General features: G+C 43.4%; 42 protein-coding genes. 27 read left to right on the top strand and 15 right to left on the bottom strand.

Translation table 11 applies throughout. The features are described 5' to 3' along the window. Positions 1 to 195: 195 nt before the first annotated feature. Positions 196 to 1,293: an alanine dehydrogenase gene (ald, locus tag RIB93_RS30720; RefSeq protein ID WP_446378805.1), complete on the bottom strand. Its 1,098-nt coding sequence runs from the start codon at positions 1,291 to 1,293 to the stop codon at positions 196 to 198. 188 nt (positions 1,294 to 1,481) lie between these two features. Between ald and RIB93_RS30715 the strand changes: the two genes are divergently transcribed. The 6 genes from RIB93_RS30715 (at position 1,482) to RIB93_RS30690 (ending at position 9,212) form a co-directional block, all read left to right on the top strand. Beyond that, positions 1,482 to 1,652 (top strand): hypothetical protein, encoded by a 171-nt coding sequence (locus RIB93_RS30715; protein WP_446378803.1) that lies wholly within the window; start codon positions 1,482 to 1,484, stop codon positions 1,650 to 1,652. A 329-nt stretch (positions 1,653 to 1,981) separates the two neighbouring features. Beyond that, entirely contained in the window at positions 1,982 to 2,278 is a 297-nt protein-coding gene (locus tag RIB93_RS30710) for a hypothetical protein (RefSeq protein ID WP_446378801.1), read from the top strand. Positions 2,279 to 2,349: 71 nt separating this feature from the next. Then, positions 2,350 to 2,775 (top strand): heavy metal-responsive transcriptional regulator, encoded by a 426-nt coding sequence (locus RIB93_RS30705; RefSeq protein WP_446378799.1) that lies wholly within the window; start codon positions 2,350 to 2,352, stop codon positions 2,773 to 2,775. Between the two features lie 182 nt (positions 2,776 to 2,957). Further along, entirely contained in the window at positions 2,958 to 4,088 is a 1,131-nt protein-coding gene (locus tag RIB93_RS30700) for a WD40 repeat domain-containing protein (RefSeq protein ID WP_446378796.1), read from the top strand. A 509-nt stretch (positions 4,089 to 4,597) separates the two neighbouring features. Beyond that, positions 4,598 to 7,750 (top strand): PAS domain S-box protein, encoded by a 3,153-nt coding sequence (locus tag RIB93_RS30695; protein ID WP_446378794.1) that lies wholly within the window; start codon positions 4,598 to 4,600, stop codon positions 7,748 to 7,750. Between the two features lie 154 nt (positions 7,751 to 7,904). Further along, a complete protein-coding gene (locus RIB93_RS30690) occupies positions 7,905 to 9,212 on the top strand; it encodes a sensor histidine kinase (protein ID WP_446378792.1) in 1,308 nt (435 codons plus the stop codon). Between the two features lie 128 nt (positions 9,213 to 9,340). On the opposite strand, the gene RIB93_RS30685 is transcribed toward RIB93_RS30690, so the two are convergent. Then, positions 9,341 to 10,387, bottom strand: a complete 1,047-nt coding sequence (locus RIB93_RS30685) for an alpha/beta fold hydrolase (RefSeq protein ID WP_446378790.1) — start codon at positions 10,385 to 10,387, stop codon at positions 9,341 to 9,343. 247 nt (positions 10,388 to 10,634) lie between these two features. On the opposite strand from RIB93_RS30685, the gene RIB93_RS30680 reads away from it, so the two are divergent. Then, positions 10,635 to 11,324 (top strand): hypothetical protein, encoded by a 690-nt coding sequence (locus RIB93_RS30680; RefSeq protein ID WP_446378788.1) that lies wholly within the window; start codon positions 10,635 to 10,637, stop codon positions 11,322 to 11,324. 94 nt (positions 11,325 to 11,418) lie between these two features. Here RIB93_RS30680 and RIB93_RS30675 read toward each other — a convergent pair whose 3' ends face one another. The 3 genes from RIB93_RS30675 to RIB93_RS30665 all read right to left on the bottom strand — a co-directional run bounded on the left by RIB93_RS30675 (position 11,419) and on the right by RIB93_RS30665 (position 13,271). Beyond that, positions 11,419 to 12,753, bottom strand: a complete 1,335-nt coding sequence (locus RIB93_RS30675; RefSeq protein ID WP_446378786.1) for a nucleoside recognition domain-containing protein — start codon at positions 12,751 to 12,753, stop codon at positions 11,419 to 11,421. Positions 12,754 to 12,919: 166 nt separating this feature from the next. Beyond that, positions 12,920 to 13,063: a chlorophyll a/b-binding protein gene (locus RIB93_RS30670; RefSeq protein ID WP_446353875.1), complete on the bottom strand. Its 144-nt coding sequence runs from the start codon at positions 13,061 to 13,063 to the stop codon at positions 12,920 to 12,922. A gap of 64 nt (positions 13,064 to 13,127) precedes the next feature. Continuing rightward, complete coding sequence (locus RIB93_RS30665; RefSeq protein WP_006101425.1) at positions 13,128 to 13,271, bottom strand: chlorophyll a/b-binding protein; 144 nt, start codon at positions 13,269 to 13,271, stop codon at positions 13,128 to 13,130. A gap of 714 nt (positions 13,272 to 13,985) precedes the next feature. Between RIB93_RS30665 and RIB93_RS30660 the strand changes: the two genes are divergently transcribed. The 4 genes from RIB93_RS30660 (at position 13,986) to RIB93_RS30645 (ending at position 19,684) form a co-directional block, all read left to right on the top strand. Beyond that, positions 13,986 to 15,539, top strand: a complete 1,554-nt coding sequence (locus RIB93_RS30660; RefSeq protein WP_446378784.1) for a pentapeptide repeat-containing protein — start codon at positions 13,986 to 13,988, stop codon at positions 15,537 to 15,539. 745 nt (positions 15,540 to 16,284) lie between these two features. Then, on the top strand, positions 16,285 to 17,631 hold the full coding sequence (locus tag RIB93_RS30655; protein ID WP_446378782.1) for an MBOAT family O-acyltransferase: 1,347 nt from the start codon (positions 16,285 to 16,287) through the stop codon (positions 17,629 to 17,631). Next, the gene (locus tag RIB93_RS30650; RefSeq protein ID WP_446378780.1) at positions 17,606 to 18,496 is read left to right on the top strand and encodes a hypothetical protein; all 891 of its coding nucleotides are present in this window, start codon (positions 17,606 to 17,608) and stop codon (positions 18,494 to 18,496) included. Before RIB93_RS30655 ends, RIB93_RS30650 begins: the two co-directional genes overlap by 26 nt. Beyond that, positions 18,497 to 19,684 carry a glycosyltransferase family 87 protein gene (locus tag RIB93_RS30645; RefSeq protein WP_446378778.1) on the top strand — a complete coding sequence of 396 codons (1,188 nt, stop codon included), beginning with the start codon at positions 18,497 to 18,499 and terminating at the stop codon, positions 19,682 to 19,684. It abuts the gene before it with no gap. Positions 19,685 to 19,686: 2 nt separating this feature from the next. Here RIB93_RS30645 and RIB93_RS30640 read toward each other — a convergent pair whose 3' ends face one another. The 4 genes from RIB93_RS30640 to RIB93_RS30625 all read right to left on the bottom strand — a co-directional run bounded on the left by RIB93_RS30640 (position 19,687) and on the right by RIB93_RS30625 (position 24,595). Further along, a complete protein-coding gene (locus tag RIB93_RS30640; protein WP_446378776.1) occupies positions 19,687 to 21,984 on the bottom strand; it encodes a GumC family protein in 2,298 nt (765 codons plus the stop codon). A 138-nt stretch (positions 21,985 to 22,122) separates the two neighbouring features. Beyond that, positions 22,123 to 23,043 carry a glycosyltransferase gene (locus tag RIB93_RS30635; RefSeq protein ID WP_446378774.1) on the bottom strand — a complete coding sequence of 307 codons (921 nt, stop codon included), beginning with the start codon at positions 23,041 to 23,043 and terminating at the stop codon, positions 22,123 to 22,125. Between the two features lie 31 nt (positions 23,044 to 23,074). Further along, positions 23,075 to 23,233: a hypothetical protein gene (locus tag RIB93_RS30630; RefSeq protein ID WP_446378772.1), complete on the bottom strand. Its 159-nt coding sequence runs from the start codon at positions 23,231 to 23,233 to the stop codon at positions 23,075 to 23,077. A gap of 45 nt (positions 23,234 to 23,278) precedes the next feature. Then, positions 23,279 to 24,595 carry an SLBB domain-containing protein gene (locus RIB93_RS30625; protein WP_446378770.1) on the bottom strand — a complete coding sequence of 439 codons (1,317 nt, stop codon included), beginning with the start codon at positions 24,593 to 24,595 and terminating at the stop codon, positions 23,279 to 23,281. A 161-nt stretch (positions 24,596 to 24,756) separates the two neighbouring features. Here RIB93_RS30625 and RIB93_RS30620 point away from each other — a divergent pair, with 161 nt between their 5' ends. The 4 genes from RIB93_RS30620 (at position 24,757) to RIB93_RS30605 (ending at position 30,046) form a co-directional block, all read left to right on the top strand. Continuing rightward, positions 24,757 to 26,148 carry an O-antigen ligase family protein gene (locus RIB93_RS30620; RefSeq protein ID WP_446378768.1) on the top strand — a complete coding sequence of 464 codons (1,392 nt, stop codon included), beginning with the start codon at positions 24,757 to 24,759 and terminating at the stop codon, positions 26,146 to 26,148. 79 nt (positions 26,149 to 26,227) lie between these two features. Further along, a complete protein-coding gene (locus RIB93_RS30615) occupies positions 26,228 to 27,574 on the top strand; it encodes a flippase (RefSeq protein ID WP_446378766.1) in 1,347 nt (448 codons plus the stop codon). Continuing rightward, the gene (locus RIB93_RS30610; protein ID WP_446378764.1) at positions 27,571 to 28,794 is read left to right on the top strand and encodes a hypothetical protein; all 1,224 of its coding nucleotides are present in this window, start codon (positions 27,571 to 27,573) and stop codon (positions 28,792 to 28,794) included. Before RIB93_RS30615 ends, RIB93_RS30610 begins: the two co-directional genes overlap by 4 nt. A 28-nt stretch (positions 28,795 to 28,822) precedes the next feature. Beyond that, positions 28,823 to 30,046 carry a glycosyltransferase family 61 protein gene (locus RIB93_RS30605; protein ID WP_446378762.1) on the top strand — a complete coding sequence of 408 codons (1,224 nt, stop codon included), beginning with the start codon at positions 28,823 to 28,825 and terminating at the stop codon, positions 30,044 to 30,046. A 29-nt stretch (positions 30,047 to 30,075) separates the two neighbouring features. Here RIB93_RS30605 and RIB93_RS30600 read toward each other — a convergent pair whose 3' ends face one another. Both RIB93_RS30600 and RIB93_RS30595 read right to left on the bottom strand, forming a co-directional pair. Then, positions 30,076 to 30,918 carry a glycosyltransferase family 2 protein gene (locus RIB93_RS30600; RefSeq protein WP_446378760.1) on the bottom strand — a complete coding sequence of 281 codons (843 nt, stop codon included), beginning with the start codon at positions 30,916 to 30,918 and terminating at the stop codon, positions 30,076 to 30,078. A gap of 117 nt (positions 30,919 to 31,035) precedes the next feature. Continuing rightward, positions 31,036 to 32,214 carry a glycosyltransferase family 4 protein gene (locus tag RIB93_RS30595; RefSeq protein WP_446378758.1) on the bottom strand — a complete coding sequence of 393 codons (1,179 nt, stop codon included), beginning with the start codon at positions 32,212 to 32,214 and terminating at the stop codon, positions 31,036 to 31,038. Between the two features lie 121 nt (positions 32,215 to 32,335). Here RIB93_RS30595 and RIB93_RS30590 point away from each other — a divergent pair, with 121 nt between their 5' ends. From RIB93_RS30590 to RIB93_RS30570, 5 genes are all read left to right on the top strand, one after another. Further along, the gene (locus RIB93_RS30590; protein WP_446378756.1) at positions 32,336 to 33,373 is read left to right on the top strand and encodes a hypothetical protein; all 1,038 of its coding nucleotides are present in this window, start codon (positions 32,336 to 32,338) and stop codon (positions 33,371 to 33,373) included. 136 nt (positions 33,374 to 33,509) lie between these two features. After that, positions 33,510 to 34,136, top strand: coding sequence for a class I SAM-dependent methyltransferase (locus tag RIB93_RS30585; RefSeq protein WP_446378754.1), 627 nt, complete (start codon positions 33,510 to 33,512; stop codon positions 34,134 to 34,136). A gap of 104 nt (positions 34,137 to 34,240) precedes the next feature. Next, positions 34,241 to 35,119, top strand: a complete 879-nt coding sequence (locus RIB93_RS30580) for a glycosyltransferase family 2 protein (protein WP_446378752.1) — start codon at positions 34,241 to 34,243, stop codon at positions 35,117 to 35,119. A gap of 81 nt (positions 35,120 to 35,200) precedes the next feature. Further along, positions 35,201 to 36,184, top strand: coding sequence for a sulfotransferase family protein (locus RIB93_RS30575; RefSeq protein ID WP_446378750.1), 984 nt, complete (start codon positions 35,201 to 35,203; stop codon positions 36,182 to 36,184). A gap of 42 nt (positions 36,185 to 36,226) precedes the next feature. Then, positions 36,227 to 37,372, top strand: a complete 1,146-nt coding sequence (locus RIB93_RS30570) for a glycosyltransferase family 4 protein (RefSeq protein ID WP_446378748.1) — start codon at positions 36,227 to 36,229, stop codon at positions 37,370 to 37,372. Positions 37,373 to 37,581: 209 nt separating this feature from the next. Here RIB93_RS30570 and RIB93_RS30565 read toward each other — a convergent pair whose 3' ends face one another. From RIB93_RS30565 to RIB93_RS30555, 3 genes are all read right to left on the bottom strand, one after another. Further along, complete coding sequence (locus tag RIB93_RS30565; protein ID WP_446378746.1) at positions 37,582 to 38,646, bottom strand: exostosin domain-containing protein; 1,065 nt, start codon at positions 38,644 to 38,646, stop codon at positions 37,582 to 37,584. Positions 38,647 to 38,675: 29 nt separating this feature from the next. Continuing rightward, entirely contained in the window at positions 38,676 to 39,896 is a 1,221-nt protein-coding gene (locus tag RIB93_RS30560) for a glycosyltransferase family 4 protein (RefSeq protein WP_446378744.1), read from the bottom strand. Between the two features lie 99 nt (positions 39,897 to 39,995). Further along, positions 39,996 to 42,779: a DUF4114 domain-containing protein gene (locus RIB93_RS30555; protein WP_446378742.1), complete on the bottom strand. Its 2,784-nt coding sequence runs from the start codon at positions 42,777 to 42,779 to the stop codon at positions 39,996 to 39,998. A gap of 847 nt (positions 42,780 to 43,626) precedes the next feature. On the opposite strand from RIB93_RS30555, the gene RIB93_RS30550 reads away from it, so the two are divergent. Continuing rightward, the gene (locus RIB93_RS30550; protein WP_446378740.1) at positions 43,627 to 44,463 is read left to right on the top strand and encodes a WecB/TagA/CpsF family glycosyltransferase; all 837 of its coding nucleotides are present in this window, start codon (positions 43,627 to 43,629) and stop codon (positions 44,461 to 44,463) included. Positions 44,464 to 45,267: 804 nt separating this feature from the next. After that, complete coding sequence (locus tag RIB93_RS30545; protein ID WP_446378738.1) at positions 45,268 to 46,053, top strand: DUF3153 domain-containing protein; 786 nt, start codon at positions 45,268 to 45,270, stop codon at positions 46,051 to 46,053. A gap of 166 nt (positions 46,054 to 46,219) precedes the next feature. Here RIB93_RS30545 and cobS read toward each other — a convergent pair whose 3' ends face one another. Continuing rightward, on the bottom strand, positions 46,220 to 47,011 hold the full coding sequence (gene cobS, locus RIB93_RS30540) for an adenosylcobinamide-GDP ribazoletransferase (RefSeq protein ID WP_446378736.1): 792 nt from the start codon (positions 47,009 to 47,011) through the stop codon (positions 46,220 to 46,222). 394 nt (positions 47,012 to 47,405) lie between these two features. Here cobS and RIB93_RS30535 point away from each other — a divergent pair, with 394 nt between their 5' ends. The 5 genes from RIB93_RS30535 (at position 47,406) to RIB93_RS30515 (ending at position 49,748) form a co-directional block, all read left to right on the top strand. Next, positions 47,406 to 47,858 carry a hypothetical protein gene (locus tag RIB93_RS30535; RefSeq protein ID WP_446378734.1) on the top strand — a complete coding sequence of 151 codons (453 nt, stop codon included), beginning with the start codon at positions 47,406 to 47,408 and terminating at the stop codon, positions 47,856 to 47,858. A 63-nt stretch (positions 47,859 to 47,921) separates the two neighbouring features. Then, positions 47,922 to 49,046, top strand: coding sequence for a tRNA guanosine(34) transglycosylase Tgt (gene tgt, locus RIB93_RS30530; protein ID WP_446378732.1), 1,125 nt, complete (start codon positions 47,922 to 47,924; stop codon positions 49,044 to 49,046). Further along, a complete protein-coding gene (locus RIB93_RS30525) occupies positions 49,025 to 49,198 on the top strand; it encodes a hypothetical protein (RefSeq protein ID WP_446378730.1) in 174 nt (57 codons plus the stop codon). Before tgt ends, RIB93_RS30525 begins: the two co-directional genes overlap by 22 nt. Before the next feature lie 32 nt (positions 49,199 to 49,230). After that, the gene (locus RIB93_RS30520) at positions 49,231 to 49,500 is read left to right on the top strand and encodes a type II toxin-antitoxin system ParD family antitoxin (protein WP_006101934.1); all 270 of its coding nucleotides are present in this window, start codon (positions 49,231 to 49,233) and stop codon (positions 49,498 to 49,500) included. Further along, a complete protein-coding gene (locus tag RIB93_RS30515) occupies positions 49,497 to 49,748 on the top strand; it encodes a type II toxin-antitoxin system RelE/ParE family toxin (protein ID WP_446378728.1) in 252 nt (83 codons plus the stop codon). The genes RIB93_RS30520 and RIB93_RS30515 overlap by 4 nt, the downstream gene beginning before the upstream one ends. The last annotated feature ends 335 nt before the right edge of the window (positions 49,749 to 50,083 follow it).

The raw sequence follows: 50,083 nt of genomic DNA, 5'->3' as shown, positions 1-50,083 counted from the left end.
AGTAGCGAGCAAGATGTATTAGTAGCGAGCAAGATGTATTAGTAGCGAGCAAGATGTATTAGTAGCGAGCAAGATGTATTAGTAGCGAGCAAGATGTATTAGTAGCGAGCAAGATGTATTAGTAGCGAGCAAGATGCTCGCACTACATACAAGGATTGCGCCATTATTGACATTAAGGTTTATATGCCGAACAGCTTACATCTTCGTGTTACTTAAATCGGGAAAAACCTCCCGCACCGCCGGATGAACCAACTGATGATTCTGGACATTCACTCCCTTTGCCAACGCCACATCTGATGCGACAGCCTTGATTCCTTCATTGGCTAACTTGAGGACATAGGGTAACGTACTGTTATTCAGGGCTTGAGTCGAACTCCAAGGTACAGCACCGGGCATATTGGGGACACCATAATGGACAACCCCTTCATCTATATAGGTAGGATTCGTGTGTGAGGTAGATTTCAAGGTTTCAATACATCCTCCCTGATCCACCGCCACATCAACAATTACAGCACCCGGATGCATTTGTTGTACCAAGCCACGAGGAACCAGAATTGGCGCTCGACGCCCCGGAACTAATACCGCCCCAATCAGTAAATCGGCTTGGGGAACGACGGCTTCAATTTGGGCTGAATTACTGTAAAGGAGTTCAACTCTGGAACCAAACAGGGTTTCTAAGTAGGCTAGACGTTCAACATTAATATCCAAAATCTGAACTTGAGCGCCCATTCCTACCGCCATTTTCGCCGCTTCTGTGCCGACAACGCCACCCCCAAGAATCACTACCTTACCGCGTCTCACTCCAGGAACCCCCCCTAAAAGCACCCCGCGCCCACCTTGCTGGCGTTCTAGAAATCGAGCGCCAAATTGGACAGAAAGACGACCCGCAATGATGCTCATTGGCGTCAGCAAGGGGAGGCGGCGATCTGGAAGTTCCACCGTCTCATACGCGATCGCACAAACACCACTATCGATTAAACACTCGGTCAACCGGCGATCCGCCGCCAAATGCAGGTAGGTAAACAGTAATTGTTCTTTCTGTAAATATGAATACTCCGACGTTAGCGGTTCTTTTACCTTAACCACCAGTTCCTGATTCCACGCCTCGGCTGCTGTGGCGACAATCTTAGCGCCACTATGCTGATAGTCTTCGTCAGTAAAGCCAGCACCCGCTCCCGCCTGGGTTTCAATCCAAACCTGATGTCCTGCTTCCTGTAAGACGCGAACACTACTAGGACTCAAGCCGACTCGAAATTCTTGGTCTTTTGTCTCTTTGGGTACACCGATTTCCATCGTTTTCCTTTATGTAATGCAGTTTTCAGATGTTGTGCCATAAGGACTAAGCTTATACTCCTGGCGCGATCGCACAACACTGTTGTTGAATTTGGTATCACTTAACTGTATAAATTCTGCCCTTGCTTGTTTAAATGTTAAACTTAGTAAAGAAATATAACTAAATCATTACACCATCCTTGGCAACCATGACACAACCCCAACCCACAACCACTCCCCAACTCGCCGAACCCAAGTTCGGTTTCAATGAATATGCTGAACGTTTGAATGGTCGAGCCGCGATGATTGGTTTTGTCTTGACCTTGGTGATTGAATATGCAACAGGTCAGGGACTGCTAACGTGGCTAGGTTTGCAATAATACTCTGACATTCATATTTGGCAGTGAGAGCCTCTTCCAAAAGGGTTGCTTGGCATAACCCTAGTTAGCGGCTCTGAACAAGTCAAACGTCTCACGTCAATTGTAGGGGCGGGTTTAGCCACTGAAGCTAGCTTACCTGCCAATAACGGACAAACAAAACCCGCCCTCCTCCGCCCCTAGCAAATGGATTAAGTCAGTCGCTATACTGATTGCGACTATAGAGTATTAGTGTTAAAGAATAATGGGTTGTCAGTTAATCTGTCGATTAATCGGATAACCTAGAAGTAGATTAAGCACTTACGTGGAATAGAGATAAATAGCAAACCGTGATGAATGCCTTAGGACCTCGATTCTGGAAGTTAGCCTACCGCAAAGAACCAATTTCTAGCTTTATTGTCACTGTCGGCGCTGTCGATGCCGTCATTGGCGGAGTTGGCGAACGCTGGTCGCTGCTAACCTTTGGGTTAATGATGGTCATGTTAGCCGTTGGTATCCGCTGGTGGCAAAGCCAACGCCGCCAAACAGAACTGGCTGAACAACCTGTAACTCATCATTATCTGCCATCAAGTCCTTCCCGTCCACCCTTACCGATGCTCAGTACCAGCAAGCATCATCCCCATCGCTGATGCTGTTTTGGTGCAAGTCGGGTGTAATTGATCGGAAACTCAGGGCGAGACAGGAAGACGGATTGGCGGGAATGACGAGCAAAACAACATTAGAGCGATTGTATAAAATTGGCGAAGTTGCCAATCAAAGTGGATTATCGGTAAAAACGATTCGGTATTACGAAGAGGTGGGTTTACTGACGCCAACGACAACCCGTTCCGAATCAGGTTATCGCCTGTTTACCGAACCAACCCTGAATCGGTTAGCCTTTATCAAGCGATCGCAATCCCTCGGACTCAGCCTGAGTGAAATCCACGAAATCCTCGAGGTTCACGACTCCGGGGAATTACCCTGTGGTGCAGTGAAGCAACACTTGCTGCATAAAGTAGAGGAAATTAACCAGCAAATTCAAGCCCTAGAACTACTCAAATCAGAGCTTGTCGGCTTACTCTCAGGATGGCAAGAGCAGCCGCCGCGCGATCGCGTAGCTCAAACTATCTGTCCCAACATTCAATGAATAATTGTCCAGATGTATCATGGCGAGTCTTGACTCAACGCTGGGCTAAAAAGTACCTGGCGCGTGTGTAGGGGCGGGTTTCACGATTATCGTTTTTGACCTCACCCCGATGGAACTAAACCCGCCCCATTCCAAGTTTGAAGTGCGATAATTTAGGACGAATGACGAATGACAAATGACGCATGACCAATGACATAAGGGCAGTTTTAATCGGAGTGATGATAAGTTTGGCGACTATAAGCCATAAGGCAATAAGTCAGCCTTTACCTGTACCCGTTGCGCCACCAAGTCCGGAAAATCCTGCCCAACCGCCGCCTCCTACACCAACAAATCCACTCAATCCCGATAATTTCTCTCCACCTCAACCTTTCTCCTCTCCTGAAACCTGGAGAAATCCGCGACTCATTTACACCTTTACAGGTCATAACACAGCCGTTGATTCCTTGTTCTTTAGCCTCGATGGAACCATTCTAATTAGCGGCGGTAGTCGTAACGATGGCAAAATTAAATTCTGGCAGCTAAAAACAGGTCGAGAAATCGACAGCCTGCGAGCGCAACGAACTTCAGTATCTGTCCTAGGCTTATCACCCGATGGAGAAACCTTGGTCAGTTCGGGTACAGATTCTGCGGTTAATCTCTGGAACTGGAGAACCGGAGACTATATCCATCAGTTTCGTGATCATACCAGCAATGTTTTATCCTTGGCAATCACGCCAGATGGTCGCACCTTAGTCACAGGCGCTTTAGATGGAATTCGACTATGGGATTTAACCAAACAACGTCGAATGTACACCTTAGCGCGTTTCGATAACCAGACCTATGGACTGGCGATTCACCCCGATGGAGATATCCTGGCAAGTGGTCATAAGTTTGGTTCAATTAAACTCTGGAATGTAAAAACAGGACAGTCACTCAATCGGATTAGCGCCCATCGTGGTTCAGTTAATGCCTTGGCGTTTACACCCGATGGACAAACATTAGTCAGTGGTAGTTACGATCGCACGATTAAAATCTGGAATCTCAGAACAGGACAATTAGCACAAACTCTTTCGGGACATACCGGGCGAGTCTGGGCTGTGGCGATTAATCCCGATGGTGAAACTCTCGCTAGCGCCAGCCGTGATGGGGTGCGGTTATGGAATCTCAGAACCGGTGAACTGTTAGCGTTACTGACAGCCCATGACGATTGGGTGCATTCCGTTGCCTTTAGCCCTGATGGTACACTCCTAGCAACGGGTGGATTTGATCGGCAAATCATGATTTGGCAAATTTCTCCCGTGAGTGGTGAAGAGTTGGCACAACGTTCTCAGTAGGGGCTTGGTTACCAAGCCCCTACTTCACTGGGGGAGCTGGGGAAGCATGTAGAGACGTAGCATGCTACGTCTGGGAAGCTGGGGAAGCATGTAGAGACGTAGCATGCTACGTCTGGGAAGCTGGGGGAGATAGTAGCTGTTGGCGTTATTTCTGCCTTCTTACACTAGGATTTCCCCCGTACAGGCGTGTTCACTTAAAGGAAATCTAGTATAAACTAGAGGACAAAAGCTATAAAAGCTTAGCTTACTATAAAGCCAAGTTAATCTTTGGAAAAGAAAAGCTAATCAGTCGGAGCAGACGACGCTCACAGAAGACGCGATCGCGAATCGTCCAAGGGTCTGTTGTAATTAAAACAGTAAACGGAAAAAGTCAAGCAAAATTCATTTTTATTCAGAAATAACCATCTGATCAGTAGGCTAAGTTGCTTCTGTTCGTCCGTTTTGATGTGAAAATATTCAACCCTAGAACCTTGGTCTCTTGTTTCATTGATAATTCCGATAGTCTATCCATGGCGACAGTGATTGAGTTATGTCAAGCCATCTCTGGAGAAATTAGACTACAGCCATTGCTCTCAAGCTTAATCCAGATAGCCTTTGAGACGACAGATACTCAAAGCGTTACCCTGATTTTGCATCAGCCGGAGAATTTAGTCATAGCGGCTAGGGGGGTAAGGGGTATGAACCCCACCATTTTGCCCCTGACTCCCATTGAATCCAGCCCGGAGATTCCCCTGATGCTGGTTGAATATGTATGGCATCATCCAGACATTTTAATTGTCTCAGATGATACGACAGATGTTAAACGATGGTCAATGATCGCACTGAACCCTCAAAACCAGGTTCCATATAAGCCTAGCGTTGGGTCAAAACCATGCCCTCGAGGGTCGCGAAGGGTTAACACTCAAAACTCAACACCTCCCCAACTGAGTATATTATGTGCGCCATTAACAGTTGGCAATCAAAGAATTGGTATTCTTTACCTAGAAAATAATCAAACCAGAGGCATATTTACGCGTGATCGCGTGGCGATTGTCCAACTCCTGTGCACTCAAGCTGCATCAGCACTCAAGAATGCTCAAGCATACAACCAGCTAGAAAACCATTCGCGAATCCTGGAGAACACTGTAGAACAGCAAAAGCAGCAGTTACAACACAGTGAATTCCGCTATCGTGCGATTATTGAGGATCAAAGTGAACTGATTTGTCGTTACAGTGCCGATGGCATACTCACCTTTGTTAACGAAGTCTATTGTCGCTATTTTGGCAAAACTCCCGAAGAACTAATTGGACATCGCTTTTTCCCCCTGATTCACCCGGATGATCAAGCGGTGTTAGAAGGCTTTATTGCGGGGTTGACTCCAGACAACCCTGTAGGTATAGTCGAACACCGTGTCATTCTAGAGGGGGGTGAACTCCGTTGGCAACAATGGAGCGATCGCGCTATCTTTAACAATCAAGGTCGATTAGTGGAATTCCATGCAGTTGGACGGGATATCACTGATTGCAAATTAACTGAAGCCCGCCTGCGCCACAGTGAAGCCAGACTCCACGCCGTTGTTACCAGTACCTCCGACGGGATTATGATCGTCGATCGCCAAGGTCAAGTTCGCTTCACCAACCCAGCCGCCGCCAACCTCTTAAATCAGGACGTAGACAACTTACTCAACTATAACTTTGGACTGCCCATTGGTGTGAATCAAACCACAGAATTGGGAATTGTTCGCGCCGATGGACAACTCAGCTTTGCTGAAATGAGTGTGGTGGAAACCGAATGGGAAGGTGAATCGGTTTTTGAGATTTGCTTGCGCGATGTCACCGAACGTCAACGGGCGGAAGCCGCCTTACGAGAAAGTGAAGAACGCTTCCGGGCAATATTTGAACAAGCCGCCGTGGGCATTGCCCTGGGGACACCATCGGGACAGTTAATTCGGGTCAATCAACGATTTTGTAACCTGGTAGGATACGAGGAATCTGAATTATTACAGCTTAGTTTCCCCGACATTACTCACTCTGATGACCGAGCCGCAGAACTTAATGATTTAACTCAATTATTAGCAGGTCAACGTTCCACCTATTCTAGAGAAAAACGCTTTATCCGCAAAGATGGTCAATGGCAATGGGTCAATGTTGCTGTATCCCTGGTGCGAACTTGGATGGATACCCCTAATTATATTATTGGCGTCGTTGAGGATATCCAACAGCGCAAGCAAACGGAAGTCGCCCTGCAACAAGCTTTAGATGCAGCAGAAGCAGCGAATCGAGGCAAAAGCGAGTTCTTGGCAAATATGAGTCATGAACTGCGTACTCCCCTGAATGCCATTCTGGGTTTTACTCAACTCATGGCAAGGGATGCTTCTCTAAATCCAGATCAGCAGGATTATTTGAGCATTATTACTCGTTCGGGTGAACATTTGCTGGATTTGATCAATAATGTCCTGAATATGTCCAAAATTGAGGCAGGTCGGGTTTCGCTGTCAGAAAATAGCTTTGATCTCTACAGTTTGGTTGATTCCATTGCTGAAATGTTGCGCTTGAAAGCCTTATCTAAGGGGTTACAGCTTATCGTTGAGCGAACGGCAAATGTGCCGAACTATGGGGTGGCGGATGAGGGAAAATTGCGGCAGATTTTGATTAACTTAGTCGGTAATGCGGTTAAATTTACCTCACAAGGTCGGGTTATCTTGCGGGTGCAAGAGATATCCGATACGATAAACGCACCAACGAACACCGATACTCAATCCAGGCTGTTTTTTGAAGTTGAAGACACAGGCGTTGGCATTCCTGCTGAGGAACTGGATACCCTGTTTCAAGCCTTTGTGCAAACGAAAACCAGTCAGCGATCGCAGTCAGGAACGGGTTTAGGTTTAGCTATTAGTCGTCGATTTGTCCAGTTGATGGGTGGAGAAATTACCATTAATAGTACTCCAGGTCAAGGTACACTGGTAAAATTTGATATCCCCATTGGCATTGTTCCCCAAGATCAGATTCCTCGCCAACCCTTAAGTCAACAGGTTATTGGCATCGCACCCGACCAACCCAACTATCGCATTTTAGTGGTTGAAGATCAATGGGCAAATCGCAAACCCCTGGTTAAGTTTCTGGAATCCTTGGGATTTGACGTGCGAGAAGCCGAGAATGGTCAAGTGGCTGTGGCTATTTGGGAACGTTGGCATCCTCATCTGATTTGGCTAGATATGCGAATGCCAGTGATGGATGGGTATGAAACCACCCAATTGATTAAATCTCATCCTCAGGGAAAGACAACCGTGATTATTGCCTTAACCGCTAGTGCTTTTGATGAAGAACGAACCACTATTTTAGACGCAGGGTGTGATGATTTTGTCGCCAAGCCCTTCCGAACAGACGCGATTTTAGAGAAAATGCGACAACATTTAGGACTCCGTTATCGCTATGAAAATGCTGCCCCACCCTCATCCGATGCCGATACACCGATATTAACCTCTGAGGATTTAAAGGTGATGCCGACGAAATGGATTGCCCAGTTGCACCAAGCCGCAATCCAGCTCAATAGCAAGCAGATTATTCAGCTTATCGAACAGATTCCCCCAGAACAGACGTTATTCGCTAAGGCGTTAACCGATTTAGTTAATAATTTTCGTTGTGATGTCATTATGGATATAGCTCACAAGGCTATCTCCTGATAAAAACCTCCCTTTTCTCCGGTATTTTAGATACGGGATATACTTCAATAGAATATTACTTGGATACACTCTAATTTAATTCCAGCTCCCTCTGCTCCCCCTAGCCCTTGCCGTATTACACTATCCGCCATCCTTATGGCAGCCAGACTTGCTTATGAATAGTTATCAGCCAAAAACAGCAAAAGGAATTATTTTAATCGTTGATGATACACCCGATAGCTTACGTCTGTTGGAAGCCGCACTAACAAGATATGGGTATGAAGTTCGCAGTACAGTCAACGGTGCTATGGCATTAATGGCGGCAAAAGCGGTAGCCCCGGATCTGATTTTGTTGGACATTAAAATGCCCGACATGAATGGCTATGACGTTTGTTCAGCCTTGAAAGCTTCACCCGTCACTCGTGATATTCCGATAATTTTTATTAGCGCCTTAGATGAAGTCTTTGATAAAGTCAAAGCCTTTGCCTTGGGAGGGGCTGACTATATTACTAAACCTTTTCAATTTGAAGAGGTTTTGGCGCGTGTCGATCATCAACTGACGATTCGTCAACTTACCCAGGATTTAGAGCAACGAGTTGAAGAACGAACCGCCCAATTAAAACAAACCTTACAGGAGTTACAACAAGCCCAAGTTCAGCTTATACAGGTGGAAAAGATGGCAACACTGGGTCAACTGGTAGCCGCCGTAGCTCATGAAATTAACAATCCTGTAGGGTTTATTAATGGAAATCTCAGTTGTGCCAAAGATTATACTAACGATCTGATTTCCCTGCTGCATCTGTATCAAGACAAATTTCCCCATCCCGGAGCTGAAATCGAACAAGAAAGTCAGGATATTGAACTTGATTATTTGATTGAAGATCTGCCCAGTATTTTATCCTCAATGAAAAAAGGAGTTGATCGTCTCTTTCAGTTAAGTAGCTCTTTGCGAACTTTTTCTCGTTTGGATGCTCATACTAAGGTAGTATTTAATATTCATGATGGAATTGAGAGTACATTGTTGATTTTAAAGCATCGACTTAAGGCAAATGATAAACGTCCAGCTATTAATATAATAAAAAACTACGGGGATGTACCGCCTATTGACTGTTATCCTGGGCAACTAAATCAAGTTTTTATGAATATCATTGCTAATGCCATTGATGCATTAGATGAATTACAGACAAAGAAGTCCAAGGAATTGAATAAAGACTATCTGCCTCAAATTAAAATTGATACCGACATTCAGGACGATAAAGAAACTGTTATTATTCGGATTCGCGATAATGGAATAGGAATGCCAAGTCAGGTAAAAGACTGCATATTTGATAACTTTTTTACCACCAAGCCCGTGGGCAAAGGAACAGGTTTAGGCTTATCGATTGCGCGTCAGATTGCGGTTGAAAAGCATGGAGGTTCCCTAAATTTTAGTTCCGCACCAGAGCAAGGAACCGAGTTTGTGATTGAGTTGCCCATGTCATAAGTCTTTTGATCTGTCATTTGTCAATCCACAATTGTAGGGGCGGGTTTAGCCATTCAATTTAGATATTCACCGATAAATAAACAACAAAACCCGCCCTGATTCAGGAATCGTGCTGTTATTGAGGAACTTTAGCCCATCAGAGAAGGGTTGATGTTTTGATGGAGGAAGTTCGCGATCGCCTGATTAATCTGTGCGCGATCGCCCTTGTCTCGTCCAAACGCCGCCCCATGACCATAGACTGAGTTTACCACAATCAGTTGGGCATGAGGAACCAATGCAGCTTCTGCGGTGACATCAGCGACAGCAAAATAGGCATCCGTGCGAATAGGTAACAAGAGAACCTCTGCTTTTATACTCTTCAACGCCTTCTTTAAAGATCCATCCATACCCGGCGTCAAACTAACATCATGACTTGCCCAAGTCTGAAAATGACATAATAGGTCATTCGCATCTTTTTCATGATAGCGGGTACGCCACTTCGCCAAAAATTCATCCAACGAATTTGCCTGAGTATCAGGATACCTTTGATACACCTCTGACGAATAAAACTCTGGCGAAAATGCCCAAGGAGCCCAAGCTTCAGACATACGTGACAGCCCAAGCAAAGGAGGTTCTGTATAATTTCCCTCCTGAAACGCTGGATCAGAACGAATACAGGTGGCTAAACTATTAAGAAATAGACGAACATGCCAAGTAGCGCGACAACTTCCGGCAATAACCACAGCATTTTCTACCCTATCCGGATAACTCACCGCCCATTGAATTGCCTGTTGTCCTCCCATACTCGCACCAACAACAGCACGAATCCTATTAACGCCAAGATGATTCAGAAGTGCAGCTTGTAAATTCACATTATCCCGAATCGTTACCGCCGGAAAATTAGCACCATTAAACGGTGGCGACGTATTACTTGGAGAACTACTGCGCCCATTCCCCAACAACTCCGTATGAATAATCCAATCTTTTTTTGGATCTAACGCCAACTTAGCACCCCGCAGATAAGCCACATCATAATAACTTTGAGAAAAAGCCGCACAAGTGACAATTGGCGATTGTGATGACGGTGTACCACTAATTCGATAAGCTAAATTAACCTGAGGTAATACAACACCAGATTCCAGTTCAAACCTATCCAGTGTAAACGTATTAAATTTAGGTGCTGGAAAAATACCCATTAGTTGTCATTTATTGTAGAACCGATAACAAGGAATAGCAAATTGAACGGTACATGAGCTTACTTATATATATATTACGATAAACTTTTCCATCAAATACACCCAATTCCTCTGCGCCCCTCTGCGTTAACCTCTGCGTCCCTCTGCGTTGAAAAAACATGTAATAAGATTACCAGTATCTGGAACCTTTACCTAAAAAATCAGTCAACTTTACTCATAATCATCTTATTATGGCAGGCATATTTCCATGTTAAATTATCGCTGGCAATCAAAACTAGCCGTTCTGATGGCACTAGGCATAACCACAACAGCCTCACTTCCCATCCTCATCGCCGCACCAGCGACAGCAAAACCCCAACCTTATCGTATCGGGCAACTGTTTCCCTCACAACCCACACCAGTCACCCCTCGTTCTACCCAGGTAAGCGTACCATCGGGAACAATTATTACCGTTAAATCTGAGGAAGCAGAAAAAATAGTCGTTACCCCCGATGAAACCGCACCCATCACCCTAACAATTACCCAACCGATTCGTTCCTCAGCCGGAACCATTTTAATTCCCGCCGGGAGTCAAATTGAGGGAGAATTACGTCCCGTAGAAGGTGGTACTCAATTTATCGCTAAACAGCTAATCCTAAAAACCAGTAATCGAGAATTACCGATTGAAGCGACATCAGCCATCATTACAGAAACAGAAACAATCGATAACGGAACTGATGTAAGTAGTATTCTCAAAAATGCCGCCATTGGTGCAGCCGCCGCCGGGGTTTTATCAGAAATCTTTGGCGATATTGATTTAATTGAAGTTTTAGTCGGTGCTGGATTAGGCGCATTAGGCGGATTACTTTTAGGCGGAGGCGAACAAGCCGAAGTTGTCGTGATTTACCCAGAAACCGATTTAGAATTAACCTTAGATAGCGAGTTAGTTCTTAGATAAGGCAGTGGTTATTTGTAGGGGCGGGTTTTACGGTTATCGGTTGCGGGTAGACACAGATGTAAATAAACCCGCCCAATGACAAATGACAAATTCATCAAAAAAACAAAGCCGAAAACACACAAGCCATAATTAATCCCGTCGCATCTGCCAATAAAGCCGCCACCAATGCATAACGGATACGAGTAATGCCAACAGCGCCAAAATAAACCGCCAACACATAAAACGTTGTTTCCGTACTCCCCATCATCGTTGAAGCCAAAAACGCACTATAGGAATCCGGCGCTCGTTCCACGATTTCACTCATAATGCCAAACGCCCCTCCCCCAGAAAGAGGACGAATTAACGCCATCGGTAAAACTTCGGCAGGCATCCCAATTAAACGGGTTATCGGATTTAATAAAGTCGAAAGTGCCTCCATCGCCCCCGACGCCCGAAACATACCAATTGCCACTAAAATAGCGACTAAAAACGGAATAATCCGAATCGCAATTTCAAACCCCTGTACCGCCCCTTCCGTCACCGCTTCATAAACTTTCACCCCTCGTCCAACCCCATAAGCGATAATCAATAAGATTAATGTAGGAATCAGCCAATAGGAAATAAAATCTTGGTTGAAGAAACCACCTAAACTTTGGCGGATGATCACGCCATAAACCATAGAAAAGATGAACCCGGCAATAAACCCCCAGGCGATAATTTTAGAAATTCGACCTGCTGGATACAACAAATGGGAAAAATCAGGTTCTTCAACAGGTTTAACCTCATCCTCGGTTTGCAGCACCGTTTCTTGTCCTGAACTATCCGCGACAGGCGTATCGGATACTTGACTCCTTTTTCGTAAAAACAACGCCACTAAAACCCCAACCAGCGTCGAACAAGTCGTAGACAAAAACGTCGGTAACCAAATTCCTGCCGGATCACTACTATTTGCCGCCGCCCTTACCCCAATGACACCCAGGGGAAATAAAGCCACACTGGATGTATTAATTGCCAAAAACAAGCACATCGCATCCGTTGCTGTTCCCGGGAACGGATTCAACTTATTCAACTCCACCATCGCCTTAATGCCAAATGGAGTCGCCGCATTCCCCAACCCCAGCATATTGGCAGAAATATTCAGAATCATCGCCCCCATCGCCGGATGGGTAGGGGGTACATCGGGAAAAAGTTTCACCATTAAGGGTTTGAGCAGAGTTGCCAGATTGTACATCAGCCCTCCGGCTTCCAAAACCCGCACCAATCCTAGCCAAAGCGCCATAACCCCAATCAAACCAATGGCTAACTCGACAGCCGTTTTAGCGGATTCAAAACTGGCGTCAGTAATGGCTTGCATCTTGTCGGTATACCCGGCAAATAGGATAGCGAAAGCAATAAAGCCGACAAAAACAATGTTGATAGCGCTGGGCTTTCTTGATGGTTGGGAGGACATACTGAATCACCGTAAATAGACAAACTCATAGAATAACGGCAAAAGACCGAAGGCAAAAGCCCTCAGTCTTTTAATCACTCTATAACAGTCAGTTTTAGATGCCTGTCGGCTACCAACAGTTCAATCAGTTCATAGGGAAACGAAGCGTTTTCGTTAGAAGGCTTAACTACATTAAGCCGAGTTGTTGGAGAATGCCTTGCCCGGTGAGTAATTCGGTGGCGATACCAATGACGAAGCCTAGCATTGCCAAGCGACCATTCCAGGTTTCAGCAAAGGTGGTAAAGCCTAACTTGGTTTCTTGCTCTTGCATAATTCTTCCCTCTCAATACCTTTGGTGTACGTTTTTGCCTTGTCCAATGACCCGTCTCGGTGGATTACATCAAGCCGAGTTGCTGGAGAATGCCTTGCCCGGTGAGTAGTTCAGTGGCGATACCGATAACGAAGCCCAGCATTGCCAAGCGACCATTCCAGGTTTCAGCAAATGAGGTAAAGCCAAACTTGGTTTCTTGTTCTTGCATGAGTGGTGTCTCCTGTATCTGTCTCTGTAATAAAATTTAACTTAATTTTTCTAAAGCCGCAACATTTCTTTAGATTCATGAGCCACATGATATGATATAGAGATGATTGATTGTGCTTATGTAGTGCCATGGCACGTCTAGGATCAGGGGAAAACAAGTGAAGGGTTAAGTCAGGGCGGGTTTAGTTACATCTGGGTGAGGTAAAAAACGGTAATAATGAAACCCGCCCCTACACCCCTGACGCAACAGGTTTCCTAGAACCTTTTCTCTTAACCTGGAACTATCCCATTGCTACATTAGCCGCGATCGCTCATTTGCCTATGGCTTACGCAATCCCATCGGACTCTATTTTCACCCCACCACCAACGAACTCTACACCACCGTCAACGAACGGGATAAACTGGGGGATAACTTAGTTCCCGACTACCTGACCCGTCCGGACTCACCACCTGGGGACGCCCGGTTGGGGTGCTGGTGTTACCTGATGGGGGTCTATTGTTTACCGAAGAGTTCAGCCCCGACACCCGCCCGGAGTTCAAACTCCGGGCTAAAAGCTTAAGTCCATTAAAATGGACTAAAACTAGAGATGCAGTCGTTTTTAGACCACTTGCGCTGTTGGTTCCTTGGGTTTAAACCCAAGGCGGTTGGTGAAACTGGTGCAAGATGTAAGTTCAGACCGATTCAAAAAACGAGCGATCGCGCACAACTGTGATCATGAAAATCCCTTTCATTCTCCCACTCAAAAGTGAAAACGTTGCTCCGGGCGGGTTTAGTCACATCGGGGTAGGAAGAAACACAGTAAAAGTCAAACCCGCCCCTACATTGGTCAACACGGAAAACTTGGGTTGGGGCGGGTTTAGTTCCATCAGCGTAGGAAAAGACACGATAAGCGTCAAACCCGCCCCTACAGTCCCGAAAACGCTTGTATTGGGGATTTTCTTGGTCATGACTCAAGGGTTCACCAACACCATTCACGCGGCTAATCCTCAACACTTGGAACAACTCAAAACAACCAATACTTGTCCTCAATGTGACTTAACCGATGCTGATTTAACCAATGCCAATCTTCAGCAGGCAGAGTTGAGCGGTGCTAACTTAAAAGGAGCAATCCTAACGGGGGCTAACTTAAAGGGAGCCAATCTCAGCAATGCTGAATTGAACGGTGCTAAACTGGCTGGAGCAAACTTGGCAAGGGCGAATTTGAGGGAGGCAAAACTGGGGCTAAGAGAACCAGATGCAGATAACCCCTTACCCTCTCAAGTTGAACCCGATAATCTCTACAATACCCTGTCCTGGCTAGGCTATTTTCCGGCATTTATTGCCAATTGGTATGCAGCCACTGTCACCGACTTGCGCGATACTAACCTCCAGGGGGCTGACTTGTATCGGGCTAACTTAGATGGGGTGCTACTGACTCGTGCTAATCTCCAAGAGGCTCAACTTGACTACGCCAGCTTAGTCCGCACTTACTTAAGGAAAGCCACACTCACCAACGCCAACTTAGTCAGTGCTGATCTACGCAATGCTAATTTAACCGACGCCCAACTGGAAGTCGCCGATATTCGCTCGGCGGATTTGAGGGGCGCTAACCTAAATTCTGCCAATCTGGATACCGTGAATGCCGATAGCGCCAACTTAAGCGGTGCTAATTTAAGTCAAGCTTATATCACTAATGCGGACTTCAATGGTGCAATTTTGGGGAGAACAACACTGCGAGAGGCGGTTCTGAATGGGAGCAATTTTCAGATCGCGGATTTAAGTCAGGCGAACTTACAAAGGGCGCAGTTAAAAGGGGTAGGCTTCAATAGGGCTAATTTGACTAAGGCGAATCTGGAGGGGGCAGACTTGACTAATGCTAAACTCGCGATCGCAGACCTAACTAATGCCCAACTGACGGGGGCGATTCTCCATTCAGCTTACCTGCACAGCGCCACGTTGACAAATGCCAATTTAAGTGGTGTGGATTTACAGGGGGCGCAACTGCGAGAGGCGAATTTAAGTAATGTTACATTGGTTGGCGCCACGTTAGCAGATGCCAATCTGATTCGTTCTACGTTAACTGGAGCTAATTTAACCTATACCAATTTAACCCGATGTGATTTACGCGGGGCTAACTTAACTGGGGCAGATTTGAGTTATGCTAACCTGACGCAAGCCGATTTTGCCCAGGCTGCTTTGATGGGTGTTACCTTACAGGGAGCGAACCTCAGCGACGCCAACTTCAAGGGCGCGATCGGATTTAATCGTTATGCTGTACCTAGGCAGTAATCAATAAGTATCCTATATAATCAAATATACACAGCGCTTTGTGCTGTAATAAAGTACAGTAGATCAAAGTCCCCCTTTTTAAGGGGGATTTAGGGGGATCGACAATGTACCGCATAGCAGAGCAAGCATAGCAGAGCAAACTGCTGTATGTAGCGACGTGGCACACCTCATTTGATAAATTCATCCCACGCCCGTCAACCGTAGGAGCGCAAAGCTTTGCGCCCGATTCCATGGTAAGGTTTCTTCCACCATGTTAATTGTGTCACACCAGTAAGGGAGCGGCGTAAAAATAAAGTACCAGTGAGGCAAGCTGAATTCATGAACTCAGCCAAGCTTCCTTGGTACATGATTAAGTCGCAAGTCCCTAAGTTCTATTTTGTTGACTCACCCTCTGAGAATTTCCAGATACTGGATATGTTATTTTGTTAAGAAAGTATTTGCACCAGCTAGAGGGACTTTTAGAATATTAATGCGGATAGGAGTGGACTATCTGCCAGCCAGATACTTGCCCCACCCATAATAACTTTAAAAAAATGTTATGCTCCTGCGCCGCTCGCCTTTACCTCTGGTATACTCTACCTCAAATCGTGTCTAGCGGGCTACCAAACCTATGTTATTTAATAGCTTTGCTTTCTTAGTCTTCTTTTTAATCACGTTTTCGATCTACTACTTACCCGCCTGCAAAAATCTACAAATCCCCATCTTAATTATAGCCAGTTTGATATTTTACAGTTGGGATAATCCTATGCTGGTTATCTTACTGATTATATCCATGCTTCTGAATGGGTTTACCAGTTTCCGAGTTGCTCATGCGCCGGACAGAAAAGGTGAAATATTTTGGGCATTTACAGGCGTTACGATTAACTTAGCGATATTGGGGTTATTTAAGTATGGGTCTTTATTAACCCATTTATTCGTTGATAACTTAACCAGCGTCAACCCCGGAGAAGGGGCTATTGCTTTACTGTTACATTTGCCGCTACCGATTGGGATTTCATTTTATACCTTTCAAGGAATTAGTTTAGTTGTCGATGTTTTTAGAAATAGAGATAAAGACAACTCTTATGTAGGAGGCAGTTTAGTCCGTCATCTCATTAATACTTCATTCTTTATCGCATTATTTCCCCAAATCATTGCTGGTCCTATTGTCAAAGCAAATACCTTTTTTCCCCAGATAGAGACGAAGTATTTTAAGTATATTAAATGGGATATTGTTTTCCGTTCCTTGACCATTGGTTATTTTCTGAAAATGGTCGTAGCGGATAACTTAAAAGATTATACCTACTGGATCGCCTGTCCATACTGCCAAGGACAAGCCACTTCCACTAATCTAGTTTTGCTCTTCGGCTACTCAATGCAAATCTTTGCCGACTTTGCTGGATACTCGATCATTGCCATCGGTTTGGGGGCGGCGTTAGGATACCGTTTTCCAGAGAATTTTAACTTTCCTTACATTTCGCGATCGATTGCCGAATTTTGGCGGCGTTGGCATATTTCCTTATCCAGTTGGTTACGCGATTATTTATATTTTCCTTTAGGCGGAAATCGGGAAGGAAAAGTTAGAACATATATTAACTTGATGATTGTTATGACACTCGGAGGGCTGTGGCATGGTGCGGCTTGGAGTTACGCTGTTTGGGGGATGTTTCATGGGTTTGGTTTAGCTTTAGAAAGATTTTTGGGTTTGGCGAACAAGAAAGCTGAAGAACAGGTAAAGCAATTACCATTATGGCAGCAGTTTATCTTAGACTTTATTCGAGTGATGGCTGTATTTTGGTTTGTCTCCCTAGGCTGGCTTTTGTTTAAACTGCCTGAGTTTGGAGAAGCGTTACAGTTTATGGGGGCGCTGTTCAAGAATGTAGGTAAACCTCCAGATTTAAGGTTTGTGGCTCCGATTTTAATTTTCTCGTTACCCGTTGTTATTTATCATATACCCCATTTTCCCACATTTGAACATCTAACCAACCGTTATCTTGATCCCTCAAAAAATAAAGTCGCAAAAGGGCTTCAAAACATGGCTCTAGCGACAATGTTATTTTTTATCCTGTTAAACAGTGGCAGTTCTAATGAATTCATCTACTTCCAATTCTAGTTGGCGCTTCATGGTGCGTCCGCTATTAATCTTGATTTTCTTGCTGAGCTTATATCATACGTTGACGGTGGGAAAAGTATTACCTTCTAGCGAAGGTATTAGTATCGAGGAAACCAACTATGTTAAGGTGGAAAAATATGTCTATCACGATAGTAAAATTGATGTGTTATTAGTGGGAAGTTCGCGCACCGCTAAGCTTGATCCTCAGTATATTAGTGATGATGCCGCGAATCTAGGAATGCGAGGACTGTCTTCAGCAACGGGTTTAGAGTTAGTCAAAAAGACCCAATCAAAACCATCCATTGTCTTGGTAGAAATTAATAGCACAATTGGTCGCCAAGATGAAGACCTAATTCAATCGTTATTTAATCCCTTCAATTACTATATTCGCCTGTATTTTCCGATGTTTAGGACTGAGTATCGACCTGTGAGTGTTTTTATTCAAGCTGTGCGAAATTTTCTGGAAAAGGCAGATATTATTAGTTTAGAGGAAATAGACCAACAGCGAATTAATCTAGAATTTAGAGAAACCATCGTTAAAGAGGCGATTCAGGAAAATGAGCAACCGTTATCCGAAGAAAACAAAGCAACGCTAATGCGAGATGCAGAATCAATTAAATCTCAGATTAAATCTATTGATGACAGTGGTGTACGGGTTGTTTTATACAATGTACCGGGAGATCCCCGGATTGATAATACAATGAAGCAACGTCAAGAGCATGAATTTTTACGAACCTTATTTCCTCCCAAGAAATTTGAGTGGTTACCTGAGCCACCCGCGAGAGAGTGGAGTACTTCAGATGGGACTCACTTGATCAGTGATGATGCTAAGGTGTTTACTGAATTTATTAGAGATAAAATATAATTGTTAAAATTCACGGTATTGATTTCTCGTCTGTCTCAAAATTTGTGGGTGCGGTGTGCCTGTTTACTGGGTGCTTGTGTACTGTTGGTTATCGTTAGCATGATTGGCTTCAACCAACACTTTGACACAAAATACCTGTATGTCGCTGGGCTGTCTTGGTGGGAAGGGTCAAATGCTTATGATCCGAATGTAGCCAGCCGCCTCGGGGCAAACCAAAGTTTAGGGAGTTTTTTCTATCCTCCCCAGATTGCGCCCTTGTGTCTTCTTCTCGGTGCATTTCCTTGGACGCAGGCAAAGGTGGTGATGACGCTTGTCAATATAGTTAGCGCTGGGGTATTGGCTTATTTCTCTGTGCTATTGGTGAAACAGCCTCAGGTGAAACGGCTAAGGGTTCCGGGTTCCGGTGCAGTGTGGTTTATTCCAGCCATTGTTCTGGCTAATCCATTTACCCTGAATGTCATGGTTTTGGGACAAACAACCTTAATTGTCGCCGCCGCGCTAGTGGGTGGCTGGTATTATGCTTATCGCGATAAGTGGGTTTTAAGTGGTATTCTGATTGCCATTTCTACGATTAAACCGCAGTTAAGCCTGCTGGTTATCCTGTGGTTCCTTTTAGAGAGACGCTGGCGAATTTTGGCAGTAGCCGCCGTTGCCGTTACTACCTTACTTTTTTGTCTGGTTCCCATGGCGGTTAGTGGTCCAATTGAAGTGTTTTTTCATTGGTTTTCTAGCTTAGGTAAACATAAAACGATATTTGCCAATGTTTTAGGAACTGGGGGCGTTTTCAGTCTCCAAGATTTATTCTATGCGGCTGGAATTAAAGTGCCACCGTTATTGCCGTTGGGAATTATTCTTTCAGGTCTATTATGGTGGTATCGTTCTCAACTCATTATCGACGATGTGATTGGTCTACTGATGGCAATTGCATTACTATTTGGTTTGGCGCATCATTATGATTTAGTGGCATTAGCTCCAATAGTAGCAGCATTCTGGCGGCATGTACATAATCACCCAAAAGTGACCTGGATTGCTCTAGGATTGCTGGTAATTATGCTTTTGCCGCGAAATTTCGTCATGACATTCATGGACAGCAACCTATTGCTGCAATATCGTATCGTTTTGTTACTAATTATGACAATTTGGTTATTAGTGATGAGCTTAGCAGAGAATCACCCGAATCCAGTATAGAACTAATATCGACTTGTCTGTCTACGTGAGGACGCAGAAGTATAAGACGCCTTTGCCTCTACTTTAGCGCCATTGGCAACAATACCTAAAAGAGAAGCGCCAGCAATCTTTAATCCATCAACGGCTTTGATCACTAGAGAACGATTAGTCTTTTCAATTCCCACAACCAGTAAACTCCCATCTGTTTTAGCCGCTAAGAGGTTGCCATCTCCCAGACCTAACAGGGGTGGAGTATCATAAATAACCAAGTCAAACTGGACTGAAAATTGTTCCATCAGATGATGCATTTTATCAGAGGAGAGAAGCTTGATGGGATCAGATAAGGTTTGACCCGCTGTCAAGACAAAAAAGTTGTCATCAACAGAGGATCTTTGAATTGCATCATCAATCGGTACATTCGACGCAATCACATCGCTGAGTCCCTGAGTATTCGGTAAATCTAACTGATTGTGAAGTTGGGGAACACGTAAATCTGTGTCTACGAGTAACACACGCTGACCAATTCTCGCCGCCGTTTCAGCTAGATAAATAGCAACCGTTGTTTTTCCATCTGCAGGTATCGCTGAGCTAATTGCTAGTGAGTGGATAGGCTTTTTTGCATGTAGCAAGCGAATCGTTGTGTAAAGAGAGCGAAACGCTTCCATTAGAGGAGATGTATTGTACTTGTTTCCACGAGTATCATGGTTAGCCATGAGACGAGGCTCTCCTGATGCAATCACTCCTGATGCAACCAAATTTTTGGCAGCAGAAGCCTTTTGCTTGAGTTTCTTCGAGCGTTTCCGCAGATCTTTCGTCAAAGGAATTACTCCCAGAATGGGCAATTTTGTTTGCCCTTGAATTTCCTCTGGGGTATGAAAAACTGTGTGTAAAATCTCGACCAAAAAACCGACGCCGATACCAAGCAGCCCACTTAACACGACAGCAATAGCAAAGGGACGTCTCAAAGATAGAGCTTCAACGGGAAGGGGATTACCATTTGCCGTGCGCCAAAGTTCCGGTGGACTAATCATTTCCCAGGGAATTTCTTGTTGAGCCGCATCGAGTCTCAAGGATTCTCGTTTGGAGAGAAATTCTTTCAGATTATCTGTGGCAACATCTAATTTCCGCTGTAAATCAGCAATCTGACGGGTAACCGTTGGCAACTGTTCAAGTTTTTGATTGACTTGATTTTCGGTTTGGACAATGGTATTGTAGCGCTCTTCTAGACCTTGGATTTCACCGGCTAGGTTTTCCAGAATGTCTTGGGATTGTTGATTGAGTAATACCCTCAAATTTTGCTGCTTTTCACGCAAAATTTCCATGGGCGGGCTATCCTCCCGAAACTGGGCTGACTCTGAGGCAAGTTGAGCTTCTATAGTCTGTAACTGCGATAGTAAAGTGCCATAAGCGTCAGATTCTCGCGACAAAATTGCCGTAGGATTTTCTTCCCTGAACTGTTTTTGTAGTGTCTCGTAGAGGGCTTTAGTTTCAGCAAGTTGTACTTCAGTCACTAATCGGTCTTTACTGATTCCTAAAGCATGTTGACTCAGGCGTAACTCTGCTTCTTCTGGATCAACAAGATTGTACTGCTGCCGGATATTTTGCAACTGTCCTTGGATAACATCAACTTGTTGTTGTAAACTCGGAAGTTGAGTATCAATAAATTCTATACCTTGAGTTAGACTTTTCTGACGCTCTTGTAAGCTGTATTCCAAGTATGTCTTGGCAACCGTTTCTAACACAAATAATATTTGTTTAGTGTCTTTATTCTTATATTTTACCTCGATAATTTTAGTTCCTTCTTCCTTACCATCTTTTTCATAACTAAGACGATCAATCGACAAACTATCCTTCAGGGAGTTGTAATTAATTGCCGGATATCGCTGTTGAAGATTTTCAACTACGGATTCCATTAGTTTTGGACTTAACAAAACCCTGATTTGGGTTTCGTAGTCCAGCAAACTTGAGCGATCAACTTCTATTCTTTCAATATCTACACTTTGACTTTGAGACCTTAAAAATTGATTTCTCAACCTACCTTCAGCCGTTACGGGTTCAACGAGCAGTTTGAATGAGCCTTGATACTCTAGTATTGTTTGACGCTTGTTCCAAATCAACCAGAGTGCAGAAATCACGATTAATATTAAAGCCACCCCGCCCATGACGAAGGCTCGGCGACGGACGACGGCGAAAACCCAACCTAGGTCTACCTGCTGTCCACTATTTTCATCAGGTTCAGCCGGGGGAACTTGAGACAAAGAGAAACGTGTCTTGCCATTAGGCTGTGATGAGAACGGCTGTAAATTTTGGTCTGTATCCATCTAATGCACCTCTATAGTTTTGGGGTGACTTGCGTCTGATGTACGTAAGCTATCTGCCTTGCTTAATCCGGTTCAAGACAGACCTATCTCTATTGTAATTGTAAGAATTGTCAGAATTCCTCCCACCCCGAGTCAGCGCTATAGTCTGAATTGCTCTAAGTCTGTTGTCGCTAAGTTCTCTTGGCGGACGAAACGAGAGGATATTCCTGGTGCGGCAAAATATTTTTCCATCAGTTCTTGGGGATCTTTCTTTCCGCCTCCTTCCTGCTCAATCAACTGAGCCACATAAGTACATAGATTTAGCCTGACACCATTAAGCTGCTTAAGTGCTTGTTCACGTATTGTCTCAGGATTGGGCGGTGATTTCTGCCAATGTTGTACCGCTTGGGCAACCGCATCAGCTTGAGCCGGAGTGATGATGGAATTCTCATCGTTAAAGAATTGATCCCGTCCACCTTTGCTGGGTGTACTGACAACAGGAATGCCACACAGGAGATATTCCATGGAGGCATACATGGCGCCTTCTTGAGCAGAGAGACAGAGTCCCGCATAAGCCTGATTAATCTTTTTGGCTAATTCAGGGCGCGGAATAAATTCTTTATTATAATCAGCGTGGGCTAACTCTGGACAGAAGTTGGGCAAGTCACCCCCGTAAGAAATAACCATCAACCGCTTGATCGCTTTAGCTAACTCATGTCGCTTAAAGGGTTGAAGCTGTGCCGTGTAGATTGCATCATAGCGTTTGGGCTGATCTAGAGGTTTGTATATATACTCATTGACATAGAAGCTGGAACTTAGTTGTGTCCCTTGTATCAACCAACGTTGACGCCAGACATCTTCGTCTGACGCATTGACAATCAAGTGATATGTCCTGCCTGATATCTCATGCCAGAGTTGATTCCGCTTAAATTTCACCATCGGTTTCCATCGCGCCGACCACCCACCGGGACTTTCTAGGACATGTTTGGGTTCAAATCCTGGCGGTAAAGTGGGGAAGTCTCCGATAAATGAAACAATTAGGGGTTCAACGCTCAGGATGTAAAAACCATGAAATAACACAGTAACGCACCTCTTGCTCTATGTATCATCTTCAGTCCGGATGGTTAATTCCGTAAGGCTTTGTCTGCCATCCATCTGCCAGTGGAGCTGACCAGGCAATCTCAAAGATGGGCTGAGAAAGAATAACTCTACCATAAATGATGCCAAACAGCGCGATCGCTCGATTCGTTCGACGTACCCAATCCCTCACCACCATGGCTTGAATAGATTACTCTCAGCTAAAAAGACCTGCCAGTTAGAAAAAGATACCCAAAAAGTCAAACAGTCTAAACAAGTCAAAAACTCGCCCAACAGGCGCTAACGGAGTTTCGAGAGTATCGGCAATTCGGGCAGAATTCGAGCGACCGACGACAATAATGTCGTTATCTTGGAGGATAGGATTACTTTGCTCATTGATGCCTTGGGCAAAGTCAATTGGGATTTTTCGGTTGGATACAGTACCATCTGGGTTGAGGCGAATCAACTCCACAGAACTTCTACGTGCTCGTTTCTGGTCGAATCCCCCGGCGGCTAAAATTCCTTGATTTAAGGGAGTATTCGGCGGTACTTCCACGAGTCCAGGTTCTGTCACTTCACCCACCACACTCACTTGAATCTTATCTGGCGAAAAAGTTGCTGTGGCTAATTCTGTGGATTCTTGCGGACTAATGTCAGTAGCTCTAGGGACAATAATAGTATCTCCATCTTGCACCACCGTATCTTGTTGGAAATCTCCAGCTTGTAAGAATTGCCACAAATTTACAGGAATAATTTGTTCGGCTCCGGTTTTCGTAATGCGACGGAGCTGAATTTGACGGATGTCTGCCAGTGGCTTAATTCCCCCAGCTAGCCGAATCGCGTGGGTTAGTGTTGGTAAACCCTCCGTCGTTTGGAACGTTGCGGTGTTCCCGCCAATGACTACATAGGTTCCAGGGCGGTGTACTTCGCCGACAACAGCAACGGTGCGGGGTTCTTCCAGTTCAGGTGCAAACCCACTTGTGGCGATTTGTCGGACTTCTGCCAGGTTAACAGTGGTGAGTGTCGGCACAAAAACAGTATCGCCATCGCGCAATGCCACATTTTGAAGTTGGTTACCGGTTTGAATCAGTTCCCACAGATTAACCGTGAGCACTTGCTCAGAACTGAAGCCTTGGCGTCGGCGCAGTTGCACTCGACGCAAATCCGCCATCAGCGTTACCCCTCCAGCTTGTTCAATGGCTTGGGAGAGAGTCGGGTATTGTACCCCAGGCGAATTGCCTAAACCGCCGGTGAAGGACAGATTATAAGACCCGGGGCGATTAACTTCTCCAGCAATCGAAATATTTAGGGGACGGGGGTTGAGCAGAATAACGGTGACGAGGGGACGTTTAAGGAAACGAGCATACTCACGGGATAGAGTCTGGGCGGCTTGATCTGGAGTTTGTCCTTGGAGGGAGACACTACCAATCAGAGGTAAGGTGAGGGAACCACCTGGTAGAATCTGGTATTCCCCACTATACTGGGGTACTTCTAGGATATCAATGAGGATGCGATCGCCTCCGCCCAAGGTATACGCCGTTTCCGCTTGTGCCAAGCTAGCAGCTGGTTGTATACTTCTCCTTTGATCAAAAGTGGGCAGTTGAGCTTGACTTTTAGATAATGGACAAGTAAGGGTTAGTGATACCCATAAGCTCAGACCCGTAACGAGTGACGGCGTTAGGTGTTTAGAGGTACAGCACATACGCGACCTAAATCATGAAACAAATTATTTTATCTCCCTTAATTTTAACCTTGCTTGGCTTAGCTGCTATAGTCTACGTCGCGATTGGTTTCCAGCTTCTCAATAACAATAGCAAATTAAGCCTTATATTTGAGAGGTTTTTTATTCATGTATGGCTATTAGGTATTAACAATGTTGTGGTCGGTCCATTGCCATTTAACAAGCTTAATCCTAATGCACTTTATTTACACAACACAACCCTGCCTGCCATTGTCATGCAGTTTGGAGTTTATGGTGTCTGCTTGATTTTTCTTATCTCTAGATTAAATCAAAACCGATATACAATTATATCAATTTATTATCACTTGCTCAAATACATACCATCTTTTTGTTTGTATTTATTTATAATATCGATTTCTTTTGCTTGGTCAGGAACACCAGCTTACACATTGAAGTCTGCTCTTGTTTTAGTGACGACAACAGTTTTTTTTATATATGTCGGTCAAAGATATAGCATGAAAAGCCTATTTGACATAATTTTGTTACATCAGACTCTATTGCTTATACTTAGCTTTGTATACCAATCAGAAGCAGGTGGGGGATGGTCGGGAGTTTTGTCCCACAAAAATCCTTTTTCCTTTGCCATGGCTTTAAGTACAATCCTACTGTATATTCAGTCAGTTAAAATGCCCAAGTACAAATTTTTATTTTGGTTTCTATCTGCTTTGGGTGCTTTTTGTGTGTTTATCAAAGCCAACAGTGGTATGGGTAAGGTTGTCTTGGTAACTTTATTTGCTCTATTAGGATTTCTCCGCTTCATTAAACGGTTACCCCCGCGAGTGGCGTTTGCTGGCATGGGAGTGTTTTTGGCGCTGGGAATTTCTTTAGTTATTTTGATTACCAATAATGCAGAATATATTATTGTAGAGAAGTTGGGTAAAGATATGACATTAACCGGACGAACACTATTCTGGCCCATAATCGTACATACGATTAATAAACAGCCTTTTGTGGGTTACGGATATGATGGATTTTGGCAACCTTGGCGAGGTGAAGATAATCCGGCATCACCTATTGTTCTGCCTAATGGCTTTGTTCCGCAACATTCTCACAATGGTTATTTAGATATTGGTTTAGAGTCTGGTTGGTTAGGATTGACTCTATTTATTGTTACCTTACTCATTAATATTTACTATGGAGTTTTACATTTAATTCAGTGCAAAGAGCCTTCGGCTGCAATGCCTCTGGTAATTATTACCTGGATGGCGTTAATTAATGTCACAGAGAATGGGATTAATGACTTATCAGTAAGTTGGGTATTTCTAGTGTTAATAACAACTCGGTTAACAATGGAAATGGTAGAAAACAATTCAAAGAAATACTCTGAGAAGCAGGAATACTTGAGTTTAGGTACAAGGGGACTGTAAATTTTTAGTTAACTGACGCTTTACTCAGTATTTAAATTTCTAAAATCTGACTAGATTTAATCGGGTGCAATTATCCTAAATGTTAAACAAATTAGCCGCGATCACTCAACGATTAAGTCCTGGGTTACGCCAGGTTCTAGGTAACACGTCTTGGCTATTGGCTGATCGGATATTCCAGATGGGGCTGGCTTTAGTTGTCAGCATTTGGGTAGCTCGTTATCTCAAGCCACAAGACTATGGTTTACTGACGTATGCCATTACCTGGGTTTCCATGTTCGGTGCGATCGCGGATTTAGGTTTAGGTACAATCGTTGTTCGGGAAATTGCTCGTGAACCCTCGGCTCAAAATAAGAACTTAACCCTAGGAACAGCTTTTGTTCTACGACTAATTGGTGGCGTGATAACTGTAGTGATTACAGTTTTTACCATTTCTCTAGTCAAACCCAATGAAATTGTTACCCGTTGGTTGGTGGGTATCGTCGCAACGGGTACGATTTTCCAGGCGTTTGGCACAATTGATTACTGGTTTCAGTCACAACTTCAGTCCAAGTATATCGTTGTTCCACGGAATTTTGTCGCTATCTGTACTTCAGCACTGAGATTAGGCTTAATTTATATACAAGCTGCTGTTATTGCCTTTGCTTGGGCTAAATTAGCTGAAACAGCTTTGATGGGACTAGCACGAGTCATTTCCTATCGCATTAACGGCAATTATTTGAGTTCATTGCGCTTTAGCTGGATACGGGCAAAAAGCCTCCTCCGAGAGAGCTGTCCCCTGATTTTGTCAGGTATAGCTATTTATGTGTATTCCAAAATTGATCAAGTTATGCTAGGCTCTATGTTAGAAGACACATCAGAATTGGGCTTCTATTCAGTTGCTGTAAAATTATCCGAGACTTTCGATTTTATCCCTATTATTATTGCTCAATCTGTTTTACCTAAACTGGCAAAAGTAAAATCTGAAAGTAATGAAATATATTATAAATACTTCCAGATCTATTTTGATATAATGATGCTTATGTGGTTAGTCATCGCTCTTCCAGTTTCTCTGCTCTCTCCTTACATTATATACACACTTTATGGACAACCCTACGCCGCCGCTGCCCCTATATTATCGCTTTACGTTTGGGCACAATTTGGAACGAATTTCGGAATGGCAAGAAGTAACTATCTTAATATAGAAAGGAAGTTACAGTATTCTTTATATCTCAGTCTATCGGGTGCGTTTATTAACATAGCATTAAACCTTTTTCTGATTCCAAACTTTGGAGCAATAGGAGCTACAATAGCTACTATCATTACCTACTTTATCGTTATTATTGTGCTGAATTTTGTCTTGACCGATTTGAGGTTAGTTGGTGTAATGGTACTGCGATCTCTGAACCTATATCAAGTCTATAGAAGAATATTAGGAGTAGTCCAATGATTAAAATTAAACCAGAGATTGAACATAATTCCAATTGTCCCTATTGCCAAACCCACTTACAACCTATCAAGGTAAACTGGCAGGGTATGTATACTTACATTAAATCTCAATGCCCCTGTTGCAATGCCCAACTTTTAGAGAGCCTGGAAATTAGCCATGTTATTGACCATCCTTACCAGATTGACGTAAGCAAAGGACAAATTTGGGGTGACAAGACAGCCCAGGATCACGCACAACACTTGCTTAAAGCTCTGGAAAATCCTATCCCAGAACAACTTAATATTGACAAAGAAATTTTCAAGTCATATAAGCAGGTGATTTTACTAAACTGTATAGACTTTTGGTATGGACATTGCCTGCTTAAGTTGCTCAATGCCCAAAGACATTTAGACTCCCATCCTAGTTACGGTTTGGTGGTGATTATTCCACCCTTTTTAAGATGGATGGTTCCTGATGGAGTGGCTGAAGTTTGGACAGTCCCGATTCCTCTCAAACATGGTTTAAGTTACTATCCAAGCTTTTCGGAGTTTGTCAGCGAAGAATTAAAACTTTTTGATGAAGTGTATGTCAGTAAAGCTCATTCCCATCCAAGTCAGTTTGACGTGACTCGGTTCACTCAAGTCCCTAAGCATCGCTTTGATCAGGATAAGGAAATTCAAATAACCTATATTTGGCGTGAGGATCGGCTGTGGTTTGATAATGAAAGCGGCTGGACTTCTTTTATTTTCCGAGTTCTTAAAAAATTAAAAATACATAAGCCGATAGTCATGTTACAGAATTGGCGAGTGCGTCAGCTATTGAGCCAACTAAGAACGAGTATTCCCTTTTCAAAATTTGCCGTTGCTGGTTTAGGCAAACAGACAAAGTTTCCTAGCTGGATTGAAGACTTCCGAGTGGATAAGTTTGACGAAAAAAGCGAGAGGGGACTGTGCAAGCTCTATTCAGAAAGTCGCTTAGTTATAGGGAGACACGGTTCCAACATGCTTTTACCCTCAGGTCATGCTGGCATGACACTTGATTTAATGCCAGATGGTCGCTGGAATAACTTTGCTCAAGATATTCTCTATCAAGAAACAGATCCAAGAATAGCATCATTGCGCTATCGGTATATACCACTTCATACTAATATTAATTGCATCGCCTCTATTGCGTCAAAGATGGTTTTGAGGTATTCACATTTGCACAAGCAAATGATAGCTGATAAACCCCAAAAAAATTAATTTCAAATAAACGAAGGTTTTATTCAAAATGCATGAGTCTTTGAAAATACGATTAAGAGCCTATTGGTACAAACTTAACAAACCAATCGCAAAAATTTTGGTTAACTTTCTACTTAAATTGCCAGAAAGATCAAAGCTTTTTGGTTTGCCACAAGGTTTTTATGAGGTTACTGAGGATTGGATTAATGACTCAGGATTAAATAAAGTAAAGCTTCAAGAAAACTACAAAAAAATTCATTTTCCCCATCAAATAGTTAGAACCGAACCTGGGCGACTGGATAAAAAAGCGCATTGGAAATTTAAACAAGAATATCAGCGCGAATCGCCAGAAACATTTGTCGTAAAGATTCCCAATGGACGAGTTTTGGGTCAAGGGGGAACCATTATTACTCCTGATGATAAGGTTTTAGCAGATCTCTCTAGAATTTATTCACAAAGTATTAACGATCATCCTATTTTTTGTCAGTGGAAGTTTCCAAAGCTTCAATGTATTGATGGTACAGTTGCTGTATTATCAGCGATAGCAGGTGAAGGATACTTTCATTGGATGTGTGATGTTTTACCACGCATTGAATTATTGCGTCTGAACAATATTGACTTGAATACAATTGATAATTTTTTAGTAAATCTTTACCAAGCACCGTTTCACAAGGAAACTTTAAAAACTTTAGGCATTCATCAATCCAAAATCATAGAAAGTGTTAAGTTTCCTCATATCAAGGCAACCCAGTTAGTTGTTCCTTCTTTGCCAGGAATCAGTGGTAATATACCCAAGTGGGCATGTGATTTTTTAAGAAATACTTTTCTATCGGGCAACCAGACGAAAATCTCTGATCTACCCGAACGGATCTATATCAGTCGAACTCGTACAAATAACCGCAAAATCATTAATGAAGCTGAATTGGTAAAATTTTTAATTCCCTACAAATTTAAAACTATTTTTTTAGAGTCAATGTCAGTTGCTGAGCAAGCCTTGCTTTTTTCAAGGGCTAAGTTTATACTTGCTCCTCATGGGGCTGGACTAACCAATCTAGTGTTCTGCAACTCAGGGACTAAGGTTATAGAAATTTTCTCGCCGTTTTATGTCAATGTTTGTTATTATTCATTGAGTAATCAAGTTAATCTTGATTACTATTATTTATTAGGTGAAGGGAAAAGACCACCTGAATATGTTGATCCCGGCTTAGGTCGTGCTAATATTTTGGTCAATCTTGATTCCCTGTCAAACTTGTTCAAATTAGTTGGTATTTAGTAGCATGAGAATAATTGAAATGGTGCAATCTATCTTTTGCTTAGACTTAAAAATGCTTGATGTAGTTTTTTAAAATTGCTACGAATACCAAATATGGAGCGTTCGGTTGTTAGCAAAACTTTCCCAAGAGACAGCCAAAATTGCTGTTCTCCTAAATACTCTCTAATCAACTTATGATTTAATCTAAGAGCTTGGTATTGATACTTAATATGCATTAGTGAATTATCTTGTGATAGTCCAAAGTTTGTTTTTCGGTAATTAATACCATCAATGCCAGAATGTATCCATGGATTAGGACAAGCAGCTAAGCGAATTTTAAACTCCCAATCTTCATATTTTTTGAGACTATGCTGAATTCCCCCAATTTCTAAGTAGAGCTTTTTAGAAAAAAGCATATCTCTCGGTATTTTTACCAAATTATTAATCATCCAGCTTAATCGTTGCTGTTGATTAAAATCCGCAAACATTGCAAGATCTAAACAATAATTTTGTTCTATTTTTTGTTGGGTGACACAAATATCAGAATAAGCTATTGAGTTCTCACGCTTGTTAAATGCTATAAATTCTTGCTCAATTTTTTGGGGAGAGTACCAATCATCTCCATCAACTGTTGTAATTAAATGACTTTGAGCGGCCCTAATAGCTAAGTCTCGGTTAATACTTACTCCCAGATTTTTTTCTCGGAAAATTGGCTTAATTTTGGAATGCTCATGAGCGAGAGATATAATTAAGTCTCTTGAACCATCGGTAGAGCCATCATCAGCAACAATAATTTCCTTGACTGGCAAAGTTTGATTAACTACACTGAGTATAGCCTCTTTCAAAAATGACCCGTTGTTGTAGCTAACGATAATACAGCTAATAGTAGACATATCTCAAAAGTTAAGTTGATTATTGACAAAGAGATGTATGCAGTTGGAGGTAGGAGATTCAAAAACATTGAAAAGCAGAGAGAAATCTTATAAAATATTGATTCATTTTTTCTTGGGCTATTTGTCTAAAATTTTATTTGATGTTTTAGTCAAACCACCTTGCAAAATTCTATGGAATTTTTCAGCCATCTTAGGTAGTGCATAGTAGTCTTCTACATAGTGACGTCCTTTTTGTCCCATTTCTCGTCGTTTTTGTTCAGAATTGACAAGACAGGAAATTGCTTCGCGCAACTGGACAATATTTCGTTCCTCAACAAGAAACGCTAAATCTTTTTCTCGGATAGCATAGGGGATACCACCGCAGTTAGTTAGTACACAAGGTAGACCACAAGACATTGCCTCAAGGTTAGCAATACCAAAATATTCTTCCCAACGCCCAATACTTACCGCATGATTGACAAATATATCCGCCTTTCCTAAAATATTGGGGATTTCTTCATGAGGAACCGAATTCAAAAATGCTACTTTTTCATTTAAGTTACGTTCGGTGACTTCGGCTTCTAAAAAGGATCGCATTGGACCTGAACCCAAAAATTGCAGCAGTAAATTACTACGTGTTTTTAATAAAGGAGTCATTGCTTCTAAAATATAAAGAAATCCTTTTTCTGGTATCATTCTCGATATGACTAACACACGTAATATGCCATCTTGCTCAGAAAGTTTCGGTTTTGGTGTAAGCTTTTGAGTATCGATAGGATGCCCTAGAATACTAAATTTAGGAGCAATGACTTCATCAAATAAACCTATATCTTCAAAACGTTCAATACATTTAGGAATTGTAACAATTATTTTCTGGGTTTGATAAAATGCTTTTCTCATCCAAAAACGCCGTTTCAGAGGCCAAGTGAAATCTTGAGGAACACCTCTAACAGTAAGTGAAACATTAAGAAAGACTGGCTTTTTAAATCGATGGGCATTTTTAATAGCCAATAGACCTTGTGGGTAGATTGTAGGATCTACGGTCAATATACCATTCGCTTGAGTAAAAATTGAGTTAAGATATTTGTTAGTTGAATTTATCTTGGGGAGTCCTAGTCTGGACAAACTTCCTTTCCATGCTTTTCTGGGGAGAGCAATAATTTGAAAATCTGGATCTTCATAGCTCTCTTCCTCTGATTTGACGATGGTAAAGCTATAGTCATAGTATTCTTGTAGATATTTATATATTAGCGTTTGTACTTTAAATTCGGTTCGATGGCTAATAACGCCAGGGCGGAATGCTATCAGATTAATCATAAGCAAAAATTATATTTAGCAACTAAAACAGTAATGAATTGATTATATCAAGATTATGATAAATCAGCACATAATTTTTTGTAAAAAAAAAAAAACTTTTATTTACTTATGTAAAAAAAAAATGCATCTTAGATTTAAATCTGCTAACTTTAGCAGTTGTATATATAATGGATTTGTAAATATTGGGCGACTTAATCATATTACTATCAAATATAAAGGTAAAGGCAATAAAATGAATATTCCTCTTTTCATCTTTCATGTTGGCTATATAGACTATCTACGGCTAGCGTTAACAACAGCCAAAAAATATAACAGCGATGTTTTGTTAATAGGAGATGAATCCAATAAAAGGGCATGGAAGCCTCATTTAATGAAAGACGAATTAAATTCCCCAGTGTATCAGGATTTTTTGAAAGTATATACTAAAATGTCGTCTTATAATTCAGAATATGACCTGCTAATTTTTGAACGTTTTTTTTGTCTCAGAGAATGGATGAATCAAAATAATATAGACAAAGCTTGGATGCTAGATAGTGATGTAATCAGCTTTAGTAATTTTTATGACAAGTATTCAAGGTATTTGCACAATAAAGATATTGTTGCTTCTCTGAGTATTCCTCAGCATCAAGACAATTACAGATGGGCGGCATTCGGACATAATTCTTATTGGACACTAGAAAGAATTACATCATTTACAGATTTTTGTATCGAAACCTACAGTAAAAATTTAAGCCTACTTCAAGAAAAATATGAGTGGCATATCAAAAATCATATTCTTGGTGGAGTATGTGAAATGACATTGCTCTATCTATGGGCGAAAGGAAAAACAGATGTGTTTAATACAGCTAAAGTCTATGATGGTATGACTATTGACAATTGGATTACGTCTTCGGAGAATTTTGAATTGAATGAATATCCTGTTACTATTGGTGGAATTAAGCAGATTACGTTTAAAGATGGTATCCCCTACAGCTTTAACAAAAAATTAGGCAAGGATGTAGCTTTTTTAGCCTTGCATTGCCAAGGTTCAGCCAAAAAGTATATGAGATTTTTTGCAAATGATCGTTTGAAAGATTTTTATCAGTTAGCTCCAGTTTGGGAATTAGTGCGTCCTCAGCGCGTTAGGAATAAAATAAAGAAGCTGATCAAAAAGGTATAATTTCCTCTGAACTACAGTTGTCGGGTATATAGATGGACTCCGAATACACGACTGTGCTGATAATTGGCAATAAATGCCAGTCCAAAAAAGTAGCTTATTTAGTACCTTAGTATTAGGATGATTTAGGGGGCAAACAATGAGAAATTATGAAGAGCTGAATATAGCGCAAGAAGTTAGCGAAACTGATCCATTTACTCGAGAGAGATATAAGCAATTTTACTGTCATTTTCCTGACGATGTTCAAACAGTTATTGATATTGGATGCAATACAGGAAGAGGTGGACAAATTCTCAAAGAATTGAATCCAAGTCTTAAAGTGGTTGGCTTAGATTGTGTAGCTAGCCGTTTAGCTAAGATATCCCCCGATATTTATGTTAATACAATCTGTTCATATTCAAGTAACATAGAATCACCGGATTTCTCTTTTGATGTTGTTGTTGCTGGCGAATTTATTGAGCATATTTATCCAGATGAGGTACTCAGCACATTACAGGAATTCTATCGAATTCTTAAACCTGCTGGCAGATTGCTGTTAACAACACCTAATCCTAACTACCTGCGTCTAAAATTGACCGGAGGAAGTGTTCTAGGCGGTGCTCATGTCTCACAACATTATTCGACTGACTTAAAACAGCAATTAGAATCAGTGGGTTTCGTAAATGTTGAAATCACAGGCAGTGGTAAAGTTACTCGCATTTTAGGTGAAAAATTCCCAATTCTTTCGCTTTATGGTAGTTATTTGGTAATTGCCACTAAAGAGTGAAATATATAGATATTAACTCAAACATGAATACTTACGTTCAACAAATTCTGGACTTAATAAATATTCAAAAGAATAACTCCACACCTTAAAATTTAGGTCAACCCATGATTCGCGATCGCACTGCCGTCCTGATCACCTGCCATAATCGTAAACCCAAGACCTTGGCTTGTCTAGAGGCTTTATTTAGCCAGACAGTCCCTAGCCATTTTACCCTAGATGTCTATCTAGTCGATGATGGCAGCACCGATGGTACAGCTGAGGCAGTACAGCAGACTTATCCTCAAGTCAAACTCGTGCTAGGGGATGGAACTCTCTACTGGAACCGGGGAATGCACAAAGCCTTTGCGGAAGCACTCCAGCATGATTATGACTACTACCTCTGGCTTAATGACGATACCATACTCTACCCAGAGACGTTATCTTGCCTTTGGCAAACCTCTCACCAGCTAGCCAAGCAAGGGTATGAGAAAGCCATTATCGTTGGTTCCACTCGCCATCCAGAAACCGACAAACTTACTTATGGTGGAGTCGTGCGAAAAACCTGGTGGCATCCCTTCAAATATCGCCTTGTTGAACCCAGTACAGAACCCAAACCAGCGGAAACCCTGAATGGTAACTGCGTCTTGATCCCCCGCGCTGTTGTGCAAATCCTGGGAAACATCGATCCCACCTTCAGTCATAGCATTGGTGACACCGACTATGGCTTGCGAGCGCAACGTCAAGGGTGTAGCGTTTGGGTAGCACCCGGCTATGCTGGGAAATGCCAAACGAACCCACCCCAAGGACACCCCTGGCATGATCCCGGATTCACATTAAAGCAGCGATGGCAAGCAGTCACGGATAAAAAGGGTTTACCTCCCAGAGAGTCAAGAGTATTTTGCCAACGTCATGCGGGTTGGTTATGGTTGTTCTATTGGTTACTCCCCTATGTACGCTTAGGATTAGTTTCACTTTTGCCTAAAGCAAAGGCGAAGAAAGCATGAAAACAACCAGATACGGATACAAGACTATTTCTATGTTAGGATATTTCTCTATCGCATCTACTCAATTGAGTCACCTCCAACATGAATCAAGCCTCACATAAGAAGATACCGCCTGTGTTTATCGTCAGTTCAGGAAGAGCTGGAACAACCTTGTTAAGGGGACTCCTGAATGGCAGCAATCAAATTCATATTCCACCCGAAAGCGATTTGATCACTAGGGCATACCCTTTTTATTATGACAAACAGCATTTTAGTGACGAGGATTACAAAAAAATTGTAAAGCTTTTCATTAATACCTCTGAAGATAATGGGTGGGAGATGACAGAAGACTATTTACTGACTTGTTTGAAGGATCAGGCTCCCCAAACCTTTACTGATATCAATTCTACTATCTATAACGCTTATCTTAAACACGTTGGACTAGACAGTCAACAATGGGGCATTAAACGTCCTGTATTAATCGCTGGAATTGATAGAATTATTCGCACCTTTCCAGAGGCAAAGATTGTTCACGTTGTCAGAGATGGTCGAGATGTTTTTTTATCGTATAAAGAAATCCATCGGAAGGATGCCGTAAAATTTGGACCTCAGGGTGTCGTAACAAATGCCCTTTATTGGATTGATGGACTCCGACGTATTGAAGAAATTAATAACCTCGATTTTTATGAGCTTCGTTATGAAGACTTATTAAGTGATCCTGCTACAGAATTAAAGGAGCTTTGTGTATTCTTGAAAATAGATTATGAGAAATTTATTGCTGATGAAAATGATAAAAGTATCAGTAAAAACACAGCCTTAAAAACAAAAGATAAATTATTTATTCGTAAAATTAGTGAAATTAAACCAACAAACACGAAAAAATATTTAACCAAGATGTCTCAGATCGATCGATTCATTTATGAATTGATAGCCGCACCTTACTTGATGAAATATAACTACCCGATTGAGTTTAACGTTGTAACTTCTTTCCTTTGGTTTCCCTTAAGAAACATTGCCTACATGGGAGCAAGACTGTTTAACAACTGGCGTTATCACAGACGTGATATCGAAACCTATAATAAATAAGCAAGGTCATACATTCGCCCAAAAAAGCTCAGTAAAGTGAACGTGAAGAATACCATTTCAATTGCTTGGCTGCTGCCTTCAATGGAACGACAAAATTACTGGCAGCCACTGTTCAAAGAATTTACCAAAACCTTTCCACAAACCCAAGTTTATACCGGGTTTTGGGAAGGATTTGTTCCTGGGCTTGAAGACGCCTTTACTGTTGAAGTTGTCGGCAAGACTAAATTTGTACCAACAACCCAAGGAACAGGTTACAGTCCCGGATTTATATCCCTATCCCCAAGGATTATCGTTGAACTGTTTAAGTTTCAACCTCAGGTCATCTTTGTCAGTGGTTTTTCATTATGGACGTTACTCAGCTTGGTCTTTAAACCTTTAGGCAGGTGGAAAGTCATCATTATTTACGATGGTAGTTCTCCCACTATAGACTATATCAACTCCAGACGGCGTTTAATCTTGCGAAGTACGATGGTTCGCTTTGCGGATGCCTATATCACAAATACGAATGGAGGCAAAAATTATCTGACCAAAATTCTCGGCGCTGAAGAACATCGTGTGTTTGCTAGACCCTATCAAGTACCCGATGTGAAAACCTTGCTGGGACAACAGGGCGAAGAAGCAAATAGTGAACTTGAGTATCAGCATCCAATTTTTCTGTTTGTCGGTAAACTCATTCCCCGCAAAGGGTTACGTTTCCTGTTAGAGGCTTGCACAATTCTTAAGCAGCAGGGATACCAAAACTATACCGTACTCATTGTCGGTGATGGAGAACAACGAAAAGAACTGGAAATATATAGTCAAAATCAGGGATTAATGGATTGTTTGCGGTGGGTGGGTTGGGGCAACTACGATAAATTAGGGGCTTATTTCCGTCAAGCCGATGTTTTTGTGTTTCCTACCTTGGAAGATATTTGGGGTGTAGTTCTCCTGGAAGCCATGGCGTTTGGTCAACCAATTCTATGTTCTAAATGGGCGGGTTCTTCGGAACTGGTTGTTGAAGGGAAAAATGGTTATATTTTTGATCCCTATCATCCTGAAGAATTGGCTAAACATATAAAATGTTTTATCGATAATCCAGATTTAATTATTTCAATGGGTCAACAATCGCAGCAGCTTATCGCCCAGCATAATCCCGAAGCTGCGGCTAATTTTCTGATAGAGGTTACCTCTTTTGCTTTGAACCAGTAGGTGCGACACACCGCATAAAATCAACACAACTAACCCATAAATCTTATCGGATTGCCCTGCATCAAGTATCAGTAATGAGTTCACACCGCATACATTCAGACTGGGGCGAGTCGAGACACATTAATTCTCACACCGCCGCATTTGCTCAGCGACTCGCCCCTACAAATCCCTACAAATCCCTACAAATCCCTACACATTCCTATATATCCCTACACATTCCTATATATCCTTTCATGTCCTTTCAGGATTTTCCTAAATACCTCTGGATAAAATCGCGCTGGAGTCAATCGCTCAAAAAGTAATCGTAACTGTCGCTGTAGTTCACAAAATTCCGAAGGAGAAAACCGAGAATGCCATTCCCACAACCGTTCAGGTAACTCCTGTAAACGAGTAGACGGAACCCGGACAATAAACTGATCCCAAGGAATTTCATCCTCTAGAGGCAACATAGAATCTGTGTCAATCAGTATCGGTACTTTACCCAAAGAAAGCGCTTCATAGAATCGCCAACTATAATTATCAGTACCGCGAACACAGAGGGCATAAGCGTTCTGTTGTAAATTATTCAAAAATTGCTGACGTCTGTTTCCTTGTACACTGGGTCCCATTCCCACTCTTCCGCGCCGCAGAAAATCCGTCTTGATGCGATGATCTTTTTCCATAATTTGCATGGCATCAACTCGCAGTGGGTAACAACACGTTGCCCGTATTCCACGAGTTGTACCACAGAAAAAATTAGCTGCCATCTGACGGGTCAGACTTTTAGGCATCATCTTCCAAATAGCTAGTCCCATCGCTCCTCCTTCTCTCCCACAAAAACTGACACTTGGCAAGTGTTCTTTTTCCATCGGTTGCCAGTCGCGGATACCTAATTCCACGATTAAATCAAACCCATCTGAATCGAGGAATGCTGGACTGAGAATCACCCCAGACTCATGCAGTGAACGATACCAAGAAAAGCGGATAATATAGTCGAGCCATGCAGGTTTTTGTCGCTCATGGCTGATATCAAACCCAATGGAAGGTAACTGAAGTTGAGAAACTATCGTGCCAATCTCGTGGAGTCGTTCGGGGGAATAGAATGAAACATTAGAGGGCAACAAAAACCCATCCGCGTCTTGAGTCTCAACAATATCAAACGTCTCTTGAATCACCTGATTAAAGGCTGGAGAATAAGCACCACGCCATGCTTTGAGCAGGGGGCATCCATTGGGAAATTGGTCTGCCTGTGCTAGTTCAATGCCAAGAGTGGTCAGTTTCAGTTTGCGTTCCATAAGCATTCATATAATATTGCAAATCGCCCCTATTTTATTGGCAACTTCCGATAAATCTCAGCCCACAATTCTCCCTTAACATCCCAATCATATATCTCATTGACCTGCTTTTGACCAGCTTGTCCTAGGCTATTTCTTAACTCTGAGTCATGTGCCAAACGAGTCATCGCCTCTGCCAACCCCTGCACCGCCTGCTCCGGATTTAAGGCGGGCACTTTAATTCCCATTTCCGCCGTCACCTGGGTAGCAGGTCCACCTAAATCTAAACAAATAACGGGACGCCCTGCTGCCATTCCCTCCAAACACGTCAACCCTCCAGAATCGTGCAGACTAGGATGAACGAGAATGTGGCATTCCCCTAACCGCTCCAGAGATTGTTCACGAGGCAGATTTCCAAAAAACTGGATTTGGGACGCAACTCCTAACTCTTCAGCTAACAGTTGCAGCCGTTCTCGTTCCGCTCCATCCCCTAACAACCAATATTCAGCATCCGCTAGATTAGCTTTAGCAAAGGCACGCACCGCCAGGTGATAACCTTTCCAGTGCAACAACCTGCCCATACTGATAAATCTTACTGTGGAAGCCTCAGGCATGGGACATTGTTCTAGACGAGCTAGCTCCGGTTTAGATAAGCCTATTTGAGATAATACCTGCACATTGTTTGCTCCGAGCTTTGACAAACGTTGGGCAGTTTCCGCCGTTGTTGCCAGTGCTACTATACTTCGCCGAGCCGTAATCCGAGTAAACGGATCTCTTTCACCCAATCGTTGAGCCAAGTCTCGCAGCGTTTCGTAGACCTTTCCCCGTAAACTAAAATCAGCCCAAAACGGTTTAGGCGCCTGTTCCCCACCACCAACAGGTCCCCAAATAAAGGGAACAGGTAATAGTGACAGGAAGCTGGGCGACCAAAACTTGACATAAGTAACATGATGCACCACATCAAAACCAATTTGTTCATGCAACGGACGCGCTATGAAATAGGCTTGTATCTGCCAAAGGTAATAGTGCAGTTGAACAGCCCCTTGCTTATTTCTCCAATCTTCTGTCCAATTGAAGGGATCGAAGTAGATAAAGTGCAATTTAGGGACAGGGTGACGAATAAGTTCTGCCTCAATAGTCGAGCGGAAAATCGTTCGGGTTAGTACCCAAGTCTCGTGATACTTAGCGAGTGCCAGCGCTGTATTCCAGCCGACTCCTTCTTCGGAGCCACAACCGGGTTCACAGGTATAGGCAGATACTAGAATTTTCATCAGCGGAGTACCTCTTGGTCAAGACTAAGGGCGTTCCTCATCTGAGTCCCCAAGGACGCGATCACATATCCTTTTTGTATGCAAGAAGGAAACAACTGCCTAAATAAAATTCACCTGAACCACCAAATCATTATAATCACGATCGCCTCCACCCAGTTGATCCTCAAACCCAAAGGTATTATCCCCCAGCAAGCGGACATGATCTACCCCATCCGGGTTAGCCCCTATAAAGGCAAAATAAGCCATCACGTCTTCACCACTCTGATTAAGGGGATTCTCTGTCAAAAACTCCTCTACTGTACCATCGGCGATAATAAACGGAGCAACTAACGTCCCAGCCGGGAGTCCCACGTTTGTGTCCAACCGCTGACTAACCGCCGCCTCAGCATAACCGGAGTCACCCGGTAGCAAACCCCCAATGCGACCATCCGAGTCATCAATGACATAAAATCCAAAGTCATTGTCATACTCCGCGTCACTATTGACACCAAACACAGCCGGAATCATACCCGTTAGCTGATCCCGTAAGTCAATAATTTCCCCTTCTTGTCCTCCTTGTAACTGGGTTCCGAATCCTGGCTCAGTCTCCGTGATTTGAACGGAGAAAACTAGGTCATTAAAGTCCCCATCGTATCCATCTTCCCACGCCAGGTTATAGTAGTTATCACCCAGTTCTGATACCTGTACAGGGTCAAACTGATCCCCATTGGCAGAAGTCAAGCCAAAAGATATATTATCAGGAGTTCCTCCCGCCGCCAACTCAGCCCGTACCATATCCGTGGTACTATCGTTGACCAGGTAAAACCCAAATTCCTGACCCCCATCTATGCCAAATTGACGGGTGAAGCTCAAATCCGGAAACTGATTCCCAGGAAGTACTGAGAAAACAACTTGGGATTGGCTGAGTGCGGCTTCCAGATACCCAGTTTCCCCAGGAGCAATACCGTTAATATAACCTGACTGATCATCTACCCAAAAAATGCCAACTTCATTAACCGAATCCGTGTCACGTCCAGTTAAATCAAATTGAAGTTGAACCGCATCCGAGTCTCCTTCCACGAAGAAAACATCCTCGGATGTGTGACTCAGTGTGGGTTCTTGGATAGGTGGAGGGCTAGGTACAGGGGGGGTTATACTATCGGTGGTTACCTGGGCGAACGTAGCAGCAGAATCACCAACATCGTTAATTGCCCGAATGCGATAGTAATATTGCGTGTTCGAGGTTAAATCAGTATCCCGATAACCGGTAACATCAGCCGCCGTGGTTGCTACTACTGTCCAATTTTCTTGGTCGCGCGATCGCTCAATCTTAAATCCTGTTTCATTATTACTATTATCCGCCCACGCCAGTTCAATTTCCTTAGCAGAAACGGCCGCCAGCATTAAATCACTCGGAGCCGTTGGTCTAGTCTCTCTAGAAGGGCTAATCACCGCTCCTGCTGTCACTAATGGATTACTAGGTCTGGGGGCTATTTGCACCGCTCCCCCAATATAGGTAAACATTCCCAGTTGAGGGTCAATCAGAGTAACACCTTCTGTTACTTTCCTATCTTCAGGATTGGGTTCTAAGGATTGGACGTTTCCTCCACCGTCTTTGAGTACTGTACCTGTATGGTGATTGATATTCCAACCATTGCCGCCATTGTAGGCAAAGTTATCAGCAAATAGAGTGTTTTTGAGTGTGGTATTTTCTCCACCGCCAAATAATCCTCCTGCCATAAACCCAGCGTAATTATTGGCAATTGTGGTGTTGCTGATTGTTTTGGGTTTAGATGCACTCGGTAGCACGAGGGCACCACCTAAACCTTCCTTCCCATCTACTGATTCAGCTCGGTTATCGTAAAATAAACTGTTGTCAATAGTAACAGGCGCATTCTCACCGATCCATGCTCCCCCACCTTGATCAAATGCTCGATTATTAGCAAATGTAGTATTCTTGACGATTAACTCACCCACGCCATGGCGAAGTCCACCCCCGATGGAATCGCCCTTGGCATCATCAATCACCTGATTATTGATGATTGTACTATCCTCTATTCTTACTGTGTCGCCCTCATAAACATAGACAAACAACCCTCCTCCTTGTCCGGCTCCTTTATTGCCCTCAAATCGACTGTTACGAATTTCTATCGTGCCTTGAGTGCTGTTATCATTGGTCGGCGAAGCCCCATCAGTATAAATTGCACCACCGTAACCGAGTTGTACTGAACCACCGGCTGTCGAGTCATTCTGGATAAAGGTTGAGTTTTCAACAATCAGACCCCCTAAAACGATATTAATCGCTCCACCGTTAATTCCGGTGTTCTTGATAAACTCACTATCCCGGACAATCGTGGTGCTTTCACTAGCAACCGCGATCGCACCAGCGCCACGGTCACTTTTACCAGATTCCTTATTCCCTGATGAACTATTCCCTTCAAATTCACTACTGATGATCGTATTGGTACTGCGCCAACCCGCATAAATTGCACCACCGCCCACACCATTAGCATAATTATTCTTAAATTCACTATTTTCTACGGTGAGTGTGGTGTAACTATCTGTACGAATTGCTGATCCAGCTCCATCTTCACCGACTTGATTCGTTTTACCATTAACCAGAATCAAATTTCGTAGGGTAAACTCGGTGGAGTTATAGCCCGCGTCTCGCCTAATATCAAATATCCGGTGGGCATTATTACCACTAATTGTGATACCTTGATCATTGCCCCCATCAATTGTCAAGTCTTTATCAACGACTAGTTGACCACTGGTGAGGGTAATGGTGTGGTTCGCTAAACTAGAGTCAAATTGAATCGTATCCCCTGCCTCAGCTTGCGCGATCGCAGCTCTCAGAGAACCCACTCCATTGTCAGCCGTGCTTGTAACTGTAGTAATAGTCATAATTTCTATAGCATGCACCCGTTTTTTGCCAGATCAAATCTATCCCTCGCCCAGAACGTAAAACTCAACGTCTATCTAGGTCAGGGGATTTTATACAGGGCGTCACCGTGTTAATACATCATCAAACTCGGATTAAAACTCATAATCCATGAACAATGATGCGAACTAAACAGTGTCACCGAGTTGGCTTAGATCATCTTTCAAGTCGAGGGACTTGTTAAAAATTTAATCGCTAGACTGAACCCTATAAGTATATTTTTCTCTGTCTGTAGTAAAACTACTGAATTTAATCAACTACTGTCTACCCAAAAATAGACTCTTCACAGACTCTTCATCAACAGCCTGTCGTATCTTCATGAAAACTTCACAGTAATTTGACCAACCCTTCTGAGATCTGCCATCTGCCTCGTTCTCATCCAAAAGGGGGAAGTTATAGCAGTAGACACATCGATTAGGACAAACGAACTATTATTGTAGAGGTAGAGACGCGCCATGGCACGTCTCTACCAAATGATGCGTCCTAACCGCTCTTTACAAAACTTTGTAAAGAGTCTTTACATAAAGACTCGCAATTGGTTGATTTACATTTCGATCTATGTACAACTATTGACATGACTGAGCAATTAAAAGTAAATTGCTTCCCATAAAGGATTTTAGTCTCCAACCCAAAATAGTTTCACACCTAACTCCCCAGGCTTAGCGAGGAGCGAGATGAGGACAAACTAAAAAGCCGTTGACCGTGCGTCTGGCTCACTCCAGGTCTACAGAAACAAGGTTTTGGGACTTCGGGCGATAAAAATGCGAAACCCTGCTTGGGCAACTATGAGGAAATAGAGAGGAAATAGAAATGAATACTCAAACCTTACCAGTGTCTCCCAGTCAAACCCCAATCATCGGGATTGGTGTTCATCGGACAAGCTATGAGGAATGTACCGATCTGATTATTCAAAACGCCAAACAGCATCAATCGTGTACAGTAGCGGCAACGGATGTGCATAGTATGATGCGCGGTTATCTTGACCCCCAAGGTCATGGCTATCGCCTGAATCATTTTACGGTAGTCACCCCAGATGGTCAACCTGTACGCTGGGCGCTGAATCTGTTTCGCCAATCGGGAGAAAAATATCTGCGCGATCGCGTCCGGGGACCTGAACTTATGTTAAGGGTGTGCGAACGAGCAGCGGCTGAAGGCGTGAGTATTTTTCTCTATGGTTCAACCGATTCGACGTTAGAGCAACTGAAAATCAAGCTGACTGAAAAATTCCCGAATTTGAAAATCGCTGGTGCAATCTCTCCACCGTTTCGAGCAATAACTCCACAGGAAGATGCTGAGTACGTCCAAGCCATTCGCCAGTCAGGAGCGGGTATCGTTTTTGTCGGACTAGGATGTCCAAAACAGGAAGAGTGGGCGTTTACCCATCGTCATCGCTTGGATTGTCCGATACTTTGTGTCGGTGCGGCGTTTGATATGCACGCAGGTCAAGTTGACGAAGCCCCAATCTTAATGCAAACGTTCGGTTTAGAATGGCTCTATCGATTTATGCAAGAACCTGTTCGTCTCTGGAAGCGCTATCTATTAATCAATCCACTTTATCTGGTGCTGGTCGCTTTGCAGCTTTTCAAAGTCTTGCCCCGCAAAAAAAAGCATAATCGAATCGACTATCAAACCTCTAATATTATATGAAAAGACCATAAAGTGGGAGATTATCATTGGAGTCGCTTATATGACTTGTCCGCTGCAATAAGCTGTCATGCATTTAAATTGGGTATTAGTAGCGAGCAAGATGCAAAGCCTGCGGCATGGCTTCGCTTAACGCACTACAAGGCTTTCCCAATCATTGACATTAAGGTTTCCACGAGTAATGTTTGGACACAACGTAACCGCCAAATACTGAGCGCTTATTTGATCAGTTAAGTGTAAAAAGTAATAAAGTGAAGAGTCAATTGTAGGGGCGGGTTTAGCCGTTTAATGGTGATACACACCGATAATCTATCAACAGAACCCGCCCGGATAAATAATAAAATTGGACTCTAGACTAATATAGCCTTATACTAATTTGCAGTCTAAGGTAGAATCTGTCATGCTGAGCAAAACCCTTCACGACCTTCGAGGGCAGGCTCCGTGAAACGGAGTGACGCTCATCTGTCCAGATTCTTCGCTTCGCTCGTCCTAGACATGATAGAACGCAACTTGGTATTACTAAGGCAGGTTAGGACATTTTCTACTGTTCCCCGTTCCCCGTTCCCTGTTGGGATTAACTGATGTCCTAACGTATCCTCGTATTGCTATATCACAGATAGCGGTGGTTTGACCAAAATTTTTGATTGAATCCTTTAGATGTGATTTCGTTGGGAATTGATTCTAAACTTCACTAATAAAATAATGAATTACAATATTGGTGAATTCCTATAATAACTGTACTGGTATTCCCAGGAATACAGCAAAAATACGATAATAGAGAAAGGAGTAAATTTGGTGAAGCCAGGATTGATAAATAAATTTTCGGTCGTTCGTTCGGTTCTCAGTCGCCTACGGATGATTGGGGTTGTCCTGCTGGTGTCATTCCTCCTATCTGGCTGTGTTAAATATGATGTTTTAGTTAACGTCAAGGATGAAAACCACGGCGCGATAGTGCAGCAAATCCGCTTGGGAGAACAACTGAGAAGTTTTAGTAATGCTCAAGCGACTGAATGGCTGAAAAGTATTGAACGACGTGCTAAGGAACTCCACGGAAAAACGACGCGCCGTTCTCAGCAAACACTTGTCGTCACAATTCCATTTAGTAATGGGCAGGAATTGACCACCAAGTTTAACCAATTTTTCAACCCAGTCAACCCCACTTCTAGAAGTGCTAAGGATAGGGGAAGCGTTGATTTACCGAGTCTTGACTCGACATTAAGTCTGGAGCAACGTAGCTTTTTTGTGGTGCAACAGAATCAGTTAAACTATGAACTGGATTTGCGATCGCTAGCTGTGCTTTCGGCAAAGGGTAGTGTAATCGTTAGTCCGGGTTCGCTGTTGGATTTGCAGTTTAGTTTACAGACGCCTTGGGGGGCAAAGATTATTGATTTAGGGGATAATACGATCGCGCCCAAGATTTATGAGGATGGACATCAGCTTGTGTGGACTCTGATTCCGGGTCAACTTAACCGCCTAGCTGTGGTTTATTGGGTTCCTAGTCCTCTGGGAATTGGAACGATTGTAATTGTACTGTTGGTATTGGGCGGTTTTTGGGTTAAGTATAAGTCATTTCCCGGAACATCAACAGTTTGACACTCCCCCAACTCTTTTGAAGGGCGGGTTTAGTCAAGTTATCAGTTTGGTGCAAAATGTTATCTGTAAAACCCGCCCCTACACCCCCCGATCTCAGCGCTCTTCACCTTAATTTGACACCAATGGGCATTGCCGTACCCCTACTTTCACCAATACGTTGCCCAGCTTAGACAACTATTGTCAGCAAACACAATAATAAGGCTTCTGTCCATTCCACCACCGCCCCATAAGTATCTCCGGTATGTCCTCCCAACTGGCGGTAAAACCAGAAGCCGGTCAAAAGCGCGATCGCACATCCTCCTCCGGCGCTAATTATCGCTAGCGCCAGACTACCTCTATTCACGATTAGGGGTAATCCACATACCCCTAGGAGTAAAAATGCCCCCCACAGACTATCAATCGGCACCCGAATCCCTTGTTGATGAAATGCGCCTTTTCCTGTGGGTTTGAGGTACGGATAAATCGAAATCGCCACCACTTGTCCCCAGCGCCCCCATCCGGCTACAGTAATTAATGCCAACCAGCGATGAGTCTCAATATCCGTAAGCGCCGCCATTTTTAGTAAAATTAGCGCGATCGCCGCCATCGCCCCAAACGCCCCGGTAACGCTATCTGCCATCACCTCCAGCCGTCGCTGAGGATCTTGTACACCTAAGCCATCTGCCGTATCCATCACGCCATCTAGATGTAATCCTCCGGTGAGTGCTACCCAACTCACCACGATAATCGCACTTCGGGTCAAGTGGGGCATACCCCAGTGTTGCAACAGAGCGTCTAGCATGGCTAATAGAATACCAATAAATAGTCCAACGACAGGTGCCCAACGGGCAATGCGCTCAAAGTCTAACCCCCAACTCATGGGAATGGGGATACAGGTATAAAAGGTAATAGCACCCAACCAAGACTGCCAGGACTTTTGCACCGCTTGCCACATCGATTGCACTTTAAACCCCTTCATGGAGAATAATCTAATCTAGAGGGACACAGGTGCAGGTAAGCCCGGAAGCACGGGGATACAGGTGTCACAGAGATATTGAGTGGCTCAGGATTTGGGTTCATAGTTCACTACACAGAAATTTACGTATATTGTCCGATGAATAGCGGGTAAATATTGGGATAGTATGGTTTAGTAACCCTACTGTAATACCCGTAACACTCAAGTATTTCAGATAATAATCCACCGGCACGAGCCCGTGGATGAATTTCTGATTCTTGATTGCCACAGCTTCTGACTTGCCTTTAGCTGGGCAGTCGCTAAAATCGAAGCATTAGGTTTTTCAGTCGGGTTTTACACGAATGCCAATACTCTTTGCAAGGCAATATCAGCCCCTTATGCATCATAGGCTTTACCCATGAGTTATCATCAACCTCCACGCCGACTTCCCGCCCCTTGTATCATTGATACGGGCATTATTATCAATAAGCAAGACATGGGACGCCTACTCACTGATTTGGGTCGCGTCCGCTATATTCACACCATCGATAGCAACAAGCAAAGTGAGGGGGAAGGATATGTGCTGGAAGTCTTTGCCGATTCCCGCCGTTCTACCCTGATTGCGAATCAAGCTATCTACATCAATGTCGAGAGTTTTGATTACTTGCAACTGCATCAGACGCCAGAAAAGCAGGCTTATTTTGATTTAGTCCAGGATAACCGTCGGCTAAGGCTGATTCCCCTATCCAACCCTTTACATGAGCAATCGGTGGAAACCCTCAACGCCGAAGCCCTAGAAGCCATGGTCACCCAGGTACTCAATGCCCGGTGGGATGTACAAATTGATGATGAGGGGGAATGTCCGTTCTAAACCGCAAATAAAAGAGATGATCAGCCACAATAATCAAAGCATGATCACGAACCCTTAACCCCATTGGCTCAAAAACACAATTCATTTTCCTTTCAATGTCAGGCATGGTGCAGCCAAACCAAGGCACGCGCCGGATTACTGCACAGCCCCCATGGTCTGATTGAAACGCCCCGGTTTATGCCCGTGGGTACTTTGGCAACGGTCAAAACTCTAACTCCTGCCCAGTTAGAAGCAGCACAAGCACAAATTATTCTCGCCAATACCTATCATCTGCACTTACAACCCGGAGAAGCGATTGTCCAGCAAGCGGGAGGATTGCATCACTTCATGGGTTGGCAGCGCCCAATTTTGACGGATTCGGGCGGCTTTCAAGTTTTTAGCTTAAGTAAATTACGACAAATTAGCGAAGAGGGTGTGGTTTTTCGTTCGCCTCGGGATGGACGGTTAATTAATCTCACCCCAGAACGGTCTATTGCCATCCAAAATGCGCTAGGGGCGGACATTATTATGGCATTTGATGAATGTCCGCCGTATCCAGCGAGTCGTTCACAGATTGAGGCGTCACTGGAGAGAACCGATCGCTGGCTGAAGCGCTGTATCAATGCTCACACTCGTGCGGATCAGCAAGCTTTATTTGGTATTGTTCAGGGCGGTGTGTATCTGGATTTGCGTCGTCAGGCGGCTGAGTCGTTGGTGTCTTTGGATTTACCGGGGTATGCCATTGGTGGGGTGAGTGTGGGGGAACCGGTGGACTTGATCCATGACATCGTGGCGGCGACGGCACCGTATTTACCCGTTGATAAGCCACGGTATTTGATGGGGGTGGGGACATATCGAGAAATGGCACGCGCGATCGCATCAGGTGTGGATTTATTTGATTGTGTGATTCCCACGCGCTTAGGGCGTCATGGGGCGGCGTTGGTTCAGGGGGAACGCTGGAATTTGAAAAATGCTCGGTTTCGTGAGGATTTTACGGCGTTGGATTCGACTTGTCCCTGTTATTGCTGTCAGAACTTTAGCCGCGCCTACCTGAGTCATCTGGTGCGATCGCGGGAAGTTTTGGGCTTTATGTTAATCTCCCTGCATAATGTGACAGAGTTGATTCGCTTTACCCAAAGTATTCGAGAGGCAATTATACGGGATACCTTTACCACAGATTTTGCCCGATGGCTAGTGCAGCGGGCATGAAAATACTTGAGCAGCTTCGTAGATACGATGAAGCTGGGGAAGCTGGGGAAGCTGGGGAAGCTGGGGAAGCTGGGGAAGCTGGGGAAGCTGGGGGAGGAGGCGAAACGACGGGCGGCGCAGCGTTTGGGGTTTTAGTTGTAGAACTAGAATAGGAAGATCATTAACACGATATAGGGTAAAGTCAATGAATGTGTCTTTAACTCCAGAACTTGAGCAGTTTCTTCAACGCCAAGTAGAGGGCGGGAAATACAAATCACCGGAGGAGGTTATCCTGGCTGCACTTAGGGCGTTTGCTGAACGGGAACGTATCTATAAGGGGCGCTTTGAGGAATTGAGGGGGGAAATTATGGTTGGAGTTGAAGCGTCGAAACGGGGAGAGGTGGTTGATGGTGAGACGGTTTTTAGCCAACTCGAACAGAAGCTGCTTTTACGTCGTTCTCAAGAGGGTGAATGAGTAATATTTGCCAATTTACTGTTCCAGCTAGTCGAGATATTGAAAGTATTATCGACTATGTTGCTGATAAGAGTAGTTTGGGTGCAGCGGAGCGTTTACTTAAGAAGATTAATCAAAAGTGTCGGACGTTGGCTAGTTTTCCGAACATGGGGCGGAGGCGGGATGAGCTTTTACCTTCGTTGCGAAGCTTTCCTGTTGAGGATTATTTAATTTTTTATCAACCAATTGAGAATGGGATTATTGTATAAAAACGTAACCTGTAAGAAATCTGGCGTCATGAAATCCTTAAGCAAATTATACTAAATCCCTATCAGGATTGATGGTTTTTCTCAATCATACATCAACCCTAAGACATAAATTTGGTGAAGTTTGGAGTTTGTAGTAAGGGCTTTAGCCTGTTATAAGTAGTGGCGTAGTACATAAGCTGTCATGCAATTAAATTGGGTATTAGTAGCGAGCAAGATGCTTAGTAGCGAGCAAGATGCTTAGTAGCGAGCAAGATGCTTAGTAGCGAGCAAGATGCTTAGTAGCGAGCAAGATGCTTAGTAGCGAGCAAGATGCTTAGTAGCGAGCAAGATGCTTA

Origin of the sequence: Coleofasciculus sp. D1-CHI-01, from assembly GCF_040218875.1 — a bacterium.
Classification (GTDB): Bacteria; Cyanobacteriota; Cyanobacteriia; order Cyanobacteriales; family Coleofasciculaceae; genus Coleofasciculus.
This window is presented reverse-complemented; position numbering and strand designations above follow the sequence as displayed.

Bases quoted from the DNA above. Each gene is read 5' to 3' on its own strand.
- ald (WP_446378805.1), bottom strand. From the start codon at position 1,293: ATGGAAATCGGTGTACCCAAAGAGACAAAAGACCAAGAATTTCGAGTC.
- RIB93_RS30715 (WP_446378803.1), top strand. From the start codon at position 1,482: ATGACACAACCCCAACCCACAACCACTCCCCAACTCGCCGAACCCAAG.
- RIB93_RS30710 (WP_446378801.1), top strand. From the start codon at position 1,982: ATGAATGCCTTAGGACCTCGATTCTGGAAGTTAGCCTACCGCAAAGAA.
- RIB93_RS30705 (WP_446378799.1), top strand. From the start codon at position 2,350: ATGACGAGCAAAACAACATTAGAGCGATTGTATAAAATTGGCGAAGTT.
- RIB93_RS30700 (WP_446378796.1), top strand. From the start codon at position 2,958: ATGACCAATGACATAAGGGCAGTTTTAATCGGAGTGATGATAAGTTTG.
- RIB93_RS30695 (WP_446378794.1), top strand. From the start codon at position 4,598: ATGGCGACAGTGATTGAGTTATGTCAAGCCATCTCTGGAGAAATTAGA.
- RIB93_RS30690 (WP_446378792.1), top strand. From the start codon at position 7,905: ATGAATAGTTATCAGCCAAAAACAGCAAAAGGAATTATTTTAATCGTT.
- RIB93_RS30685 (WP_446378790.1), bottom strand. From the start codon at position 10,387: ATGGGTATTTTTCCAGCACCTAAATTTAATACGTTTACACTGGATAGG.
- RIB93_RS30680 (WP_446378788.1), top strand. From the start codon at position 10,635: ATGTTAAATTATCGCTGGCAATCAAAACTAGCCGTTCTGATGGCACTA.
- RIB93_RS30675 (WP_446378786.1), bottom strand. From the start codon at position 12,753: ATGTCCTCCCAACCATCAAGAAAGCCCAGCGCTATCAACATTGTTTTT.
- RIB93_RS30670 (WP_446353875.1), bottom strand. From the start codon at position 13,063: ATGCAAGAGCAAGAAACCAAGTTAGGCTTTACCACCTTTGCTGAAACC.
- RIB93_RS30665 (WP_006101425.1), bottom strand. From the start codon at position 13,271: ATGCAAGAACAAGAAACCAAGTTTGGCTTTACCTCATTTGCTGAAACC.
- RIB93_RS30660 (WP_446378784.1), top strand. From the start codon at position 13,986: ATGAAAATCCCTTTCATTCTCCCACTCAAAAGTGAAAACGTTGCTCCG.
- RIB93_RS30655 (WP_446378782.1), top strand. From the start codon at position 16,285: ATGCTGGTTATCTTACTGATTATATCCATGCTTCTGAATGGGTTTACC.
- RIB93_RS30650 (WP_446378780.1), top strand. From the start codon at position 17,606: ATGAATTCATCTACTTCCAATTCTAGTTGGCGCTTCATGGTGCGTCCG.
- RIB93_RS30640 (WP_446378776.1), bottom strand. From the start codon at position 21,984: ATGGATACAGACCAAAATTTACAGCCGTTCTCATCACAGCCTAATGGC.
- RIB93_RS30620 (WP_446378768.1), top strand. From the start codon at position 24,757: ATGAAACAAATTATTTTATCTCCCTTAATTTTAACCTTGCTTGGCTTA.
- RIB93_RS30615 (WP_446378766.1), top strand. From the start codon at position 26,228: ATGTTAAACAAATTAGCCGCGATCACTCAACGATTAAGTCCTGGGTTA.
- RIB93_RS30610 (WP_446378764.1), top strand. From the start codon at position 27,571: ATGATTAAAATTAAACCAGAGATTGAACATAATTCCAATTGTCCCTAT.
- RIB93_RS30605 (WP_446378762.1), top strand. From the start codon at position 28,823: ATGCATGAGTCTTTGAAAATACGATTAAGAGCCTATTGGTACAAACTT.
- RIB93_RS30600 (WP_446378760.1), bottom strand. From the start codon at position 30,918: ATGTCTACTATTAGCTGTATTATCGTTAGCTACAACAACGGGTCATTT.
- RIB93_RS30595 (WP_446378758.1), bottom strand. From the start codon at position 32,214: ATGATTAATCTGATAGCATTCCGCCCTGGCGTTATTAGCCATCGAACC.
- RIB93_RS30590 (WP_446378756.1), top strand. From the start codon at position 32,336: ATGCATCTTAGATTTAAATCTGCTAACTTTAGCAGTTGTATATATAAT.
- RIB93_RS30585 (WP_446378754.1), top strand. From the start codon at position 33,510: ATGAGAAATTATGAAGAGCTGAATATAGCGCAAGAAGTTAGCGAAACT.
- RIB93_RS30580 (WP_446378752.1), top strand. From the start codon at position 34,241: ATGATTCGCGATCGCACTGCCGTCCTGATCACCTGCCATAATCGTAAA.
- RIB93_RS30575 (WP_446378750.1), top strand. From the start codon at position 35,201: ATGAATCAAGCCTCACATAAGAAGATACCGCCTGTGTTTATCGTCAGT.
- RIB93_RS30565 (WP_446378746.1), bottom strand. From the start codon at position 38,646: ATGGAACGCAAACTGAAACTGACCACTCTTGGCATTGAACTAGCACAG.
- RIB93_RS30560 (WP_446378744.1), bottom strand. From the start codon at position 39,896: ATGAAAATTCTAGTATCTGCCTATACCTGTGAACCCGGTTGTGGCTCC.
- RIB93_RS30555 (WP_446378742.1), bottom strand. From the start codon at position 42,779: ATGACTATTACTACAGTTACAAGCACGGCTGACAATGGAGTGGGTTCT.
- RIB93_RS30550 (WP_446378740.1), top strand. From the start codon at position 43,627: ATGAATACTCAAACCTTACCAGTGTCTCCCAGTCAAACCCCAATCATC.
- cobS (WP_446378736.1), bottom strand. From the start codon at position 47,011: ATGAAGGGGTTTAAAGTGCAATCGATGTGGCAAGCGGTGCAAAAGTCC.
- RIB93_RS30535 (WP_446378734.1), top strand. From the start codon at position 47,406: ATGAGTTATCATCAACCTCCACGCCGACTTCCCGCCCCTTGTATCATT.
- RIB93_RS30525 (WP_446378730.1), top strand. From the start codon at position 49,025: ATGGCTAGTGCAGCGGGCATGAAAATACTTGAGCAGCTTCGTAGATAC.
- RIB93_RS30520 (WP_006101934.1), top strand. From the start codon at position 49,231: ATGAATGTGTCTTTAACTCCAGAACTTGAGCAGTTTCTTCAACGCCAA.
- RIB93_RS30515 (WP_446378728.1), top strand. From the start codon at position 49,497: ATGAGTAATATTTGCCAATTTACTGTTCCAGCTAGTCGAGATATTGAA.